This is a genomic window from Pseudomonas sp. GV085 (assembly GCF_003050925.1).
Taxonomy (GTDB): Bacteria; Pseudomonadota; Gammaproteobacteria; order Pseudomonadales; family Pseudomonadaceae; genus Aquipseudomonas.
The window spans coordinates 85,381-143,051 of the sequence record NZ_QAOV01000011.1; the positions used below are offsets into that span (position 1 = coordinate 85,381).

Below are 57,671 nucleotides of genomic sequence, written 5' to 3' on the forward strand. Positions count from 1 at the left end.
ACCGCCAACCTGGTGCTGCAGATCCACAATAACGATGATTCGGTGACGATTGGCGGTTTGAACGTTGGCGGCGGCGAACTGACCGTCTTCGAGAAAAACCTCAGCGACGGCAGCGCACCGGATGCCACGGCGCTGACTCAGAACGGCACCTTCACCGTGGCCGCTCTCGACGGTGTCACGACCCTGACCGTCGGTGGCATCGCCGTGGTCAGCGGTGGCGTGGCTGCCGGCTTCCCACAATCGATCACCACGCCGCTGGGCAGCACGCTGACCATCACCGGGTTCAACGCGGCGACCGGTGTCGTGAGCTACAGCTACACCCTCAACGATAACGAAACGCATCCGACTGCCAACGGCGCCAACACTTTGCCTGAGCAGTTCGCCGTGACCGTGGTTGACGACAACGGCACCACCGCCACCGGTTCACTGGACGTGAACATCGTCGACGACCTGCCGGAGGGCGTGGACGACAGCCATGCGTCAACAGCTTCGGAAACCTTGCTGACCCTCAGCGGCAACGTGCTGAGCAACGACGTGCAAGGCGCCGACCGGGTAGCGCTCGGAGAAAACGCCGGCCCCATCACCCCCGGGACCTTCGCCGGCACCTACGGCACCCTGGTGCTTAACGCCAACGGCACCTACACCTACACGCTGAACACCAGCGATGCCGACTTCAAGGCGTTGCACGGCGGTGACAATGGCACTGAAACCTTCACCTACACCCTCACCGATGCGGATGGCGACAGCAGCACCGCCAACCTGGTGCTGCAGATCCACAACAACGATGATCAGGTGACCCTCAACGGCCTCGACATGTATGGCGGTGAACTGACGGTCTTCGAGAAAAATCTCAGCGACGGCACTAGCCCCAACACACCCGCCCTGACCCAGAACGGCACCTTCACCGTGAACGCCCTCGATGGCCTGCAAACCCTGACCGTGGGCGGCATTACTGTCGTCAGCGGTGGTGTGGTTACAGGCTTCCCGCAAACGGCCGTGACGCCGCAGGGCAGCACCCTGACCGTCACCGGTTACAACCCGGCGACCGGAGTGATCAGCTACAGCTACACCCTCAACGATAACGAAGCCCATCCAACGGCCAGCGGCGCCAACAGCCTGACCGAGAACTTCAACGTCGTGGCCACCGATACGGACGGCGACAGTGCGACCGGGCAGCTCAACGTCAACATCATCGATGACTTGCCGAGCGCCAAACCTGACTCGTCGTCGGTGACGGAGGGTGGAACGGTCAACATCAGTGTGCTGGGCAACGACATCAGCGGCGCCGACGGTCCGGCGACGGTGGTCGGCGTACGCGCCGGCAGCAATACCTCGACGTCGGCCATCGGCGGGCTCGGCAATCAGATCAACGGCACCTATGGTTACCTGACCCTCGATGCCAACGGCAACGCGGTGTATCACAGCAACCCGGGTTCGGTCGGTGATGCCGGGGCGACCGATACGTTCACCTATACCGTGCGCGATTCCGATGGCGATGAAAGCACCACCATCATCATCATCGACGTGGCTAACAGCATCATCAAGGCAAACCCCGACAGCGACGTGACGGTCTACGAAAAAGCCCTCGACCTGAGCAAGGACGGTCAGGACCTGGCCGCCGCTACGGTCACCGGCAGCGACCCGGGCAACACCGGCGAAACCGCGTCCGGCACCCTGGTCGGTTCGGTATCGGGTGCCAGCGGCGCAGTCACCTACACCCTGGTCGGCAGCGCCACCGGCGCATACGGGCAAATCCTGCTCAACCCCGACGGCAGCTACACCTACACTCTGACCTCGGCGCCGAAAACCTCGCCGAACGCCAACGACGGGCCGAACAGCCTGAGTGAAAGCTTCACCTACAAAGCCACCGATGCGCTGGGCAACAGCAGTACCAGCACCATCGTGGTCAACATTGTCGATGACGTGCCCAGGGCGGTGGCAACGGATCGCTCGGTGGCGGCGGTGCAGATCGATTCCAACCTGCTAATCGTACTCGACGTCTCCGGCAGCATGGCCGACCCTTCCGGCGTGTCGAACCTGTCACGGCTGGATCTGGCCAAGCAGGCCATCAGTGCCTTGCTGGATAAATACGACGACCTGGGCGATGTGAAAGTGCAGCTCGTCACCTTCAGCAGCAGCGCCACCGACATGACCTCGGTGTGGGTCGATGTCGCGACCGCCAAGACATTGCTGGCCGGCCTCATCGCGAACGGCAATACCAACTACGACGCGGCCGTGCTGACCATGCAGACCGCCTTCAACACCTCGGGCAAACTCACCGGTGCGCAAAACGTCGGCTACTTCTTCTCCGACGGCAAGCCCACCACCGGCCAGGAAATCGGCACTGCCGACGAGACTGCATTGAAGGCCTTCCTCGATGCCAACGACATCAAGAACTACGCGATCGGCCTGGGCAGCGGCGTGAGCAACGCCAACCTCAATCCACTGGCCTATGACGGCAGCAGCCACACCGACACCGATGCAGTGGTGGTGACCGACCTCAACCAACTCAACTCGGTGCTGTCCGGCACCGTGATCGGCGCACCGGTCACCGGTTCGCTGCTGGGCGAGGGCGGTGCCTTCGGTGCCGATGGCGGCTTCATCAAAACAGTCACGGTGGACGGCACCACGTACACCTACGATCCGAGCGGCAACAGCAATCAGGGCTCGCTGAGCTTCAGCGGCGGGCTCAACCACGGCACGTTCAACACCGTGGACAACACGTTGAGCATTGCCACCAACAACAGCGGTACCTTGCAGATCAATCTCGACACCGGTGAATACGCCTACATTTCGCAGAAAACCACGTCGGTGTTGATCACCGAAAACATCGCCTTCACCGCCAGCGACAACGACGGCGACCTGGCCAGCGCCACCTTGACGGTCAAAGTCATACCCAATGCACCACCGGTGGCTGGCGATGATAACGTCATCACCAACGTGCTCTCGAGCACGGTCGTGGTGCCGGGCGAACTGTTGCTGGCCAACGACACCGACCCCAACGGCGATCAACTCTCGGCGACACCGACTTCGTTCAACACCGGCTGGATCGCCGGGGATGCGGACTTCACCGGCACGGGCGCGATCAGCTTCGCCGGTGAAAATAACAACCCCGCCAACAAGAGTCTGGCCAACGTGCGCAATGCGTTTGCGGCCAACACGGCGACCATGACGGCGCTGCTGGTGATCAGTGGCTATCTCGACAAAGCGAACAGCTCCAATGGCAACAATGAAGACCTCATCACGGTCAAGCTGAAACAGGGTGAGACGCTCAACCTCGATCACAACCTGGACCCTGGGCACGTCACGATGGAGTATTCGCTCAACGGTGGGGCGTTCGTCAGCATCGCCGATGGCGGCGCCATCACCGCAAGCGCGGATGGCACTTACCAGATCCACCTGACCAACATCACCAACACCAGTGGCAGCGATGCGAATTCGGCGGAAAACTATCAGCTGACCATGACCGTCAACTACGCGGGGGCACAGGCTGTCACCACGGACTACCACGGCACCTACACCGCCAACGACAACCATGGCGGCAGCGACTCGGCCAATCTGACCATCAGCTATCAGGACGGCCATACGCTCACCGGCACCAGCGGGGATGACGTACTGGTGGCAGGCACGGGCAACAACATCATCAATGCCGGCGACGGCAACGATGTGCTCACCGCCGGCTCCGGCAATAATGAGCTGCATGGCGGTGCCGGCAATGATCTGCTCTACAGCGGTTCGGGCAATGACATCCTCGACGGCGGCACGGGGATCGACACAGCCAGTTACTCCCACGCCAGCGCCGGAGTGACGGTCGACCTCAGCCTGCTCGCTGCGCAGAACACCCTGGGCGCGGGCTCGGACACCCTGACCGGCATCGAAAACCTCACCGGCTCGAACTTCAACGACACCCTGACCGGTGACAACAACAGCAACGTGATCAACGGCGGCCTGGGCCACGACATCCTCAACGGTGGAGGCGGCGATGACCTGCTGATCGGCGGACTGGGCAATAACACTCTCACTGGCGGGGCGGGGACCGACACCTTCCACTGGCTCAAAGGCAACAGCGGCCATGACGTGATCACCGACTTCACCCCCGGCACCGACAAGCTCGACCTGTCGCAACTGCTACAAGGGGAGAGCGGCACCACGGCGTCACTGGATGACTACCTGCACTTCACCGTCACCGGCAGCGGGCCGTCGACGGTGACCAGCATCGACGTCAGCGCCATGGCCGGCGCCGCGCCGAACCAGACCATCGACCTGGCCGGCGTCAACCTGGCCAGCCATTACGGTGTAACGCCAGGGGCGGGTGGGGTGATCGCGGGCGGGCATGACACGGCGACCATCATCAACGGCATGCTCAATGATCATTCGTTGAAGGTGGATACCGTGTGAGCTGAAAGCCTGAATGGAAAAACCCGCCATTCCTGTGTAAGGGATGGCGGGTTTTTTATAGCACGAGATAAAGAGGAGTCTCCGACCAACGGTCACAAAACCTGTAATTTCTGACAGTAGTCAGTCCTCAGTAACTGCCTTTAAATCGAGTCAACGATCAGTCAAGTCGAGTTTTCAATTTCCTCTGCACTGCGCTTCGAACAGACGCCGGATCACTCTGGATTGGGCGTTGGGTCGCTACGTGGGCTAAATGCCCGATACTGAAAGGAGCTTTGAAATGACCATCCTAGAAAAGCTGTCCGCCAAAGAGCAAAGACTGCTCAGTTACAGGAAAAAACCACGTAGCGTTCCTCTGGAGGATTTGAAACCACCCTCACTGGAAACGATCCTGTTGCTGCCAGAAAAGGCCGATGACCCGGGTAATCAACTTCACTCCAGAGATCAAGGTCTTGAGATGAAGTTGACGCTCTCACGGTTTCCGACATCAAACTATCCGGACAAATCAGATATCACCGTACAAGCACTGTTCAATGACGATCCGGTTGGGAACGAGCTGAGTGGGACTACGCCGCTGGATGACGCGTGGTTCGAGCAAACACTGACGGTACCAGCAGGAAAAACGGCCACTGAGGGCGAGCACAGGGTGCAATATCGGATCAAGTATCGGCTGAACGAAGACGATTCGTTGCCGCTGATCATCCGGGTAGACAAGACTCCTCCCTCTCCTGCCACCCAGGCCATCGTTCCTGACAGGATCAAAACCGAGGGCATTACTGCGGAGTACTTTGACGAGGAAGGCGTCGACTATGTGCTGGTGGGTTATCTAGCGACCTACCCAGTTGCAAAAATCGGAGATGTCGTTGAGTTCATGGTCAAGGAAGTCGGGAAACCGGACGATCAGGCAACGCTCATCGAGCGCATTGAGCGACTGGACCTTGCGGTTCCATTGAGCACGCAAAAACTGACCAAATCCTTGATCGGGATTGAGCAAGGAGAAATCGAGTTATTTGTTTACGTGACCGATCGCAAGGGAAACAAAAGCCTTGCTTCACCGAAGCTGAAAGTTGATGTGTCACTTTTCCCTGCACCGGCCGGGGAATCGGAGACCGTTCCACTGCATGATGATGACAACATCATTTTGTTCGAGGATGCACGTGATCCAGTGCGCGCCATTCTCAACTATACGAACTTCAAGGACAAAGATCAGTGGCGGTTGGTCGTTGATCAGCAAACGCCAGCACTGGAACCTGATGTTGATGCTGTTCCGTTCTCCCATGCATTTACTTACCGCTATCTTTACAATGGTAACGATGGTCCGAAGGATGTTGATTTTGAATGGCAAGTAAGGCGCGGCAATAAGCTTTACCCCGAGACACCTCATAGCCGGAAGCTGAAAATCGACCTGAGAAAGCCTGGAGAACAACCCGATCCGGATAACCCCGGTAATCCTGGCTCGCCTGATCCAAAACTGCCGCTGATAACAGTACAGGGTGTAGATAGATCACGACCAAATTACCTGATCAAAGTGGACGGAGAAATAGGCGCGATCGCTTTCGTAAAAATCTATAAAGGACACAAGAAAGACGATGTCGCACAGCTTATTTATCACGGAGTTGAAGTAGAAGACGCCGATGGTGGCATTGTCAGGCTGGATGGCAGCGAAACCGACGATACGGTTCTGCAATTCAGGATCCCCGGCGCTTATATAGCGGGCAGTGGAAACAATAAGAAAACACGTGTCGAGTACATAGTCAGTCATGATCAAAATACCACGGTGGCACGGTCGAACACGCAACATGTCGAGGTATATGTAAACGAGATTCCCATGCCGCAGCCTGACTTTGCCATTACTGGCGATGCTGGCGATGGTCCGGAATTGTATTGCGGGTCGTTAAAGCACAATGCAGATTTGGGCACGATGGCCGTTGAAGTCAAGTTCCCGGCAAAAGCAGATCTGGCAAATACAAAAATTACCTTTCATGTCCAGGGGTACGAAAACACCAACGATGGAAATGGCAATGCGCCGGGGCTGGTGATACCCGAGGCTGCGGACTCCGTGGAAAAAGAGCCGACTGCGGCCGAGGCCTCGGCAGGTTTTAGTGTGTTTTTCGCTTATCACGTCTTCGAAAAAATCAAGAACGGTTGGTGTGAGGTCAGTTGCACTGCCGTTCAGCAGGGTTATGTCACACCGTCCGGCCCTCGGTTGTTCCGGGTGGGCATGGAGCGTCCGGGTGGTGACTTCTGCGCTATTCCATGACTGTAAAAAACAAGAGGCGCTTCGGCGCCTCTTGTTTTTCATGACGTTATTCGCTGTGTTGAAAAACAGTTCAGAGGAGGTTTTTTCAACTGTGATTGGAGATTAATCCTACATTTTTTTGTAGGAAGTGACGCTATCTTGCGGCCCCTTCATAGTCCTCCAATCGGTTTTTTTCGGTGAGGACGGATTGATCAACAGGACATGAGCATGACAACTGACAACGTAACGGTACGCCCACCTTTTATTTCAAGTTCCAACGGAATGCTGGCATTAGTGCCGGCGTTTTTTTTGATGAGCTCCTCAGCGTTCGCTGCCGTGCTCGTCGACAACGGATCCACTCTGGATATCGATTCGACTGCTGTACCTGACAGCTATTCGGTGAGAAACAACAGCACGCTGAACGTGACCGATGCGACAACCCGAAGCGTGACTGTCCAGACCGGTTCGACCTTGAACATCAATGGCGCGAACGTCACCGGCAACCCGGGCCAGGCGGGGATAACCATCAACACCAGCCGCGCAACCATCGATCGAGCGACGGTCGGCAGCGACACCATTGCATTGCTGGTCAATCGCACGCCACAAGGAACATCAGGTTCGACCGTGACCGCAACCAACAGCGTATTCAGTGGTGGCCTCGCCGGTGCCGCGGTGTCAGGTTTCAGTACCCTCGCACTGATCAACTCCGAAGTCACCGGAACAGGCGCAGACAGCTTTGGCCTGATCGTGGCGGGAGGCTCCGTCAACGCATCTGCCAAAACGAGTATCAACGGTGAAGCCGCAGGTGTGCGATTTGAAACCGATCCACCCGTGGGCACTGCGTCGCTGGTGCTGGACGACTCGAGCGTCGTGGGCCGCAACGGGCCGGCGATTCAAGTGGACGACGGTGTCGACGCCAGTATCGAAGTGTTGAACGGCTCCACATTGACCGGCGGTAACGGCAATCTGCTGGAAGTGCTGGGCGCCTCCACGGCCGCCATGAGAGTGGCTGGCAGCGTCTTGCAAGGCAACGTGCAAGTCACCGACAACAGCACCGCCAACCTGACGTTCGATCGAGGTCAGATGACCGGCGATGTAGTGGTCGAAGACGGTTCGACCGCCAATGTCACCCTGCAAAACGGCTCGCAGTTCACCGGTCGCCTGGATAACGTCACGGGCGTCACGCTCAGTCAATCGAACTGGACCATGACCGGTAATGACACCATTGGCACCCTGACCATGGATCGTGGCGTGGTTGACTTCGGTGATGCCGCGGGCGCATTCCGTCAACTGAACATTGGCACCCTCGAGGGCAGTGGCACGTTTGCCATGAAGGGCGATTTTGCGACCGGAACCGGTGATTTTCTCAATGTGACCGGCGCAGCCAATGGTCAATTCGGGCTGGACGTCGCGGCTTCGGGCACGGATGTGGTGGCCACGCAACAACTGGCACTGGTGCGCACCGCCAGCGGCGATGCGCAGTTTTCGCTGATCGGCGACCGCGTGGATCTGGGCACCTGGTCCTACGATCTGGCGAGTGCCGTCGATGGCAATGGCGGAACAGAGTGGTTCCTCGACCCCACCACGAAAACGGTCAGCCCCGGTGCCCAGACGGCGTTGGCGCTGTTCCGCACCGCCACGACCATTTCCTATGGCGAGCTGAAATCACTGGAAAACCGCATGGGCGATTTGCAATCGGACGGCAATTTGCATGGCGTTTGGGTACGGCCCTACGGCAACAAATACAACGTCGGCGAGGGGGCGGGCGTGGCCTATCAACAGCGGCAACAGGGCGTTTCCCTGGGCGCCGATACACGCCTGGGCAACGGTCCCTGGAGTGTCGGGGTGCTGGCCGGTTACAGCCAGTCGGACATTAATCTCAAAGGCGGAAGCAGCGCAACGGTCGATAGTTTTTACGCCGGTCCATACGTTGGCTGGCAGGATCCGGATAGCGACATCTACGTCGATGGCGCGCTGAAGTTCAACCATTTCCGCAACGACTCGAAAGTCCGTTTGAGCGACGGAACCCGCGCCAAAGGCGATTACAGCAACTCGGCTGTCAGCGCACTGGTGGAAGTCGGCCGCAACATCCGGCTGGCGGATGACTGGCGGGTCAAACCTTCCGCCCAGTTGTCGGCGGCGGTCATCGAGGGCGCGAGTTATGACCTCGACAATGGCATGGACGCCGACGGCGACCGGACGCGTTCATTGCGTGCCAAGTTGGGTGTCGCTGCCGGTCGTGACTTCAACATCGCCGGCGGCACCGTCGTGCAGCCATACGGGCGTGTCGCGATGGTTCATGAGTTTGCCAACAACGACAACGTGCATGTCAACGGCAACGAGCTCAACAGCGATTTGTCGGGTAGCGGTTTTGAAGTGGGTGGTGGCGTGTCGGTTTCCATGGCGTCCAATGTACGGGTGAGTGCAGACCTCGACTACGGTAAGGGGGAAAATTACGAGCAGCCATGGTCGGCGACACTGGGGGTGAGTTACGGATTTTAATGGCTTGGTGTAGGGGAACGAAAAAAACCGCGTTAAGCGGTTTTTTTCGTTTGGCTGGTTCTACTGATGAAAAGCCTGTGGAGTAATCAGGTAACTACCCTGATCGTTTAGTGGTATACCCGCCTTTGAGGAATAGGCTGGCCGTTGGAGTCATTGACGCTTTCAATGACGGGTTTGAGGTCCTACTCCTCGATGGTAATCGTCCACGGATTGGACTCGGCATTGTCACCATAGTCTGCGATTGCAATAAATTTATAAGTGATTCCGTTGTCCAGGTTCTGAACAAGTTTGACCCATCTACCCTTATCGTCGGTCGGTTCCGGCTTCGAGTCGGTGACATCATTGATCTGTAGCTTGATCTGCGCTGACGGGGCCGCATCACCCCTGACAATTACAAAGTTGTATGGGGTGCTACCGTTGTCCGCGATCAGGCCGTCCGAATCGTACACGCGGGTATTGCGCGGCCTGATGATGGATTCCACGTTGAAGGTGCGCGGTTGCGTGGAGATTTCGCCATCGCCATACAGCGCCTCGACGGTCAGGCTGTAGGAATCCGGTGTCACATCCAATTCAATTTCCCATAACCCGTTGTCATCCTGGGCGGTCGCCGTTGCGCCGTCGATTCGCGCATTGTTATTGCGCAGTTGCACCTCTTCGCCAGGCCTGGCATAGCCACTGACGGTCACCTTGTCCTCGTAGGTCGTGCCACCATTGACGATTGTTCCCTTGGAGTCTTTGACGTCATCCAGGCTCAACTCGACGTCCTGCGCCACGATAAACGTGTACGCAGGGTCGGTCACTTCGCTGGGTGCCCGGGCGGTAAGGCGGTAGGTATTGGGCGTCACATCGATAACGATCTGCCAGGCGCCATCGACCCCGGCGGTTGCGGTGGCACCGTCGATCAGGGCTCCGTCATTGAGCAACTGGACTTCCTCACCCGGGCGAGCGAACCCATTGACCGTCACTTTGTCCTCAAAGGTTGTGCCACCATCAGGGATCAGACCCTTGGAATCGGCGACCTCATCAAGACTCAAAGCCCCATCAACTACGACCTTGAAGGCGAACACACCGGATTCTTTGTCATTGGCTGCCTTGATCTTGATGCTGTAATCGCCAGCCGTGAGTCCAACAAGGGTGAGATTGAACACCCCTACATCATCCACAGTGACTTTCTGGTCTGTGGGTGTGTCGCCGTTGAACGCTTCGACTTCCATATTGGGAGGTGCGTAGCCGGAGAATTCCAGTGAGTCGCCGTTGTAGGTATCGCCATTTTCAATCTGGCCATCCTTGCCAATGACTGTGTCGATGATCGGCGTCTCGGTCGCCAGAACGAAAATGTACTGTGAGGAGAAGTCTTGAGGCGGGTCTCTTTCGATAGCATTAAGGCTGTAACGCTTGAATCCCTGTTGAAAGTCGATTTTTTTCGTCCAGGATCCTGTACTACCGCTGGTCACATTATTGATAACGTTAAAGCGATCGCGAATATTGAGCGCACTATTAGCGCCGGCGGTACCCTTCAAATCCAGGACCGAGTCAAAAGTTATGCTGTTTTTACCAACGGGAATACCGCTGCTATCCAGGATTTGATCGAAGGTTACTGTCGCGGTTGTTTCACTCTGTGCGTCTGGCGAGAGTATCGGGGTATTTGGTGGCTTAGCGGTCATGATGATGACTCCGAGTGTTGAAAGGTGAGGGTGCCGGAGTGATTTAAAACCTGCTCTGATTGCTTGCCTACTGTCATAAATAACAGGTTTAAGTCGGTTTCCGATCAATGGTAGAGGTTGTATTGGCAGTGGGGATGTCTGGCTACATTGGCTTTGGCGGACCGATCAACCGCCCCTTCGCGCCGATGAACCGCCGCTTGTCGGTCTGTTCGTCGATGCTGCGAATGTACGCCCCATCGATTTTCAGGTAAGCCAAGTCCAGTTGAAGTTGGTGGCGTTACAAGGATGGAAGGTGTTTTCTTATTGCGATTTATTCTAATTTAACTGGTATTTTTGACAGTGGCGCTTATATGCATGTTTTTTTAGAGTGGTGTTTCTTCTTTGAATACATTGCTTTTTAAGAGGTGGCATCATGACGGCGACAACAGCTTTATCGGGAACTCAAAGTTCTCCTTGGGAACAGGCAAGTTTTTTCATGAATGGCGAGCAAGTGTCGTGGAGCTCGCCGGGTATCGGACTTCGTCGTGGGCAGTCAAATGAATTAATAGTCAAAGCGCCCTGGCTGAACGGAACTCAAATCAATCTGGGATTGGTGAATGACAACGGACTGGTCATCGGCGCCGAGCCTGCCTTCGGTGATTGGGTGTCGGTAAAGGACGGTGAGGCAAGTTGGAGACTGACGCCGGAGAATTTAAGCGGGCGTGTCAGGCTGGTGTTCTTGACCCGGGAGTTTGATCAGGTTCATGAGTTTCCGTGTTGGGTACTGTCGGCCAACTTGTCCGATGAAGGGTACGCTACATTGGGCGGCACCCTTATACCAATACCTGTAGGCCCGAAAGAGTTTTGGCCGGGTGTAGGCAAACACCTCAATTTTCGAGCTAACCCTGGGAGCCCCATTGCAGGCTTTCCACTGATGCTGAACTTTACATTCAAAGAAACCGGGTTACCCCACCCGCTGACCAGCAGCCCCCCCATATTGACCGAAACCACTGATCATCAATGGTATCTGACCGGCATAGCGGACACTAGAGAGATAGAGTTCAATCTCGTCATAACGGGTCAAGGGATGACGCCGATTGAGGCATCGGATTGCATCAGGCGCTCCTCAAACCTTTTGGACTACGCCACGATCAAGCTCAATGGAGTGGCTGTTCCTGCTGACGGAGCACGGTTCAAGGGCGGTGTATCAGAAACACTGAGTGTTGTTGCTAAACCGGGCAGCCCATCACTGGATTCAATGTATCTATCCTGGGAAAAAGGCGGTGGAAATCTTAATGGAAATTACTTTAAGAGCGATCCTGCCTTCAATTTTCCAACCGGCGGTATGACTTGGAATATAACCTGCCCTGCCCAACCGCGTGGTGAGTTTGCGTTGAAGATTGGAAGAGTTTTTGGTTCCACAAAGACCAGCTTTCGTTGTTTTCTGGAGCCAGAAACCATGTAGTTGACGCGTTTTGGGATGGCTCCGTTGATAGGGTCATCCCCAAATACTTCACATCGGCTGCGGCGATCCGATCAAGCGCCCCGTTACGCCAAACACCCCCAGCGCCCTGATCACCTCCAACTCCCCTTGGGTTTCTACTTGCTCCGCAATCAACGGCAAATCGATGCTGTTGGTCGTCCGGTAAACCGCCTCGATGAACAGCCGCTTGTCAGGCTGCTCGTCGATATTGCGAATGTACGCCCCATCGATTTTCAGGTACGCCAAACCCAATTGGGTGAGGTTGCCGATCTGGCTGAAGCGCCCGCCAAAGTGTTGCAGGCCGATTCGATAACCGGTACTCAGCAGGCTGTGGCTCAAACGCTGCAGTTCAACGGGGGACGGCAGTTGGCGTTCATCGATTTCCAGGGTCAGTAGCGGCGCCAGGTCCGGAAGTGAGTCGAGCAGGTCGAGGATCGTTCGCCATTGCTCCGGGTCGCGCAGGGTGCTGCCGGACAGACTCAGTGCCAAGGGTCTGCGGTTGACCACCAGTTCGTCCAGCGTGGCTTCGAGCATCGCCAGGTCGAACCGTACCGACCAGCCGAGACGCTCGATCCACGGCAGGAAGTGCCCGGCGGCAATCGCCTCGCCCTGTGGGTCGAGCAGGCGTGCGAGCACCTTGTGATGCAGCACCTGGCGGGTGTCGGCGCATTGCACGACGGGCTGGAAGTACAGCTGCATTTTGCCTTCGCTCAAGGCATCGTCGATCCAGGTGCGCCAGTCGTGCTGGGAGTGATTTGGCGCGGTGTCGCGGTGACTCAAATGCACCCAGGGGCGCTCGGGATGCTGCCGGGACTCGGTCAGAGCCTGGTCAAGGCGCAGGAGTACAGTGCTGATCGGCTCACCGGGGCGATAGGCGACAACGCCCAGATGGGCGACGGGCATGCAATCGCTGGCGCCGGTCAGGCGCAGGTTCTCCAGGCTAATGCTGACATCGGAGGCCAGGCGTGCGGCATTTTCAGCGTCCAGACCCGGTGTCAGCAAGCTGAATTCACCGCCACGATTGCGTGCCGCCAGCCAGGTGCGACGCTCCGGCAACTGAGTCAGGCGCTTGAGCAACTCGCCCACGGCACTGATCAGCGCATCAGTCCGTTGACCGCCCAGGCGCTGGTTGAGGCCGTTCAGGTCGTTGATCCGCAACATCAACAGATGGCCATCGCGGCTCTGTTCACACACGCGCAAATGGTCGGCCAGTTGTTCGTCGAGCAGGCGCCGGTTGGCCAGGCCGGTGAGGCTGTCCAGACAGGATTCGGCCCGCAGTTTTTCGCTGCGTGCGGCTTCTTCGGCGAACAGCGCCTTGAGCTTCTCGACCATCTGGTTCATCGCCAGCACCACCCGTTTCAACTCCGGTGTGCGCGGCAGTTTCGGCAGGCTGAGAAACTCGCGTTTGCTGATGGCTTCAGCCTGTCGGACCATGCTGTCGAGTGGGCGCAATTGCCGGCGCAGCATCCATCCTCCAATCACCGCACTGAACAGCCCGCACAACAGCAACCAGATCAGGCTGCCGAGGGTGCTGTCCCAGAGCCTGGCCAGGGCAAATTGCGGATTGCTCAGCACTTCGACCCGTGCCAGCTGTTCCCAACCGCGCATGATCAAGGCGTCCCCTCCTTCCGGGCGCAGGTCGACCAGGCTGACGAACCAGTCAGGCGTACTGTCGATTTTCGTCGGTGCACTGCGCTCCACCAGGGTTTGCTGATCCTTGAGCCTGATGACGCGGATGCTTCTGAAGTAGCCACTGTCGAAAATCGAGCTGACCATCAGCTCCATCATGGCCGGATCATCGACCTGTGCGGTCAGTGACAGCCCCAGCGCAGTGGCTGCGTCCTGGGCGTGGGCGCGCAGTTGACTGAGGGTTTGCTCGCGGGAGCTTTCCAGGCTGGCAAAAAAACTACCGCTGAAACCCACCAACAGGAACAGGCAGATGGCCAGGAACAGCTGTTTACGCAGTGTCATGCATCGCTCCTTGCCATGGTGGTCAGCCGTCCCCGATGTCGAAGCCTTCGGCCTGCATCTTTTTCAACACGTCCTGCCAGCGCGACAGCTTTTTCGGGTCGCTGTTACGCTGGCCGCCGTTCTTGCCCGGCAGGTACAGGCCTTCGGCATTGAAGGCGTACACCGGTAGCAGGTCTTTGCGTTGGGACGCGGGGCGGATATCGCCGATCAGGTTGTCCAGTACCAGCGGGTCGGTCGCGGGGGTGCTGTAGAACGTCAGCACCATATGCGCCTGGTTCTGGCTCAGGGCCTTGACGTAGGTGATGCGCAGTTTTTCGCTGGGAATGCCGAGTCGGCGCAGGCTGAAGTATTTCGCCAGTGCATAGTCTTCGCAGTCGGCGGCGCCCTTGATCAGGGCTTCGACGGGGGTGGCCCAATAATCGGTCTGTTGCCAGATGCGCGTGTCGTCCTGAAAGTTCAGCTGCTGATTGAAGAAGCGGTTCACCGCGCTGAGTTGCTCAGGTTCGGGCGCGCTGCGTGTGCTCTGCAGCATTTGACTCCACGCTTCGATCCGGCCTCGCGCCGGTCTCGGCGGGCCGTAGCGTTGTACAACGGTTTGCAGAATCCGTGAAAAATCCCAGTCGGCCCGGACCCCGTTGAATGCAGTCAGTAGCAAACCAGCCAGCAGCATCCAGCCGCCGAGCCGAAGTCGGAGCGCTGGCCATCCTGGACTACGCAGACTGCGGGCCATGTCTGGCTGCTCGAGTGTAGGTTTGTGGAGTTTAGGTGGAGTTTTTGCGGGGGGAGGGCAGGTCGTCGGTCGAAGGGCGCTCAATGAGCTTTTTGTGGCGAGGGTCCCGGGAGACCTCAGGGTTTGCGCAGGGTTTTCTGCTTGAGGATGTAGAAGGTCACCAGCACCGCACTGGTCAACATGAACCCCCGTGCCCAGGGCAGCGGCACCAGGTAGCAGGAGAACAGGATGCTCGCCCACATCAGGCCAATGGCGTAGACCTTGCCCCTGAGCGGAATGCCGTTGCCATCAAGGTAGTCGCGAATCCACGGGCCGAGCCGTGGATGCTCAACCAGCCACCGATAGAAGCGCGGCGAACTGCGGGCAAAGCAGGCGGCCGCCAGCAGCAGGAAAGGGGTGGTGGGCAATACCGGCAGGAAAATCCCGATCACCCCCAGCGCCACGCTCAGCCAGCCGATGGCCAGCAGCACGTAGCGCAACATCAGGGGGCGGTTGCCTATGGGGTTGTCCATAGGCGCAACCTTAGTGGTGACGGGGCTTGAGAATCGCCGGTTTTTCGTCTGGAGCGTTGCACAGCAGGTACAGTGCGGTCAGGGCTTCCGGGATCTGCACGATCATGTCGTCCATCAGGTTGGCATCTTTGGCGATGTCTTCGAACTCCGGCTGCTCGTCGAACAGACCCGAGCCGACCATGATCGGCAGCAGCATTTCGCTGACTTCGTCTTCGGCGCTTTCGAACCAGGCCGCTTCGCGCAGGAACACGCCTTCCATGAAGCCGATGCACCAGCCGCGCAGGTCGGAATCATCCGGGTCGTCGCCCAGGTCGAGGTCGCACGGCAGTTCGAACTCTTCATCGGAGGCCAGTTGGCGAGCGATGTGGGCCTTGAGACCAATCAGGGTGGCTTCGATCTCTTCGCGCTGGGCTTCGCTGCTGTAGTGCGGCTCCTCGGCGAAGAGGGCATCGATCCACTCACGATCAGGAACGACTTCGGAACAGATCGACAGCGCGGTGAGGTAGCCGTGGGCGGCCACGTAGTCCAGCGCCTCGTCATGCAGTTCATCGGCGTCGAGGAAGACTTGCAGGCGGGTTAGTTGCTCAGCGAAGGACATTAAAGGACTACCTTGGGGAATGTTCGATGCGGGAATTCTAGGCCTTCTTGAGCGCTTGGGCCAGCCGCACGGCATATTTGCCCATGGTCCCTTCCCGTAGGAGCTGCCGAAGGCTGCGATCTTTTGATTTTTCTTTTTAAAGACAAGATCAAAAGATCGCAGCCTTCGGCAGCTCCTACCGGGTCAGGTTTGACTTATCAGCGGTGCCCTCTGCCGGACGGGGCTCGGGTATACTCGCGCGTTTTGTGATGCCCTGCTGGCTTCACGGCTGAGATGTGAAGCGTCATGCAATGCGCACTTACGATTTGTCGGTGCAGCGTCGCGGGTTCTGAACCAGCCTTGCAGGGATGTTTCGGTGATTTTTGGAGTTTCTATGCTCGAACAGGCTCAACGCGTCCTCAAGGACATCTTCGGCTACGACAGTTTCCGTGGTCGCCAGGGTGCAATCATTGAGCGCGTGGCCAGCGGCGGCGATGCCCTGGTCCTGATGCCTACCGGGGGCGGCAAATCCCTGTGCTTCCAGGTTCCGGCACTGTTGCGCGAAGGCTTGGCGGTGGTGGTCTCGCCGCTGATCGCACTGATGGACGATCAGGTCGCCACCCTCGAAGAGCTGGGCGTGGCCGCCGCCGCGTTGAACTCCACCCTCAGCGCGGAGCAGCAGCGCGACCTCGCCGCCCGCATCCGCCGTGGTGAAGTGAAAATGCTCTATCTGGCACCGGAACGTCTGGTCCAGCCGCGCATGCTGTCATTTCTGCAGGGGCTGAACATCGCTTTGTTCGCCATCGACGAAGCACACTGCGTGTCGCAATGGGGCCACGATTTCCGTCCGGAATACCTGCAACTGGGCCAGTTGGCGCAAATGTTCCCCGACGTGCCGCGCATCGCCCTGACCGCCACGGCCGACAAGCGCACCCGGGAAGAAATCGTCACCCGTTTGCATTTGCAGAATGCCGAGCGCTTTCTGTCGAGTTTCGACCGGCCGAACATCTTTTATCGCATCGTGCCCAAGGAACAGCCGCGCAAACAGTTGCTGGCGTTCCTCGCCGAGCGGCGCAGCGATGCAGGCATTGTCTATTGCCTTTCACGCAAGAAAGTCGATGAAGTAGCGGTGTTCCTCAGTGAACAAGGCTTCCCGGCACTGCCGTACCACGCCGGCCTGCCCAATGACACGCGGGCCCACCACCAGAAACGCTTCCTCAATGAGGAAGGCCTGATCATGGTCGCCACCGTGGCGTTCGGCATGGGCATCGACAAGCCCAACGTGCGTTTTGTCGCGCATCTCGATTTGCCGAAATCCCTCGAAGCCTACTATCAGGAAACCGGTCGTGGCGGCCGTGACGGCCTGCCGGCGGATGCCTGGATGGCCTACGGCCTGCAAGACGTGGTGATGCTCAAGCAGATGCTGCAGAACTCCGAAGGCGACGAGCGCCACAAGCGCCTGGAGCAGCACAAGCTCGACGCCATGCTCTCGCTCTGCGAAGAAACCCGCTGCCGTCGGCAAACGCTGCTGGCCTACTTCGACGAAGACATGCCCGAGCCTTGCGGTCATTGCGACAACTGCGTCGACGGCGTGCAGACCTGGGATGCCACCGAGCCTGCGCGCCAGGCGCTGTCGGCGATCTACCGCACCGGTCAGCGCTACGGGGTCGGGCACCTGGTGGATGTACTGCTCGGCAAGGACAACGAAAAGGTCCGCAACTTCGGCCATCAGCATCTGTCGGTGTTTGGTGTCGGCAAGGCGAGGGCCGAAGGCGAGTGGCGCTCCCTGTTCCGCCAACTGGTGGCTCGCGGTCTGGCCGATGTCGACCATGAGGGCTATGGCGGTCTGCGTCTGAGCGATACGTGTCGGCCGCTACTCAAGGGTGAAGTGACCCTGGAGCTGCGCCGCGACCTCAAGGCGCAAACCGCGGCGAAAAGCAGCAAGAGCCAGGCGAGCCAACTGGTCCGCGGCGAGGAGCGCGAAAAGTGGGAAGCCTTGCGCGCCTTGCGGCGCAAGCTCGCCGAAGAACATGGCGTGCCGCCGTACGTCATCTTCCCCGATTCGACCTTGCTGGAAATGCTGCGCAGCCAGCCGGCCTCGCTGGCGGAAATGGCCACGGTCAGCGGCGTCGGCGCGCGTAAGCTGGAGCGCTATGGCGAGGCCTTCCTCGAGGTGCTTGGCGGCCAGGTCGAGGCACCGAAAGCGGTGGCCGACGTGCGTCACGAACTGATCACGCTGGCGCGGGCCGGGATGACGCCGGTACAGATCGCCGGTCAGTTGCAGTGCTCGGAAAAGAACGTCTACACCATGCTGGCCGAAGCGATCGGCAAGCAGCAGTTGTCGTTGGAACAGGCGCTGGATCTGCCCGAAGACCTGATGGGTGAAGTGCAGGACGCCTTCCTCGACGGGGAGGGCGAGTTGCCGCCGGTTTCCGAGATCGCTGCGCTGTTTGCAGGCAGGGTGCCGGAAGGGGTGTTGTACTGCGTTCGGGCTGCCTTGCAGTCGGAATTCGAGATTTGAGACATCCTGTTGCTGATTTAACGATTCACTACAGATCAAGCCTTGCCTCCAGTCGAGGCTCATGCTTAGCTGACTAATAATTAGTTTTTATTTATTTCAGTCTAATCTTGAGTGTTTTATGCCGTTAACCGATCAACACCGCTTTGGCATGCAATTGGCCCAGATGTCCCGCGGCTGGCGTGCCGAACTGGACCGCCGACTGGCGGGCATGGGCTTGTCCCAGGCGCGCTGGCTGGTGCTGCTGCACCTGGCACGTTTCGATGAAGCACCGACCCAGCGCGAGCTGGCACAAAGCGTCGGCGTCGAAGGCCCGACCCTGGCCCGTTTACTCGACAGCCTGGAAAGCCAGGGCCTGGTGCAACGCCAGTCCGTGCTGGAAGACCGTCGGGCAAAGAAAATCGTGCTCTGCGCGCCGGCGCGTCCCCTGATCGAACAAATTGAAACCATTGCCACGCAATTGCGTCACGAACTGTTCGAAGGCGTCGATGAAGCGGACTTGAAGGTGTGCATGCGGGTTCACGGGCACATCCTGGGCAACCTTGAAAAATCTTGAGGCATAACCGAACGCCAGGTTTTTGAGAGACCGCATTGGGCAGACTATAAGAACTACTCGGCAATATCGTGTTCGTAACGGATGTACGAACGCGTACGGGTAGTTTCTGTAGATCTCAAGGATGCTCATGCTCAAATGTTGGCGATTGGTTTTACGCGGTGGTTTTCAGTGGTTGCTGGCTGGGGCCGCTGTCACTTATTCGGCATGGGCGCCCGCGCTGGGCCTGGGTGAAATCACCCTGCATTCGGCGCTGAATCAACCGCTGCGTGCCGATATCGCACTGGTGGATGCGGCTGGCCTGGAGGAGCACGAACTGTCGGTGAGCCTGGCAACGGCAGACGAGTTCAGCCGTGCCGGGGTCGACCGGGCATTTTTCCTCAACAACCTGACGTTCACCCCGGTCCTGCGCGGTAATCGCAGCGTGATCCAGGTGACCTCCGGCAAACCGGTCAGTGAACCGTTCCTGAATTTCCTCGTGCAGCTCAATCAGCCTAATGGGCGATTGCTGCGTGAGTACACGGTACTGATCGATCCGCCGGGTGCGCCAGGGGTTGTTCCCGCAGCCGATGAACCGGTTTTCCGGTCCCCAGCGTCCGCATTCCCCCGTGTCCAACCGGGCATGGCGCCGTCACCCGTGACAAAGACGACACCAGAACCGGACGTCGCCGTGGTTGATCCCGCTGTCGAACAACTGGCCGCCAGCACCCTGCTAAACCACCAGTTGCAAACCACTGTCGATGAGCTCAACAAGAAGCTTCAAGGCCAGGATGAGCTGATCGCTGGCCAGAAAAAACAGTTGGCCGAACTGCAAACCCAACTGGCGGAACTCGAGAAGGTAAAGGCGCAACCCGTTGCTTCCGACGCAGTGGCGCCAGCCCCCGCTATTGCCGAAAACCCCGGGATTGGCTGGCTACCGATTGCCGGTATGTCGGCACTTATGGCATTGCTGGCGCTGGGCTGGTTTGTTCGCCGTCAGCAGCATCGAGCCACAACATCAGAGGCTCTGCCGTCGCAGCGTGAACCGCTGGCTGAGCTCTCTACCGAGCCAGTGATGTGGCCCCCCGTCATGCAACCGACTGCTGTGCATCGCGACGGGGTGCCGGCCAACGATGAGCTTGAACGGGTCGATAGCCGTCATTCCATCCCGGTCGCTGTCGCGGTGGCGGTGGTTGCGGATTTGGCGATGTCTGGCGAATCCGCCGCTGACGATGAGTACCGGCTCAACCTGGAGGAGCTGTCCATGGTGTCGAGTTGGGACGTGATCGACCCAAACGGGAACCAGCAGTCGGCTGCTCTGACCATGATCGAGCCTGGGTTCGAATTGGAGGCGCAACCCGCTTCGCCGTCTCGGCAGCCTCCGGTCGGGCTATCATAGCGGCGTCGTCAAACTCTGGAGTCACGTCCCATCATGACCGTCAGCAAACCGGAAATCGTCATCACCTATTGCACGCAATGCCAGTGGCTGTTGCGTGCGGCCTGGCTGGCCCAGGAGCTGCTCAGCACCTTTGGTGATGACCTGGGCAAAGTCTCCCTGGTGCCGGGCACTGGCGGGGTCTTTCATATTTACTGTGACGCCGTGCAGATCTGGGAGCGTAAGGCGGACGGTGGCTTTCCTGAGGCCAAAGTGCTCAAGCAGCGGGTCCGCGACCAGATCGACCCGGACCGCGACCTGGGGCACAACGACCGCACTCAGTGAGACGCAGCCTCGGCTGTGACGGCTTTCTTGCTTGTGCCAGTCGAGAACCTGCTGGACACCACAATCGCCACAATGATCAGCGCGCCCCCCAGCAACATGCGCAGGGTCGGGTTTTCGTTGAACAGCAACCAAGCGACGGTGATGCCGTAGACCGGCTCCAGGGCGAACACCACGGCGGCGGTGCGTGCCTTGATCACCGCGAGGCTGGCGACGAACAGGCTGTGGGCGACACCGGTACAGAACACACCGAGCAGGCCGATCCACAGCCAGTCGATGGCACGCACTTCGCTCAATTGAGGCGCCGCCACCGGCAGCAGGCACAGGGCAACCACCACGTTCTGGCACAGCGCTGCCTGCACGGGCGGGACGCGCCCGGAGCTGGCACGGTTGGTCAGCGACAACAGGGCGAACAACAACCCGGAAGCCACGGCCCACAGCAGACCGGTGGTGGCGCCGCTGGCCAGGTCAAAATCAGGCGTGACCAGCACCAGCCCGACACTCACCAGCAGCACCAGCACGATCTCATTGGTGCGAATGCGCTCGCGGAAGATCAGCCCTTCGAGGATCACGGTAAAGGCCGGGAAACTGGCGAAGCCGAGCGTCGCAATCGCCACGCCTGCGACTTTCACCGCAATGAAGAAACTCACCCAGTGCCCGGCCAGCAACAAGCCGCTGAGCAGCAGTCGACGCCAGTCCACGGCCTCGAGTTTCTGCCAGCGCGTCTGGCTGGCGAACCGTGCAAAAAACGCCAGCGCAAGCACGGCAAAAGCGGCGCGGCCGAAAACGATGATCACCGGTGACGCGGCGGCCAGTTTGCCGAACACGCCGGTCAGACCGAACATCAATGCGCCGATATGCAGGGCGCCAAGGGCGGTACGGGGAGTCATTGAAATCCTTAACAGTAAAATCATGTAGGAGCCTTCGGCAGCTCCTACATTGAACCGTGCGGCCCCGCTGTGTCTGTCGGCAGACTAGCGTTTTTTGTCGCCAGCCTCGCGCCGCAATTTCCCGGGCGATGCCCCGAACTCGCGCAATACCGCCGCCGCAAAGGCACTCTGGGAGCTGTAGCCGACTCGGCTGGCAATCTCGCCGATGGGCAGCGCCGAGTTGCGCAGCAAGCCCACCGCTATGTGCAGGCGTCGGCTGCGGATGTAGTCCATCGGCGTCTGCCCGCATTCGGCCACGAACCGCGCATGTAAACGGGCACTGGAAAGGCCGGCCACCCGGGCCAGGTCGGCCACTTGCAGCGGGTACGCCGCGTACTGATCGATGTGCGCGTTCAGCGCGGCATAGGGCAGGCGCCGGCCGCCGACGGCCTCGGGCCTGGCGCTGTTGAGACTGGCCAGTAGCAGCACCGCGCCTTGTTGTGCAATCAGCGGATCATCGACCGGACTGCTCGCCAGCCAACTGACCAATTGGCTTTGCCCGGCATCCAGTGACAGTCGGCCGGCGTTGTCGAGCAAGCGTCGGCTGGACTCGGCGTGATCGCCCAACGACTGGACAACCCATTGTTCGCCGGGCACGTCCAGCACCAGGCAGCGGCTGCCATTGGGGCTGCCACACGCATGATGAGCGCCCGACGGTATCACCACGAAACTCTGCTGCACCACCTGGCTGCCACGACCGTCCACCTCGAAATTCAGCGCGCCCGAAAGCCCGAACACCAATTGCGCGTGGTCGTGGCTGTGGACGATCAGGTCATGGCTGTATTGGCGAAGCGTGAGGATCGGTCTCATCGCAGGTCTCCCGGTTCAGGGCGTCAGTCTACACCGAGCGGACCTGCAAGCGCTGTCACAGGACTGACTTGACGCTGTCATGGACGATTAACCGGGCCGGGGCAGACTTGGCAAAACTTGCCAGAGGGTTGCCCATGACCAGCGCCGAGCTCGCCAAACCCACCCGTAAGCAACGCGTACGGACTTTATGGATTTCCGACGTGCATTTGGGCACCCGGGATTGCCAGGCGGAACACCTGTCGCAGTTTCTCAAGAGCTACCACGCGGACAGAATCTACCTGGTCGGCGACATCATCGACGGCTGGAAGCTGCGCGGCGGCATGTACTGGCCACAAGCGCATACCAATGTGATCCGGCGCCTGTTGACCATGAGCAAGCGTGGCACCGAGGTGATCTACGTCACCGGTAACCACGACGAATTCCTGCGCCGCTATTCGAAGCTGATTCTGGGCAATATCCAGTTGGTTGACGAAGCCGTGCATGTCACCGCCGACGGCCGGCATCTGCTGGTGATCCATGGCGACCAGTTCGATGTGATCACCCGTTACCATCGCTGGCTGGCCTTTCTCGGTGACTCGGCCTACGAATTCACCCTGACCCTCAACCGCTGGCTCAATCATTGGCGCGCGCGATATGGCTACGGCTACTGGTCACTGTCGGCCTACCTCAAGCACAAGGTGAAAACCGCGGTCAGCTTCATCAGCGACTTCGAAGAAGCCATCGCCCATGAGTGCGTCAAACGCGAGCTGCACGGCGTGGTGTGCGGGCACATTCACCATGCCGAGATTCGCAAGGTCGGCGAAGTGGACTACCTCAATTGCGGCGACTGGGTGGAGTCGTGCACGGCGCTGATCGAGCATTGGGATGGTTCGATCGAGTTGTATCGCCTGGCGGATGCCCAGGCGCGCGAGGCGCAGTTGAAGACGGCCAGGGTCACCGAGTTGGCCTGAAAGTCACTGTGCCTGTGTGGGCCTCATCGCGAGCAGGCTCGCTCCTACAGTAGATTTTTGCTGAATACAGAATCTGCTCGCGCCGCAAAACCCTGTAGGAGCGAGCTTGCTCGCGATGGACCGCGAAGCGGTCCCGCTGGATCTGTCAGACCGGCGCGTGCTCTTCCATCGCCGCCTTGTAGATCGAACTCCTGGGGTGCGCAAACAACCGCTCCATCATCGGTTCGAAAAAGCTCAATGGCAGCGTGTCGTACGCCGGGTCAAACGCCGCTGCATCGTACCTGGCACAGAACTCGACGGTCGCCTGGTACTGCGGATGCTCCTGGAATTGTTCACGCAGATGCCGATCCATGCCCAGGTGATGGAAGAAGTAGTAACCCTGGAAAATCCCGTGCTTTTCCACCATCCACAAGTTCTCGGCGCTGACGAACGGCTTGAGAATCGCCGCCGCGATATCCGGGTGATTGTAGGAGCCCAGGGTGTCGCCGATGTCATGGAGCAGGGCACAGACCACGTACTCTTCGTCGCGACCATCGCGCCAGGCGCGGGTGGCGGTTTGCAGGGAGTGGGTCAGGCGGTCCACCGGGAACCCGCCGAAATCACCCTCCAGCAGCTCCAAGTGCGTCACAATCCTTGTTGGTAATTGTCGCGCGTAGGCACTGAAGTCCGCAGCGATGATCGCCCAGTCTTCCTGCGTACCGTCCTTCATGTGGGTGAAGCGGGCATTGGCATTCATAGGCAACTCTCTTGTGACGGATGTCAGCTAGAACGGAACGCGTCCCAGAACCATGTCCCGGTACATGACAAAATCGCCGAGCAGGCTATAAAAGGGGTGTTGGAACGTTGCCGGGCGGTTCTTCTCGAAGAAGAAATGCCCGACCCAGGCAAAGCTGTAACCCGCCACAGGCATGGCCCACAACAGCATCCATGCGCCGCGACCAATGGTCAGCGTCAGAATCAAGATAACCAGGGTCGTGCCGATGAAGTGTAAACGGCGGCAGGTACTGTTGCTGTGCTCACTGAGGTAGTAAGGATAGAACTCTGCGAAGCTGTTGAATCGTTTGACGTTTTCCACGACAGCGATCTCTGTGGTTATTTTTCCTGCTACAAGTTGTTCTGCGGGTAGCTTATTTGAGTCTAGAGTGATCAATGGCATCAGCCAGTGACAATAGGCGCCACTTTAGTATCCTTCGGTCAAGAGCCGTAGCATTCGGCCACCATGTAAGAAAACGCCATGAGCGAACGAACGACTTCTGCAAGCTGGGCGATGGGGATTGTCAAAGCGCTGGAGATGGACGGCCTGGATTGCCGGGTTCTGTTCAAGCAGCTGGGGCTCGACTACGCAGCACTGGATGATCCGGACGCACGCTTCCCGCAAGACTCCATGACACGGCTGTGGCAGCGTGCGGTCGAGCTGTCCGGCAATCCGGCCATCGGCCTGAACATGGGCAAGGTGGTGCGACCGGCGCAGTTTCATGTGGCCGGTTACGCCTTGATGTCCAGCCAGACTCTCGCCGAAGGCTTTCAGCGTCTGGTGCGCTATCAGCGCATCATCGCCGAAAGTGCCGACCTGAGTTTCAAGCTGCTGGAAGAAGGCTATGCGCTGATTCTGGCGGTACATGGCGACCATCTGCCGCCGACCCGGCAAAGCGCTGAAGCTTCACTGGCCTGTGCCTTGGCGCTGTGCGGCTGGTTGACCGGGCGTACGTTGCAACCACGCAAAGTGTTGCTGCAAGGCGCCGAGCCGGTCAACCTTGAACCCTATAAACAAGCCTTCCACGCGCCGCTGCTGTTCAACGCGCCTTACGATGCGCTGATTTTCGAACGCGCGGACATGGAGGCGCCACTGCCGACGGCCAACGAGGCGATGGCCTTGCTGCATGACCGCTTTGCCGGCGAGTACCTGACGCGCTTTTCCGAAAACCGCGTGACCCACCAGGCGCGGCAGGTGTTGTGTCGCCTGTTGCCCCAGGGCGAGCCCAAGCGCGACACCGTGGCGCAGACGCTGCATCTGTCCCAGCGCACCTTGCAACGGCGTTTGCAGGAAGAGGGCACGAGTTTTCAGGTGCTGCTGGACGATACCCGGCGTGAACTGGCCGAGCAGTACCTGGCGCAACCGAGCATGACCTTGCTGGAAATCGCCTACTTGCTGGGTTTCGCCGATCCGAGCAACTTCTTCCGCGCGTTCCGCCGCTGGTTCGATGCCACACCCGGCGAGTACCGGATGCGGCTGATGCAAATATCTGAAGCGGTCAATGACGCCAAAATGCCGGAATACACAGCACAAACACCGTAATGATCTCCAGTCGGCCCAGCAGCATGCCGAACGACAGAATCCACTTGGCGGCATCCGGCAGGGTGGCGAAGTTGCCTGCCGGGCCGATGGTTTCGCCGAGCCCCGGGCCGACACCGGACACGGTACTGGCCGCGCCGGTGAGGGCAGTCATCCAGTCCACGCCGAGCAGCGACAGCAGCAGCGCAATCACGCAGATGGTGATTGCGAAGAAAAACGAAAAGGTCAGGATCGAACGCACGATTTCTTCGTCAAGGCGGTGACCGTTGTACTTCTGCTTGATTACCGCCCGCGGGTGAATCAGTTGGTTAAGGTTGGCCTTGAGCAGGATATAGGCCACCTGGAAGCGGAAAATCTTGATACCGCCCGCGGTCGAGCCGGAGCAACCGCCGACAAACCCCAGATAGAAGAACAGCATCAGCGAGAAATTGCCCCACAGGCTGTAGTCCCCCAGTGCGAAACCGGTCGTCGTCACCACCGACGTCACGTTCAGCGCCACATGCCGCAGTGCTTCCAGCCAATGCAGTTGGGTAGTCCACCAATACCAGGTGCCGAGCACCAGCCAGGTCACCAGCAGCATGCCGAGCAGGCCTTGAACCTGTTCATCCTTGATCAGCGCCCGACGGTTACCACGCAACATGGCGACATACAGGGTGAACGGCAGGGCACCGAGAATCATGATGACGATCGCGACCCAATGCACCGCAGGCTCCGGCCACTTGGCCAAGGACTGGTCGGAGGTGGAGAAGCCGCCGGTGGAAATCGCCGACATCGCGTGGTTGACCGCATCGAACGGGCTCATTCCGGCCCACCAGAACGCCAGGCTGCCGACAATGGTAATGCCGACGTACGCTGCCACGATCAGGCGCGCCACCATGTGCGAGCGAGGCATGACTTTTTCCGAGCGGTCCGACGATTCGGTCTGGAACAGCCGCATGCCACCGATACGCAAGAGCGGCAGGATCGCCACCGCCATGCCGATGAAGCCGATGCCGCCGAGCCAGTGCAGCAACGAGCGCCACATCAGGATGCCGGGGGACATGCTGTCCAGGCCGCTGAGTACGGTTGCGCCGGTGGCGGTGATGCCGGACATGCTTTCGAAGAATGAATCGGTGTAACTGATGTGCTGGGTCAGCAGGAACGGCAGCGCGGCAAAGATGCACACCACCAGCCAGCTGCTGACGGTCAGCAGGTACATGTCCCGGGGGCGCAGGTGAATGTGCTCGGGGCGCCCAGGAATCACCAGCGCCAAACCGGCGACAAAGGTGATCATGCTGGCCCAGAGGAAAGACGGCAGGTCGCTGGTGCGGTCGAAAATGACCAGCGTGGCCATGGGCACGACCATGGAGATCGCCAGCGTGATCAGGAAGATGCCGATGATGAAACCAATGATCCGTAAGGTCGGCAACGCCATGAGGTCCGCTCGGCTGATAGTGGAAAGGGCGCCATTCTACCCGCGAGGCAGGGCATGTAAACCGGCACTGCTGCCGCAGTTGCCGCTAGAATAGCCGCACAAATTTTTCAGGAGGTAGCCGATGCAGGCTCTCGACGCTTTGCTCAACCGTGTTTCCGTTCCACGACTGATTGACCCTGCACCCACTGCCGAGCAGCGCGAAGTGCTGTTTGGCGCCGCCATGCGCGCCCCGGATCACGGTCACTTGCAGCCGTGGCGCTTCCTGACGGTGGAAGGCGCGGCGCGCGAGCAAATGGGCGAGTTGCTGGCCGAAGCGGCGAAACTTTCGGACAGCGAAGTCAGCGAAGCGGCCATCGACAAGGCGCGCAATGGTCCGCTGCGGGCACCGCTGGTGGTAGTGGTGATTGCGCGGTTGCAGGATCACGTCAAGTATCCGAAGTCCGAGCAGTTGCTGGCGGCGGGCTGTGCGGCCCATGGGATTTTGCTCGCGGCCTATGCGCAGGGCATTGGTGCGGTGTGGCGTACCGGTGACCTGGCTTACTCGCCGCATGTGGCCAAGGGGCTTGGCTTGACGGAGGGGGAACAGGTGATTGCTTTCCTGTACCTTGGCACGCCGCAGAAAGAACCGCGAGTGGCCGAGAAGGTCGATCTGACCGAGTTTGTCAGCGCCTGGCCGGGTAAAGCCTGACACTGCAAAACCTGTGGGAGCGAGCTTGCTCGCGATGACGGCGGCACACTCAACAATCAAGTTGACTGACCGGCCGCTATCGCGAGCAAGCTCGCTCCCACAGTAGATCTGTGTAGTTCAAACCAGGATCAGGGCTGAACGACAGCCCCCGGCACCAAAGGCAATTCCAGACTGGCAATGAACCCGCCCTCCGGGTGATTGGCCAGCACCAGGCTGCCACCATGGCGCTCCGCCGCACGGCGGGCGATGGCCAGGCCCAGGCCGTGTCCGGCCGCGGTCTGCCCCGGTGCCCGATAGAACGGCTCACCGAGCTGGCTCAAGTATTCGGCACTGACCCCGGGCCCGTGATCGCGCACGGTCACGACGATTCGCTCACCCTGGCGCAGCGCCTGCATTTCGATCGGCAGGCCACCCGCCGGATTGAAGCGCTGGGCGTTGCGCAGCAAGTTGTCGACAGCCCGTTCGATCATGGTCGGCCAGCCCTTCAGATTCAGTTGCGACTCGGCTTCAAGGTGGACGAGCTGCTCGGGTGAACCGAGTTGCGCATCCTTTTGCAGGGTATAAAGCAAGGCGTTCAGATCCACCTCTTCCGCACCGGCGTTATCGGAGTCGACCCGCGCCAGCACCAGGATTTCGCTGATCAGTGCCTCCAGTCGGTCGCACTCACGGGTCAGGCGCGGCCAGAGCTGCTCCCGTTCTTGCGCAGTGGCCCGTTCGGCCAGCGCCAGTGCGATACGCAGGCGGGCGAGGGGCGAACGCAGTTCGTGGGACACATCCCGCAGCAGTTGCCGCTGACTGCCAATCAGGCTTTGCAGGCGTGCGCCCATGCGGTTGAAGTCGTTGGCCAGCACGCCGAACTCATCGCGACGATTGGCCAGTTTGACCAGGCTGTTCTGTTGATAAGCGGTTTGCCCCAGGTCATGCACCGCTCCTCGCAGACGGCTGAGCGGGCGGGTGATGGAAAAGGTCACCAGCAGGCTGAACAGGGTCAGCACCACCAGGGCGATCCCCAGCGCACTGAGTGGCCAGAGCAGGCTCTCGCGGTGCCAGGCGTCCAGTTCCGGGTGCGGAATGCGGTAGATGAACAGGTAGGTGTCACCGGTTTTTTCGCTGGTGAACTCATCGGTCAGACGCCGCCATGGCAAGCGCCGGTCATTATCGTTCTGTCGCGCCTCAAAGGCTGCCGCACGTCTCGGGAAGGTGCCGCGCACCACAGGGTCACCACTTTCATTGAGCACCTGAACGTCGATGTGATACTGGCGTTTGCGTTGCTGGAGAATGTCCTGGGCGGCGTCTTCGCCCTGGCTTTCGTAGGTTTGCGTCCACTCTTCGGCCAGTGTGTTGAGTCCCGGATGGCGGCTGAGAATCCAGGCGTCCTGGTTGAGCATGTGCCCGAGCAGGATGGAGAGCCCGGCAACTAGTGCGATGGCCAGCCAGAAGCTGGCCAGAATACGCCAGAACAATGAACGCACGGAAAATCCTCAAGCAAACACAAAACTCTATGTAGGAGCGAGCTTGCTCGCGATGGACGTCAACGATAACGCGCGGCATCAGGCAGCACGTGTTGTCTATTCGTTTTTCGCGAGCAAGCTCGCTCCTACAGTAAAAACATCAGACCCAACGGTGTTTAGCCATTGGGTCCGGGGTTAGCGCATTATTGCGCCTTTTGCGGTTGTTGCGCTTTCCAGGCTTTGAACTCGGCCCACTCGGCGCGGCGTTCGGCCTGTTTTTTCTGGATCTCGTCGAATTTTTTCTGTTGATCCGGCTTCAGCAAGACGCGCACGTCCGCTTCAACTTTCTTGTGGTTAGCGGCCATCTCGTCTTTCATGGCTTTCTGGTCGGCTGGCGAGAGTTTCTCCAGGTACTTCTCGACCAGTTGCTTACGCTCGTGCATCTGCTCGCCCATGATCTTGCGGATCTGCTCGCGCTGTTCGCGGCTCAGGTCCAGTTCACTGTACGGGCCTTTGCCGTGCATGCCGTGCATCTGACCGCCGTGGCGCGAACCGTCCATCGGCCCATCCATCGGGCCGGTGCCTTCAGGCATGGCCATGGCCATGGTCGGCAGGGCAGCTGCGAACATCAGAGCGATAAGAGTCTTGCGCATGGTGTATCTCCTTGTCTCGTTCCCGGTACGTTCCGGATGAGTGCAGATTACGCAGATCAAGGTCAGCGGCGGTCAGCGGAGGGTAAAGCTTTGGTAAACATGATTTTCGGCTGACCCGACAAAACTTCCGATTCCCCTACATGGACCGCATGTCGTCAGCAAGAGGCGGGCGCGTTGGGATCAGAGGCTGTAGTAGTAGCCGCGGCTGCGCAGGGCGACGATGCGCGGTCGGCCATCGGGGTGCGGGCCGATTTTCTTGCGCAGGTTGCTGACGTGCATGTCCAGGCTGCGGTCGTACAGGGTCAGCTTGCGACCGAGAGCGATTTGCGCCAGTTCCTGTTTGTCCAGGGGCTCGCCGGGTTGCTTGAGCAGGGCTTCCAGCAGGCGGCTTTCGGAGACGGTGAGGGTGAACTCTTGCTCGTCGATGCTGACCACGCCGCGCACCGGGCTGAAACACAGGTCGCCCAGTTCCATCTGGCTGGACACCGCTGCCGGGTGGCTACGACGCAGCACAGCGCGCAGGCGGGCGGTCAGTTCCCGTGGATCGCAGGGTTTGGCCAGGTAATCATCGGCGCCGAGTTCCAGGCCGAGGATACGGTCAAGGGGCTCGCCCCGGGCCGAGAGCATCAGCACCGGTAGATCCGGGTGATCGCTGCGCAACTGCTTGAGCAGTTCCAGGCCGCTGCCATCGGGCAACATCACATCCAGCACCACGGCCGCCGGGGCGGTTTCGGCCAGTGCACGACGCGCGCTCTGGCCGTCGTGACAGGCACGTACCTGAAACCCTTCCTGGCTCAGCCAACTGCTCAGGAGCTCGCACAGTTCCTGGTCATCATCAATAAGTAACAGCTCGCTCATGACTCACTCAATTTAGCCATTGTCGACGTTTTCGACTTGCTCCACTGGCGAAGATACCGCAGAGCAGAGCCAATAGCGCTACCCCGGCGCCAATGACAAACCATTGTTGCTGGTCGGTCAGCAGGCGTGGCAGCGGACTGCTGGCCTGGGCTTCCTTGAGTTGCAGCTTCAAGCGCTGGTTCTCCTGGCGCAACCGGGCCAGCAACGGGCCTTCGCGTTCGCCATCGGCAGTTTGCAATTGTTTGTTCAGATCTTCCCGTTGCCGTTCGCTTTCTTTCAAGCGTTGTTGCAACTCGGTGATCTGGCCGCCGGCGCTCAAGGAAAGCGGCGTCGAATTGCCACTCTCGACACTTTCCTCACCGTGGGCGGGCGCCCCGATCGACAACGTGACCAACATCAGACACAACGGACCTTTGCGCATCGCGACTCCTGATTCCAATACGGGCATTGGGCAGGTTATCGGCCGGCAAACGAGAATAATGAGCGATTGAGAGCGCGATGAACCGACAAGGTTCATCGCGTGGGGGTAATTGCGAGAAGAACGTTACGGCAGGACTTGCTTGAACGGCTTGACCAGAACGTTGGCGTAGACGCCTGCGGCGATGTACGGATCGGCGTCGGCCCAGGCCTGGGCGGCGCTCAGGGAATCGAATTCGGCGACGATCAGGCTGCCAGTGAAACCCGCCGCGCCCGGATCATTGCTGTCGACCGCCGGATTTGGGCCGGCCAGAACGATGCGGCCTTCGCCCTTGAGTACTTGCAGGCGCTCGAGGTGTGCAGGCCGTGCGGCCAGGCGGGCTTCCAGGGAGTTGGCGACGTCTGTGGCAATGATTGCGTAAAGCATGTCAGTCCTCGGTTTTTGGCGTAGTGGTATCGGCATCGTGCAGATGGCGGGACAGGTAGATGCCCTGGCCGACCAGGAACAGCAAAGTCATGCCCAGGCTGCCGAAGACCTTGAAGTCGACCCAGTAGCTCTGGAAGGTGAACGCGACAAACAGGTTGGCGGCACCGCAAAACAGGAAGAAGGCGATCCAGGCAATGTTCAGGCGCGTCCAGACCGGCTCCGGCAAGGTCAGCGCGTGGCCCATGATGCGCTTGATCAGCAGGCTGTCACCGACGAAGTGGCTGCCGATGAACGCCAGGGCGAACAGCCAGTTGACCACCGGGGCTTTCCACTTCAGGAACGTCTCGCTGTGGAAGGCGAGCGTGAGGCTGCCGAAGACCAGGCAGGCGATCAGGGTCAGCCACTGGCTCTTCTCCAGCTTGCGCTGCTTGATGAACAGTGTGCCGTAGACTACCAGGGAACTGACGATCAGCATCGCGGTGGCGCTGTAAATACCGCCTACAGTGAGCTCATGACCGGCGATGTCGACGACCCGTGGGTCGATTTTGAACACGATGAAAAACAGCAGGAGCGGGATGAAATCGATGAATTGTTTCACAGTGGCAGCCAGAAGCAGGATGTGGCGGCATAATAACAAACATATGGGCGCGCGATAGCGCCAGCTGATTTGAGGTTACAAAGCCCTGTGAATGTTGATTTGCACTGCCATAGCACGGCCTCCGATGGCGCCCTGGCGCCTGCGGTTCTGGTGGCGCGGGCGTTCGAGAAAGGCGTGCGAGTCCTGGCCCTGACCGATCACGACACCCTTGAAGGCCTTGACGAGGCCCGCCACGCGGCCACCGCGCTGGGGATGCAACTGGTCAATGGCGTCGAATTGTCCTGCACCTGGGGCGGCGCGACCATTCATGTATTGGGCTACGGTTTTGATGTGAACGCCGCGCCGTTGGTCGAGGCGATCGCCAGATTGCATGATGGCCGCTGGCTGCGCTCCGAGGAAATCAGCCGCAAACTGGCGCTCAAAGGTATGCCGGGGGCGCTGGAAGGCGCCCGCCAGATCCAGCAGGAGCTGGGCGACAGCGGTAACGCGCCGGCCCGCCCGCATTTCGCCGACTGGATGGTGCGTGAAGGTTTCGTCAAGGATCGCGCCGAGGCGTTCCGTAAATGGCTGGGTGCCGGCAAACTGGGCGACGTCAAGCAACACTGGCCGACCCTGGAGGAAACCGTCGAAACCCTGCGCGCAGCCAAAGCCTGGGTGAGCCTGGCACACCCCTGGCACTACGAATTCACCCGAAGCAAGCGTCGCCGCCTGATTGCCGACTATATTCAAGCAGGGGGCCACGCCATCGAAGTGGTCAATGGTTACCAGCCTGCCGAGCAAGTGGGCAGCCTGGCCATTCTGGCCCGCGAGTTCGGTCTGCTGGTCAGCGCCGGCAGTGATTTTCATGGCCCTGGAGGCTGGTCGGAGATCGGTGAATACCGGCCACTTCCGGAGGATCTGCCACCACTATGGTGTCGATTCAAACATGACCCAGTTATTGCCGCCGTCTGAACAGGTAGAGAATGTGAGTCAATTTTTCCAGATTCATCCGGAAAACCCGCAAGCGCGCCTGATCAAACAGGCAGTCGAGATCATCCGCAAGGGCGGGGTGGTGATTTATCCCACAGACTCTTCCTACGCCATTGGTTGCCAGATCGGCGACAAAGTGGCTGTGGAGCGTGTGCGACGTTTGCGCGGGCTGGACGAAAAGCACAACTTTGCGCTGATTTGCTGCGATCTGTCGCAATTGGGGCTGTTTGCCAAGATCGACACCGGCACTTTCCGCTTGCTCAAGGCCCACTTGCCGGGGCCGTACACGTTCATTCTCAACGCCACCCGCGAAGTACCGCGACTGTTATTGCACCCGAAGAAGCGCACCATCGGCCTGCGGGTGCCGAGCCATCCGATTGCCCTGGCACTGCTGGAGCAGCTCGGCGAGCCGTTGATGAGCGTGAGTCTGATCATGCCCGGTGAAACCGACCCTATGTTTGATCCCTATGAAATGCGCCAGCTGCTCGAACACCAGGTCGATCTGATCATCGACGGTGGCTTCGGCGGGATCAAGGCGTCCACCGTGATCAACCTCGCCGACGGCGAGCCGGAAGTCATCCGTGTTGGCTGCGGCGACCCTGCGCCGTTCATGGTCGAGGCCTAGATGTCCGCAGTAGAACCCGTCGACAGTCAGGCCGGTGCCCAGCAGGAACTGCCTTTCGCCATGGTCTATGGTCAGGCGGTCATGGAAATGCCGCTGGACCTGTACATCCCGCCGGATGCCCTCGAGGTCTTCCTCGAAGCCTTCGAAGGGCCCCTCGACCTGCTGCTGTACCTGATCCGCAAACAGAACATCAACATTCTCGACATCCCGGTGGCGGAAATCACCCGCCAGTACATGGGCTACGTAGAGTTGATGCAGTCGGTGCGCCTGGAGCTGGCCGCCGAGTACCTGGTGATGGCTGCGATGCTGGCCGAAATCAAGTCGCGGATGTTGTTGCCACGGGCCGAAACCGTTGAAGACGAAGAGGACGACCCTCGCGCCGAACTGATCCGCCGCTTGCAGGAATACGAGCGTTTCAAGGCTGCCGCCGAAGGCATCGATGGCCTTAGCCGCGTCGGTCGTGATGTGGTGGTGCCCAAGCTTGACGCTCCAGAGGCCCGGGCGCGCAAGCTGCTACCAGACGTGCGTCTGTCCGAGTTGCTGCTGTCGATGGCCGAGGTGTTGCGCCGTGGCGACATGTTCGAAAGCCATCAGGTCAGCCGCGAGGCGCTGTCGACCCGTGAACGCATGAGCGATGTGCTGGAACGGCTCAAGGGCGGCGGTTTCGTGCCGTTTGTCGAGCTGTTCACCGCTGAAGAAGGGCGTCTGGGGGTAGTGGTGACCTTTATGGCGATCCTTGAATTGGTCAAGGAATCCTTGGTCGAGCTGGTGCAGAATGAGCCATTTGCCGCGATCCACGTGCGAGCGCGAGCCGAATAACGAGTCGAAACATGAACCTGACTGAACCCCGTGATCTGGCACCCTTGCTCGAAGCCTTTCTGTTGGCTTCGGGAAAGCCGCAATCTCTGGAAAGCCTGTTCGAACTCTTCGAGGAAGGCGAGCGCCCGGAGCCGCCGGTGTTCAAGAAGGCCCTGGCGATTCTGGCCAAGTCCTGCGATGGCCGCGCCTTTGAACTGAAGGAAGTGGCCTCGGGTTATCGCCTGCAGATTCGCGAGAAATTTGCGCCTTGGGTCGGGCGTCTGTGGGAAGAGCGCCCGCAGCGTTACTCCCGTGCCATGCTGGAAACCATGGCCCTGATCGCCTATCGCCAGCCGATCACCCGTGGCGAAATCGAAGACGTGCGGGGCGTGGCAGTCAACAGCAACATCGTCAAGACGTTGATGGAACGCGAGTGGATCCGCATCGTCGGCTACCGTGACGTACCCGGCAAACCGGCGATGTTCGCCACCACCAAGGCGTTCCTCGATCACTTCAACCTGAAAAACCTCGACGATCTGCCGCCGCTGGCGGAACTGCGCGAGCTGGAACCGGATCCGGTGCTCGATTTCGATGACGCGCCCGTACCTGCCGGGTTGCAAGCGTTGGCCGACGCCAGCGCCGAGCCGGAAGAGCCGAAGGAAGAAACCAGTTTCCACACGCTGTTGCTGGAGCTGGACAGCATGGAGGAGGGGCTCAAGACCGACTTCGACGACCTGCTGCGTGATGGGGCGCCGCCCGAGTTCGATCCGCAACAGTCGGTTTTCGAACCAGAAGTCGAAGCGGCACAGTCTGAGCCGGACATTGAGCCGGAGCAAGAAGACGACATCCTCGGCGTTGCCGAAGCCCGGGAAAAGCTTTTGGCTGCTGTAGCTGCGCTCGAACAGACGAAACCCGAGCCGGAGCTTTCGGACGAAGAAGCCGAAGCCCAAGCCCTGGCCGAGGCCATCGAGGCCGAACGTCGTCAATTCGAGGACTGATGCGATTCCCTGTAGGAGCGAGCCTGCTCGCGATGGCGTTGGCACATCCGGCATAGATGTGGCCGATCTGACGCTTTCGCGAGCAGGCTCGCTCCTACAGGGAGTTGTGTATACAGAAAGCTGCGAACCACCGGCCGGCGGAAAAACAAATAACCCTGCATTGATCAGCTAGTCTCTGATGCGCAAACGCCCTCATGCGCGTATGATTCGCGACCCTTCGGCGATCCCTTCGCCCAAGTACCCAGTTTTCAGACCACACCGGGAGGTGCCCAGATGAGTATCAAAGACCAGCAAGACGACCAGCCAATTGGCCCAGCAGGCGAAAAACTGCAGAAAGTCCTCGCCCGTATCGGCGTTGGCTCGCGCCGTGACGTGGAAGCCTGGATCAGCCACGGCCGCATCAAGGTCAACGGCAAAGACGCCACCCTTGGTCAGCGTGTCGACATGCACGACGCCATCACCATCGATGGCAAGGTGATCAAGCGTGAAGAGGCCGCCGAGTCGGTCCGCCGCGTGATCATGTACAACAAACCCGACGGCGAAATCTGCACCCGTGTCGACCCTGAAGGTCGTCCGACGGTGTTCGACAAGCTGCCGCGTCCGAAAGAAGGGCGCTGGATCAACATCGGCCGTCTCGACATCAATACCACCGGTTTGCTGATGTTCACCACCGACGGTGAACTGGCCAACCGTTTGATGCACCCGTCCTACGAGATGGACCGCGAGTACGCCGTGCGTGTACGCGGTGAAGTCGATGACGAGATGATCGAGCGCCTGAAGGCTGGCGTTGTTCTTGAAGATGGCCCGGCCAAGTTCACCGACATCAAGCAGGCGCCAGGTGGCGAAGGTTTCAACCACTGGTACCACTGCGTGGTAATGGAAGGTCGTAACCGTGAAGTGCGTCGCCTGTGGGAATCCCAGGGCCTGGTGGTCAGCCGTCTGAAGCGCGTGCGTTTCGGCCCGGTGTTCCTCAACTCCGACCTGCCGATGGGTCGCTGGCGTGAAATGAGCCAGTACGAAGTCGACATTCTCAGCGCCGAAGTTGGCCTGACGCCGGTAGCCATGCCGCAACTCAACGCCAAGAGCAAGGACAAGCTCGACCGGATGCAGCGCAAGTCGTCGCGGCCGATGGCCAGGACCGAGCGCGTGCGCACCCTGCGTCCAGCGAGTGGCGGACCTGCTGCCCCGCGTGAAAACCGCGAGCCGCAGATTGAAGGCGAGCGTCCAGGCCGCAAGCCAGCCGCCCGTCAGGACGGCGAGCGCAGCGAGCGCGGTCCACGCACGCCGCGTCCGGCCAATGGCCGTAGCGAGCGTGGCGAAGGTCGTGGTACGCCGGTGGCCGATCGTCCGGTCGACACCAAGCGCCCGGCCAAGCCTGCGCCGAAGCGCCCGGGGATCAAGCTGGTCGACGGTGACACGCCATCGGGCAAGCGCCGTGGCGCACCAGCCGGTTCCGGCCAGCGTCCGGGCTTTGGTCGTCGCAAGCCGGAATAATCGGCTGAGCGCTTCATAAAAAACGCCAATCCTTCGGGTTGGCGTTTTTTTTTTGCCTGGCTTTATGTCTGTGTTGTTCTTGAGGCCGCATTCGCGAGCAGGCTCGCTCCCACAGGAGATCGGGCTGTTTTCGCAAAATGCGTTCCCTTGTGGGAGCGAGCCTGCTCGCGAAAGCGCCAGTCGCCGCACCGGAATGTCCGAAGTGGAAAGCCAGAATTACGCATCGTAAAGAAAACATGACGAAATCCACAGATTAGCCCCGTGAAATCGCCTCTTCTCGAATACTGTAAGAAAATTCTTACGCGTCATTACCTTACATCCTTCTCCCAGCGCTCTAGCCCGCTTGTTTCATCACTCCAGTCAGGGTGTCATGCGTGCCATGCCTGTCGTGCAGGTGCATAACAAAAAGGAGGCGCAATGAACGCCGTATTCCATCTCCATCTCTCTGCGAGGGGCGGTTTTCCTGCCTTTCCCGTCGATGATCCGCAAGGGTCTGACCCCTTTTTTGCAGCCGCCCGAGCCTCTCGGGGCGGACACAGGCAATCCCGGCCATAGACACGCTTGTCCAGCGGGTCTGGCAGCAGGGGGTTACAGGTGTACAATGCGCCGCGTTTTACCTGTGACCTCCTGCGCACCTGCGCAAACCTCAAGGCTATCCGCCTTGTTCACTCCGCCGCGTCACGAGCGTGTCGGGTTCGATTTCGTCGCAGATAAAAACAAACAGGTGACGCATGACCGTTGTAAATACGCTGAACTCCTGGTGCCTGCGCTGGGGTTTGATCGGTGCCGCTTAACGCCTTTCTTGAGCAGCAACGTCTACTGAACATCATCAAACCTTGCGTGAGACCCTTTTCATGAGTGGACAAAACCCGCAATCAGGCGAGCTGAAACGCGGCCTGAAAAATCGCCACATTCAATTGATCGCCCTCGGTGGCGCGATCGGTACCGGCTTGTTCCTCGGCTCGGCCGGGGTACTGAAATCCGCCGGTCCGTCGATGATCCTCGGCTATGCCATCTGCGGCTTCATCGCCTTCATGATCATGCGCCAACTGGGCGAAATGATCGTCGAAGATCCGGTGGCCGGTTCCTTCAGCCACTTCGCGCACAAGTACTGGGGCGGCTTTGCCGGCTTCCTGTCGGGCTGGAACTGCTGGATTCTGTACATTCTGGTGGGCATGTCCGAGCTGACGGCTGTCGGCAAGTACATCCACTACTGGGCCCCGGACATCCCGACCTGGGCTTCTGCAGCTGCCTTCTTCGTGCTGATCAACGCCATCAACCTGGCCAACGTCAAGGTGTTTGGCGAGGCCGAGTTCTGGTTCGCGATCATCAAGGTCGTGGCGATCGTCGGCATGATTGCCCTGGGCAGCTACCTGCTGGTAAGCGGCAATGGCGGCCCGCAGGCCGCGGTCAGCAACCTGTGGTCCCACGGTGGCTTCTTCCCGAACGGTGTCAGCGGACTGGTGATGGCCATGGCTTTCATCATGTTTTCCTTCGGTGGCCTGGAAATGCTCGGTTTCACCGCTGCCGAAGCCGACAAGCCGAAAACCGTGATCCCGAAAGCCATCAACCAGGTGATCTACCGGATCCTGATTTTCTACATCGGTGCGCTGGTGATCCTGCTGTCGTTGACGCCGTGGGACAGTTTGCTGACCACCCTGAACGCCTCTGGTGATTCCTATAGCGGCAGTCCGTTCGTGCAAGTGTTCTCGATGCTGGGCAGCAACACCGCCGCGCACATCCTCAACTTCGTGGTCCTGACCGCTGCGTTGTCGGTGTACAACAGCGGCACCTACTGCAACAGCCGCATGCTGCTGGGCATGGCCGAGCAGGGCGATGCGCCGAAAGCATTGGCGAAGATCGACAAGCGCGGCGTGCCGGTGCGTTCGATCCTGGCCTCGGCCGCCGTGACGCTGATCGCGGTGCTGCTGAACTACCTGATTCCGCAAAACGCGCTGGAACTGCTGATGTCGCTGGTCGTGGCCACCCTGGTGATCAACTGGGCGATGATCAGCTACTCGCACTTCAAGTTCCGCCAGCACATGAACAAGACCAAACAAACACCGCTGTTCAAGGCCCTGTGGTACCCGTACGGGAACTACATCTGCCTGGCGTTCGTGGTGTTCGTCCTTGGCGTGATGCTGTTGATTCCGGGGATCCAGACATCGGTGTATGCGATTCCAGTGTGGCTGGTGTTCATGTGGGTCTGCTACGGCATCAAGAACAAGCGCAGTGCGCAGCGTGCACTGCAGGCCGCAGTGGAGTAACTCCGCGCAGAAACACATCCCCTTGTAGGAGCGAGCCTGCTCGCGATGGTGGTGGGTCAGCAAAGGTTATGTTGACTGATACGGCCTCATCGCGAGCAGGCTCGCTCCTACAGGGGTCGCATTCCTCCAATCGTTTCGCGGTATCCTGCACGCTCTGAATGCGGACGCTTTCCCATGCTGGTCATTTCCAACAACGTGCATCTGCCGGATGCCGAGATCGAGTTGACGGCCATTCGCGCCCAGGGCGCCGGTGGGCAGAACGTCAACAAAGTCTCCAGTGCCGTGCACCTGCGCTTCGACATTCCGGCGTCGTCCTTGCCCGAGTTCTACAAGGAGCGGCTACTGGCGCTGCGTGACAGCCGCATCACCAGCGACGGTGTGTTGATCATCAAGGCCCAGCAGTACCGGACGCAGGAGCAGAATCGTGCGGATGCTTTGGAGCGTTTGATCGAACTGATCCAGAGTGCCACCAAGGTCGAGAAAAAGCGCCGTCCGACCAAGCCGACTCTCGGCTCGAAGACCCGTCGCCTCGAATCCAAGAGCAAGCGCGGTAACATCAAGGCCGGGCGCGGCAAGGTCGATTTCTAACGGGCGTCCCGCGCTTCGCGTTGCTTTGGTGCCTGCCGGTACAGGTAAAGGCTCAGTATCAAGCCGCTCACCGCGGCGAAGGCAGCGAACAGGAAGATCGAAGCGAACCCGAACCCGGCCGCAATGGCGCCGGCGAGAGGCCCGGTGATCCCCAGCGACAAGTCGATGAACAGCGAATAGGCGCCGACGGCTGCGCCACGGCTGGAGGCCGGGACCAGGTTGACCGCTTCCACCCCCAGCGCCGGAAACACCAGCGAAAAGCCGAAGCCGCTCAACGCCGCACCCGCCAGTGCCCAGTGCGCATCCGGTGCCAGCCACAGCAACAACAACCCGAGGGTTTCCACTGACAGGCAGGCAATGGCCACGCGAAAGCCGCCGAGGCGGTTGATCAGGTTGCCGAACAGCAAGCGTGCACCGATAAAGCTGGCACCGAACAGGCTCAGGCACAGTACCGCGTTATCCCAGTGTTGCGTGGCGTAATACAGGGTGATGAAGGTGGCGATGGTGCCGAAGCCAATGGAGCCCAGGGCCAGTCCACAACCGTGGGGGAAGACCCGCCCGAGCACGTGCATGAACGGCAGGCGCTCACCGGATACGATCGGCGCGGCGGTTTTCGGCCAGGCCAGCAGCAGGCCGAGCACGGCCAGCAACACAATGCTCACGCCCATGCTCCACAAGCCCAGTCGATGGACGAGCAACACACCCAAGGGCGCGCCGACGGCCAATGCGCCATAGCTGGCGATACCGTTCCACGAGATGACCTTGGCCGTATTCGCCGCGCCGACCCGGCCAATGCCCCAGCCAATCGAGCCCGAGCCCACCAGGCTTTCCGCGCTGCCGAGCACCAGGCGGCCGATCAGCAGGCTGAACAGGCTCAAGGCCGGCAGGCTCTGGGTCCAGGCCGAGATCAACATGAACGCACCACTCAGGCCGCAACCGGCCAGGCCATACATCACGGCCAGTTTGCTGCCCTTGTTGTCGATGATCTTCCCGGCATAGGGGCGGCTGAGCAGGGTGGCCAGGTATTGCACGCTGATCACCAGGCCCGCGATCACCGCGCCGAACCCCAGGTCGCTGTGGACGTAACCGGGCAATACGGCCAGGGGGATGCCGATGTTCAGGTAGCCGATGAAGGTGAAAAGGACGATGGAAACGACTTGCAGCGTGACCGCCAGGGGGCGCTGGTTTTCAGGCATGGGTAAAGGTCCACGGTAAAGCAGGATAGATAGGCTGCTTATGATAGCGGCGTGGACGCTCGCAGGTTGTGAAAAAGTAAAACTATTTGCCGGGCGCTGTCATTCAGGTTTGACGGGGGCGACCAGCTGCGTTGTGACCAGGGCGGCCAGCGCATTTTCCTGGGTGCCGAAGCGGGCGAGCAAGGCGGCTTGTTTCTCGGGAGAGAGGCGATTCCAGATCTCGATCATTTTCTCGGCGGTGCCGATCAGGACGCTGGCCTGCGCTTCGCTGAATTCATCGGTCATGGATAGAGTTCTCGTTTCAGGCAGTGTGGAAAGCGCATGTTAGCGCTTTCCACACGGTCTGTACGGCGGGTGTTTCAGTCTTCTCTGTCAGCCTGGCGGCGGTCAGTGGCTTCTTTCGGCTGGGGCTGTTGGGCTCCGGCTTGCTGCGTGGTCGTCTGCTCAGGTTCGTGCAGGCTTGGGAAGGGGAGATTAGGAATCTCGTGCATGGTCGCGCTCCTCGCTAAGTCTGTTGATAGATCTGGTAGATCCGCGCTTTAAAAAAAGCCTGGGCAGGATACCGCACTGAAAATGACAAACGGACTTTTATATCCATTTGTTTCGACGGATGGGGTTGTATAGACAAATCTATGTAGGAGCGAGCTTGCTCGCGATGGTGTGTCAGGCAATGTTGATGTCGACTGAAATACCATCGCGAGCAAGCTCGCTCCTACAGGGGGGCTGGGTTACTTGCAGACGCTGGCAATCGCCTCGGCCAGCAGATCCAGGCGTGTGGCATCAATCCCCGCCACGTTGGCCCGGCCCGAGCTGACCATGTACACGCTGTGGTTGTCCCGCAGGTTCTTCACTTGTTCCGGCGACAGGCCGGTGTAGGAGAACATCCCGCGTTGCACGCCAATGTGCGCAAAGCGCTCGCGCAAACCGTGAGGCTCCAGCGCCTCCACCAGACCGCTGCGCAGTTGGGCGATACGCAGGCGCATGCCTTCCACTTCGTCAGCCCAGAGGTTTTTCAGCTCCGGGTCGCCGAGGATGGTCGCGACCACGGCCGCACCGTGATCCGGCGGTGTCGACCACAGGTTGCGGGCGATGTTGGCCAGCTGGCTGCGGATGTCGGTGAGCTTGTCGGCGGTTTTCGCGCAGACAATCAGCGCGCCGGTGCGGTCGCGGTACAGGCCGAAGTTCTTCGAGCAGGAACTGGTGATCAGCAGCTCCGGCAACTCGGCGGCGAACAGCCGGGTCGACCAGGCATCCTGTTCCAGGCCATCGCCGAATCCTTGATACGCGAAGTCGATCAGTGGCAGCAGTTCGCGCTTGCGTACTACTTCCAGCACCCGCTGCCAGTCATCCTGGGACAGGTCGAAACCGGTCGGGTTATGGCAGCAGGCGTGCAGCAACACCACGTCACCCTTGGGCGCTTCATTGAGCGCCGCCAGCATGCCGTCGACGTCGAGACGGTTGTCACTGCCCACGTACGGGTAGTGGCTGACCTTGACCTTGGCTGTCGCAAAAATCGTTTCGTGGATCGGCCAGGTCGGGTTGCTCAACCACACGCCACGGCCCGGCAGGCATTGGGCGATGAAGTCAGCGCTCAGGCGCAGCGCACCCGTGCCACCCGGTGTCTGGGTGGCGCCGGCGCGTTGTGCGTTGATCAGCTTCGAGTCGGCACCCAGCACCAGCTCATTGATGGCCTTGCCGAACGCGGGCTCGCCGTGGCCACCGATGTAGGTCTTGGTGGACTGGCGATCCACCAGGCGCTGCTCGGCAAGCTTCACCGACTCGAGAATCGGCGTCAGGCCCTGGGCGTCTTTGTAGACACCCACGCCCAAATCGAACTTGCGCGGGTTCGGGTCCTGCGCGTAGGCCTCCATCAGGCCGAGGATCGGGTCGCCAGGCACTCGACCGATGGCGTCGAAGTGCATTACTTGCGCCCCTCAGCGTCCTTCGCCACTTCGTCAGTGCGCGCGGCCATGATGAAGTCGTTGCGGTGCAGGCCCTTGATCGAGTGGCTCCACCAGGTCACGGTGACTTTGCCCCACTCGGTCAGCAGGCCTGGGTGGTGGCCTTCGGCCTCGGAGATTTCACCAACGGCGTTGGTAAAGGCCAGTGCATGTTTGAAGTTCTTGAACAGGAAGACTTTTTCCAGTTGCATGATGCCGTCGCGTACTTCGATGTTCCAGTCCGGGATCTGCTTGATCAGGATCGGCAGTTCTTCATCGCTGACTTGTGGGGCGTCGGCGCGGCAGGCTTCGCAATGGGCTTGAGTTAATGCGGTCATGATGTGTTCCTGAAATCGAATGTTGGGAAATCGGCCCTCAGTGCTACCACGCTAATCCAAAGCGATGGTTTCTGACAGGCTCACTTGATTCTAAAAGCGGCGGATCACGCGGCTTTTGGTTTTGGCGGAAACTTCGGTGCGTGCAGACCCATCTGCATCGCTTGCTTGACCATGCCCATGATGTCTTCATGAGCGAGGTCGAACAGACGCTTGAGATTTGGCAGCGCGAAGTACAGTGGTTGCAAGATGTCGATGCGGTAAGGCGTGCGCATGCATTCCAGCGGATCGAACGCCTGATGCTCAGGCTCGTCCGACAGGCAATACACGGTCTCTTTCGGTGAAGACAGAATGCCGCCGCCGTAGATGCGTTGGCCTTGCGGGGTGTCGACCAGGCCGAATTCGATGGTCATCCAGTACAGGCGCGCCAGGTACACGCGCTCTTCCTTGGAAGCCTTGAGGCCGAGTTTGCCATAGGTGTGGGTGAATTCGGCGAACCACGGGTTGGTCAGCAGCGGGCAGTGACCGAAGATCTCGTGGAAAATGTCCGGCTCTTGCAGGTAATCCAGTTCTTCGCGGGTACGAATAAAGGTCGCCACCGGGAACTGCTTGCTGGCCAGCAATTCGAAAAAGGTCTGGAAGGGAATCAGTGCCGGAACCCGGGCAACCTGCCAGCCGGTGGTTTCACCGAGGACCTTGTTGATTTCACCGAGTTGAGGAATGCGGTCGTGGGGCAGACCGAGTTTTTCGATACCGTCCAGGTACTCCTGGCACGCACGCCCTTCGATCACCTTCAGTTGACGAGTGATCAGCGTGTTCCACACCGCGTGTTCTTCGGCGGGGTAGTCGATAAAACCTTGCGCATCGGGCTCGCGAGCCACGTATTGCGTCTGCTTCATGCTGCTCTCCTGCTAAGGGATTTCGTTCTTGTTATGTACTGCTATGGACTTAGAAATACTCCATGAATTGCACCGTTGCAGCAGGTGCCCGGCGTCGTGCGTAGGAAAAATCCTCAATAATCGTAAAGTTTTCGTTACGTATTGGCCGTCTGTGCATAAATGTTGAGATTGGCGGGTGGGAAAAGCCCTCCACCTGTCACATAATCTTGACGACTATCTGCGCGCCTCAGCAGAAATTATCACTGCGCACCTTACTCACCGTTTTTTCAGGCCTTTCATATGCGTATCAAAGTCCATTGCCAGAACCGCATCGGCATCCTGCGCGACATTCTCAATCTGCTGGTGGAGTACGGGATCAACGTGGCCCGCGGTGAGGTGGGTGGTGAGCATGGCAACGCCATCTACCTGCATTGCCCGAACCTGATCAACATTCAGTTCCAGGCCTTGCGTCCGAAATTCGAAGCGATTGCCGGGGTTTTCGGCGTCAAGCGTGTAGGGCTGATGCCCAGCGAGCGTCGGCACATGGAACTCAATGCACTGCTCGGTGCGCTGGAGTTTCCGGTGCTGTCGATCGACATGGGCGGCTCCATCGTCGCGGCCAACCGTGCGGCGGCGCAGTTGCTCGGGGTGCGGGTCGACGAGGTGCCGGGGATTCCCCTGTCGCGGTACGCCGAGGATTTCGATTTGCCGGAACTGGTGCGCGCCAACAAGTCGCGGATCAATGGGCTGCGGGTCAAGGTCAAGGGTGATGTGTTCCTGGCCGACATTGCGCCGCTGCAATCGGAGCATGACGACAGTGAAGCCATGGCCGGCGCGGTGCTGACGCTGCATCGCGCCGACCGGGTGGGCGAGCGCATCTACAATGTGCGCAAGCAGGAATTGCGTGGCTTCGACAGCATCTTCCAAAGCTCGAAAGTCATGGCCGCCGTGGTGCGCGAAGCCCGGCGCATGGCGCCACTCGATGCACCGCTGTTGATCGAAGGCGAAACCGGCACCGGCAAAGAATTGTTGGCGCGAGCCTGCCATCTGGCCAGTCCTCGTGGGCAGTCGCCATTGATGGCGCTCAATTGCGCCGGTTTGCCGGAGTCCATGGCCGAGACGGAATTGTTCGGTTACGGCCCGGGTGCCTTTGAAGGGGCGCGAGCCGAGGGCAAGCTCGGGCTGCTGGAACTGACGGCGGGCGGTACGCTGTTTCTCGATGGCGTCGGGGAAATGAGCCCGCGCTTGCAGGTGAAACTGCTGCGTTTCCTGCAGGACGGTTGCTTCCGTCGGGTAGGCAGCGATGAAGAGGTCTACCTCGACGTACGAGTGATCTGCGCGACCCAGGTCGACCTTTCCGAGCTGTGCGCTCGCGGTGAGTTCCGCCAGGATCTCTATCACCGCTTGAATGTGTTGTCGCTGCACATCCCGCCGCTGCGCGAATGCCTCGACGGCTTGACGCCGCTGGTGGAGCACTTCCTCGATCAGGCCAGTCGGCAGATCGGCTGCCCGCTGCCCAAACTGGTCCCGGCGGCCATGGAGCGGCTCAGTCACTACCATTGGCCGGGTAACGTGCGGCAGCTGGAGAACGTACTGTTCCAGGCGGTTTCCTTGTGCGATGGCGGCACGGTCAAGGCCGAGCACATTCGCCTGCCGGATTATGGTGTGCGTCAGCCCCTTGGTGATTTTTCGCTGGAGGGCGGGCTGGACGAGATCGTCGGGCGTTTCGAGAAGGCGGTGCTGGAGCGGCTGTATTCGGAGCATCCAAGCAGTCGGCAACTGGGCAAGCGGCTCGGGGTTTCGCACACCACCATTGCCAACAAGTTGCGTGAGTATGAGGTGGGCAAGGACAACAGCATTTAAGATCAAAAGATCGCAGCCTGCGGCAGCTCCTACACCGACCGAGTACACCCGCGACATTGCGGCGTACGCATAAACCGTAGGAGCTGCCGCAGGCTGCGATCTTTTGATCCGTTGCCGCGAAGCGGCATGACACCGCCGGTTTTTCGTCTCTGACACAATCCCCCATTCCCCCGTACATCCCCTCAAGTCCTTTGTTTGCCGGGCCTGGCGCCGCCAAAAACAAGTTGGTCTGCAAATTGCTTATGGCTCAGCAGTACAGCAGTGGACGGCAAACGTCCGGCAGGCAGAGGAAAGAGTGTGGACAAGTACCTTTATGTGGCAATGACCGGCGCCAGCCAGAATGCACTGGCGCAAAAGGCTCATGCCAACAACCTCGCGAACATCTCCACCAACGGCTTCCAGAAAGACCTGGAACAGGCCCGTTCGATGCCGGTGTTCGGTGACAGCTTTCCGGCGCGTGCGTTTGCCATGACTGAACGCCCGGCCACCGATTTCTCCCCTGGCTCGCTGGTGGAAACCGGCCGCGACCTCGACGTTGCCGTGCAAGGCAGCGGCTGGATTGCCGTACAGACTCCCGATGGCGCTGAAAGCTACGTGCGCACCGGCAGCCTGAACGTTGACGCCCTTGGCGTGCTGCGCGCCGGCAACGGCATGCCGGTCATGGGCAATGGCGGGCCGATTGCCGTGCCGCCGGAGCAGCAGATCGAAGTCGGCGAGGACGGCACCATCAGCATCCGTGCGATGGGCGAAGGTCCCCGGGTGATGGCTGAAGTCGACCGCATCAAGCTGGTCAATCCGGACCTCAAGAACATGACCAAAGGCCTGGATGGTTCGATCCACACCAAGGACGGCAAGCCGGCGCAGGCCGATGCCGGCGTCAAGCTGGTGTCCGGGTTCCTCGAGTCGAGCAACGTCAATGCCGTGGAAGAGATGACCTCGGTACTGGCCTTGTCCAAGCAGTTCGAGCTGCACATCAAGATGATGAACACCGCCAAAGACGATGACCAGGCCATGGCTCGGGTCTTGCAGATCAGCTAATTACCAGAACGTCGCGCCGTAAAACAGGCGCACGAGGAGAATCGAATGCTTCCGGCTCTATGGGTTGCCAAGACAGGCCTGTCCGCCCAGGACACCAACCTGACCACCATTTCCAACAACCTGGCCAACGTGTCGACCACGGGTTTCAAACGTGACCGCGCCGAGTTCCAGGACCTGCTCTACCAGATCAAGCGTCAGCCAGGCGCCCAGTCGACCCAGGACAGCGAACTGCCGACGGGTCTGCAACTGGGTACCGGTGTGCGCATCGTCGGCACCCAGAAAAACTTCACCGCCGGCAGCCTGCAAACCACCGAACAGCCACTGGACATGGCCATCGACGGTCGCGGTTTCTTCCAGATCCTGCAACCGGACGGCACCACGTCCTACACCCGTGACGGTACGTTCCACCTGGACTCCAATGGCCAGATCGTCAACGCCAGCGGTTTTGCCCTGGAACCGGCGATTGTCATTCCAAACGACGCGCAAACCTTCACGGTCGGTCGCGACGGCACTGTGTCCATCACCGTTGCCGGCAACCCGGCTGCCCAGGTGATCGGCAACCTGCAAACCGCCGACTTCATCAACCCGGCCGGCCTGCAGGCAGTGGGCAACAACCTGTTCCTGGAAACCGCCGCCAGTGGCGCGCCGCAAGTCGGTACACCGGGCCTGAACGGTTTCGGCACCACGCTGCAGAACACCCTGGAAACGTCCAACGTCAGCACCGTTGAGGAGATGGTCAACATGATCACCACCCAACGCGCCTACGAGATGAACTCCAAGGTGATCTCCACCGCCGACCAGATGCTCTCGTTCGTAACGCAGAATCTGTAATCAAGTCTATGGGGTGGCCATGAGGCTGCCTGCAACACCGTGAGGTAGGGTCATGCATCGCTATGTATCTGTTCTGGCACTGAGTGGGATCACCGCGCTCGCAGGTTGCGTGCCTGCGACGCCCAAGCCCAATGACCCGTACTACGCTCCGGTGTTGCCGCGCACGCCCTTGCCGGCGGCGGCGAACAACGGATCGATCTATCAGGCCGGTTTCGAACAGAACCTCTACAGCGACCGCAAGGCGTTCCGGATCGGTGACATCATCACCATCACCCTGAACGAAAGGACCCAGGCCAGCAAAAACGCCAACTCGCAAATTGGCAAGAACAGCAAGGCCAGCATCGGCCTGACCTCGCTGTTCGGCTCCACCCCCAACACCAACAATCCGTTCGGCAGTGGTGACCTGAGCCTGGACGCCAGCTATGAAGGCGACCGCGCGACCAAGGGCGACAGCAAGGCGGCGCAGGGCAACACCCTGACCGGCTCGATCACGGTGACCGTCGCCGATGTGTTGCCCAACGGCATCATCGCGGTACGCGGCGAGAAGTGGATGACCCTTAACACCGGCGATGAGCTGGTACGGATTGCCGGTCTGGTGCGTGCCGATGACATCTCCACCGACAACACTGTGTCGTCGACCCGTGTCGCCGATGCGCGCATCACCTACTCGGGCACCGGTTCGTTTGCCGATGCGAGTCAGCCAGGCTGGTTCGACCGTTTTTTCCTCAGCCCGCTGTTCCCTTTCTAGGTGGTCAGTTTGAATCTTAAACACCTGATGGTGGCCGCCCTGATGCTGTCCGCTGCCTTCAATGCTCATGCCGAGCGCCTGAAGGACATCGCCAGCATTTCCGGCGTGCGTTCCAACCAATTGATCGGTTACGGCCTGGTGGTCGGGCTTAACGGCACCGGCGACCAGACGACGCAAACCCCGTTCACCCTGCAGACCTTCAACAACATGCTCTCGCAGTTCGGCATCAAGGTGCCGCCGGGTTCGGGCAACGTGCAGTTGAAGAACGTCGCGGCGGTGTCGATCAGTGCCGATTTGCCGGCGTTCGCCAAGCCGGGTCAGCAGGTCGACATCACCGTTTCGTCCATCGGTAACTCCAAGAGCCTGCGCGGTGGCACCTTGCTGCTGACACCGCTCAAGGGTATTGACGGCAACGTCTATGCGGTGGCCCAGGGCAACCTGGTGGTGGGTGGTTTCGATGCGGAAGGGCGAGACGGCTCGAAGATCACCGTCAACGTTCCGTCGGCCGGTCGGATCCCCGGTGGCGCCTCGGTGGAGCGCGCGGTGCCGAGCGGTTTCAACCAGGGCAACAGCCTGACGTTGAACCTCAACCGTTCCGACTTCACCACCGCCAAGCGCGTCGTCGACAAGATCAACGACATGCTCGGCCCTGGCGTGGCCCAGGCCATCGACGGCGGTTCGATTCGCGTCACCGCGCCGCTCGATCCGAGCCAGCGCGTCGACTACCTGTCGATCCTGGAAAATCTCGAAATCGATCCGGGCCAGGCGGTGGCGAAAGTCATCATCAACTCCCGTACCGGCACCATCGTGATCGGCCAGAACGTCAAGGTATCCCCGGCCGCCGTCACCCACGGCAGCCTGACCGTGACCATCACCGAAGACCCGATCGTCAGCCAGCCCGGTCCGCTGTCCAATGGCACGACGGCGGTGGTGCCGCGTTCGAAAGTCAACGCCCAGCAGGAAGCCAAGCCGATGTTCAAGTTCGGCCCGGGCACCACCCTCGACGAGATCGTGCGGGCGGTGAATCAGGTCGGCGCGGCACCGGGTGACCTGATGGCGATCCTCGAAGCACTGAAGCAGGCCGGCGCCTTGCAAGCCGACCTGATCGTGATCTGAGGACGGCCATCGTGGATATGCGCAAGAGCGGTCTGGTCAGCAGCAGCGATTCGGGCTCCTATTCGGACCTCAATCGCCTGAATCAGCTCAAGGTCGGCGACAAGAACAGCGACGGCAATATGCGCAAGGTGGCGCAGGAGTTCGAATCGCTGTTCCTCGGGGAAATGCTCAAGTCGATGCGCTCGGCCACCGAAGCGCTGGGGCAGGACAATCCGATGAACACGCCGGCGGCCAAGCAGTACCAGGAAATGTACGACCAGCAACTGGCGGTTTCCATGTCCCGCGAGGGTGGTGGTATTGGTCTGGCTGACGTGCTGATGCGCCAGATGTCGAAGAACAAGCCATTGGCGCCGGGGGAGGCGGCGGCTGCGTCGCGGGCCAAGCAAGAGGCTGCCAAGGCGGCTGTGCAAACACCGGTGGCGGCAGGCACGGTCGCGCTCAATGGTCCGCTGTCGCGGGTCAATGGCCAGCGTCCGTTGTGGGCTTCACGTTCAGTCCATACGCCGCAAGAGGTGGGTGATGGAGCTCATCGCAATGACATGGCGCTGATCAATCAGCGACGCCTGGCATTGCCGCCAAAGCTGGCTGATCGGTTGTTGGCCGGGCTGGTGCCTTCGGTGACGACCACGGCTATGACGACCAACAAAACTCAATTGCCAGAGCGCACAACGACTACCGGTTCGGGACCGTTGTACAACGGCGACTGGCTGGCGAACGCACAGCAATCCTCCGCGGGCGGCATGCAGATTTACGGTCGCGCCATGGCGCAGATTCCTCTGGCACCACCGAAGAAAGCCTTCAGTTCCGCCGACCAGTTCGTCAACACCATGTTGCCGATGGCCAAGGAAGCGGCGGCCCGGATCGGTGTCGATCCACGTTACCTGGTGGCCCAGGCGGCCCTGGAAACCGGTTGGGGCAAGTCGGTCATGCGCCAGCAGGATGGCAGCAGCAGCCACAACCTGTTCGGCATCAAGACCGGCAACAGCTGGCAGGGCAATTCGGCGCGGGCGATCACCAGCGAATTCAGAAACGGGCAGATGGTCAAGGAGACGGCCGAGTTCCGCTCCTACGACTCCTACAAGGACAGTTTCCATGACCTTGTGACTTTGCTGCAGACCAATAATCGCTATCAAGAAGTCGTGAAGTCGGCCGATAACCCAGAACAGTTTGTACGCGAGTTGCAGAAGGCCGGTTACGCAACCGACCCGGACTACGCAAGCAAGATTTCGCAGATAGCCAGGCAGATGACGAGTTACCAGAACTACGCTGCGGCGGGCGTTTCCACCACGCCTTTATAGGCACAAGGTATAAGGTCTGAATCATGAGTTTGCTCAATATCGGGATGTCGGGGCTGAGTGCTGGCCATAACTCGTTGGTGACGACCGGCAACAACATTGCCAACGTCGACACCGCCGGGTACTCGCGCCAGCAGTCTGTGCAGAGCACCAAAGGCTCGATTCAGTACGGCAACGTGTTCATCGGCACCGGCACGACGCTGGCCGATGTGCGTCGCGTGTATAACTCCTATCTCGATTCGCAGTTGCGTACCGCCACCTCGCTCGACAGCGAAGCTACGTCGTACAACGCCCAGGCCACTCCGCTGGACGCCACGCTTTCCGATTCCAACACCGGGCTGACCGGTGTGCTGCAAAAATTCTTCACGTCGATGCAAGGCGTTTCGACCTCGGCCACCGACGACACGTCCCGCCAGTCGGTGCTGACCGGCGCCCAGGCCCTGTCCGCTCGCTTCAATTCGATTGCCAAGCAATTGAACGATCAGAACACCAACCTGAACGGCAGCCTGGGCGACATGGCGGATCAGGTGAACAAGTTGTCCACCACGATTGCCACGCTCAACCAGAAGATTTCCGAGCTCTCCACCGGCACCAACCAGCCAAACGACCTGCTGGACTCGCGCAACGAAGCCGTGCGCCAACTGTCCGAACTGGTCGGTACCCAAGTGGTCGAGCGTGGCAACAGCTACGACGTCTACATCGGCAGCGGTCAGCCACTGGTGGTCGGCAACACCACCAATACGCTGCAAACCGTGCCGAGCCAGGGCGATCCATCGCGCATGGCGCTGCAGCTCAACCGTGGCTCCAGCACCATCGACGTGACCTCGGTGGTCAGCGGCGGTGAGATCGGTGGTCTGCTGACTTACCGCAAGGAAGTGCTCGACCCTTCGCTCAATGAGCTGGGGCGCGTGGCGTTGGTGGTGGCCGACCAGATCAACAGCCAGCAGGCGCAAGGCATCGACAAGAACGGTGATTTCGGCGCGGCGATCTTCAACAACATCAACAGTGCCGCCCTGGTCAGCCAGCGCAGCATTGCCGCGGCGGGCAACAGTGCCGGCTCCGGCAACCTGGATGTCACCATCAAGGACACCGGCAAGCTGACCACCAGCGACTATCAGGTGACGTTCACCAGCGCGACCAACTACACCGTCAAGCGCTCGGACGGCACCGACATGGGCGCGTTCAGCACCACGACGACCCCGGCCCCGGTGATCGACGGCTTCAGCGTGAACCTCAACGGCGGTGCGCTGAGCGCCGGCGACTCGTTCAAAGTGACACCGACCCGTGGCGCGGCGGCGAGTATCCAGACCGTGCTCACCGACCCGAAAAAAATCGCCGCGGCAGCACCCTTGACCGGCGTGACCAATGCCAACAACACCGGCACTTACACCCAGCCGACGCTGACCAGCACCATCGACATCTACAACCCGGCGGCCCAGGCAGAAATGCAGACCTCGCTCAAGTACTCGACGCCGGTCAAGCTGGTGTTCGGTGCGGCCAGCGGCGGTAGCCAGACCTACAACATGGTCGATGCCAAGGGCAACTCGATCGGCACCGGCACCATCGTTCCCGGCCAGAGCAACACCCTGAACCTGAAAGTGGGCATGGTCGATGCCAGCGGTGCGCCGGTCATGGACACCAGCGTCACCCCGGCCGTGCAAAAGACCTTCACCGTGCAGACCACGGTCGGCGCCACGCCCGCCAGCGGCGAAAGCTTCACCATCAACCTGACCGGCGCGGCGTCTTCGGACAACCGCAACGCCCAGGCGCTGGTCGGCCTGCAAACCAGACAGACTGTAGACACCGGCACGGCGAGCAAGGGCATCAGCCTGACCGATGCCTACAACAAGCTGGTGACCAACGTCGGCGCCAAGGCTGCCCAGGGCAAGTCCGACAGCGAGGCCACCACGGCGATCCTGGATAACGCCAAAGGGGCGCGGGATTCGAACTCCGGGGTCGACCTGGATGAAGAAACCGGCAACCTGGTCAAGTACCAGCAGTACTACACCGCGTCTTCGCAGATCATCAAGGCTGCGCAGGAAATTTTCACCACGCTGATCAACAGCCTTTAAGGAGTCGTAATTCATGCGCATTTCCACCGCCCAGTATTACGAAATCACCGCTGCCAACTACCAGCGCAACTTCAACAAGGCCATCGCCACCAGCAACGAAATCAGCAGCCAGATCCGCGTAAACACTGCCGCCGATGATCCGATCGGTGCCGGTCGTTTGCTGCAACTGGGTCAGCAGAGCGCGATGCTTGGTCAGTACGGCACCAACATCAACACCACCAAGAGTGCGTTGAGCCTGCAGGAAACGACGCTCGACTCCATCGGTACCGCTTTGCAGCGCGCCAAGGAACTGGCCCTCGCCGCCAGCAATGGCATTGCCACCGACGCGGACCGCAAGGCCTATGCGTCGGAGCTGGGCCAGATCCAGCAACAAGTGCTGGGCCTGATGAACGCCAGGGATGCCAACGGCAACTACGTGTTCTCCGGTTCGAAAACCGACACCGCGCCTTACTCGCAGAACTCGGACGGCACCTACAGCTATAACGGTGACCAGACCACTATCGACCTTGGCATTGGCGATGGCATGACGGTCGGGACCAACACCACTGGCTGGGATGCGTTCCAGCAGACCATCAATACCAGTCGCACTCAGACCACCATGACCGCTCCGGCGGTGGATGACGGTCGCGTGGTGCTGTCCAACGGCACGGTCGGCACCAGTTCCACCTACAACGCGAAATTCACTGGCGGCCAGCCGTACACCGTCAGTTTCCTCAGCAGCACCCAGTTGAAGATCACCGACTCGCTGGGCAACGACGTGACCGCCGAAGCCAGTCAGAACGGCCTGATCAGTAACTCCAATGGCGCCAACCAGACGGTCAGTTTCCGTGGCGTCGACCTGAAGTTGAACATCAACCTCAAAACCGGTGATACCAACCCGGATGCGGTGATCGCCGGTCACAGCTTCAACCTGTCTTCCACGTCGGACACCTTCAACACCTCGCGCAGCGCCGGTAACGCGTCGACCGCGGTCGTCACCGGCTCCAGCGTGAGCAACCCGACGGATTACACCAACGCCTTCCCGTCGGGCGGGGCGATCCTCAAGTTCACCAGCGCCACCGATTTCGACCTGTATGCCGCGCCGATCACTGCCGACAGCAAGCCGGTGTCGTCGGGCACCGTGGCGGGCGGCAACGCCACTGCGGCGGGCGTAACGTTCGCCCTGGGCGGCGGCACCCCGGCGTCCGGCGACCAGTTCGTGATTCAGTCCAACAACCATCAGACCCAGAACGTGCTCGACACCCTGGGCCAGATGATTACCGCGCTGAACACGCCGATCGACGGCGACCCGGTGGCCAAGCAGAAGTTACTGGGGGCCATGGAGTCGGGAATGGGCAACATCGACAGTGCGGCCAACCAGATCGGCTCAGCCATCACCACGATCGGTGCCCGCGGTCAGGCACTGGATAACCAGGCCGCGACCAACGAGAGCCTGACCCTGGCGAACAGCGCCAGCCAGAAGTCGATTCGCGATTCGGACCCGGCCGAAGTCATGACTCGCCTGACTTTGCAGCAGACCATGTTGCAGGCGGCGCAGCTGGCGTTCAGCAAGATTTCCCAGCTGGGCCTGTTCAACAAGATCTGACGGTGGTCGGGCGCGCAGGTGCCCGATAGCCTTGCCCCTTCAGTATTTATCGTCTTTTTTGCGGTAACAAAGGGCTCGCTTTTCAGGGCGGGCTCGCGCCGCCTGTGAGCCCGCCGTGAATTCACTTCCGCTTGTCAGCCTGGTCATTCCCGCCTTCAATCCACGCTTTTTCGGTCGAGCCTTGCACACGGCTGTGAACCAGAGCTACGGCAATCTGGAGATCATCGTTTGCGATGACAGTCGCGGTCACGAGATCGAAGACTTCGTGGCTTCGCTGGTCGAGCAGGGCGCGACCGTGCGCTATGTGCGTAACCCGCGCACCCTGGGGCTGGTGGGTAACCTGCAGGCCTGCCTGGAGCAGGCGCAGGGCGAGTACATCAAGTTTCTGTGTGATGACGACCAGCTGTTCTCGGCCTGCATCGAGCGTCAGGCCCAGGTGCTGATCGACTGCGCTGACGTCAATCTGGTCGTGGCCCAGCGCCTGCTCTGGGACGCCGACGATATGCCACTGCCGTCGCGCCTGGAAAACACTCCGTTGTCCCCGGTGGGCGGAGTGTTCAAGGGCGAGGACCTGCTGGCGATCTTCGAAAACTTCCCGGTCAACATCCTCGGCGGCTTCAGCAATGCGATGTTCCGGCGGGCTGACGTGCTCGAACTGTTCCCGGCACTGACGCAGCCCGGCCATTGCTTCGTCGCGACCCTCGATTTTGCCTTGTACGTCTGCCTGATGCGGCGCGGCAATCTGGCGGTGTCCAATCATGTGCTCGGCGTCGAGCGCCTGTACCCCGAGCGGCTGAGCGGCCAGCAGTCGATGAAGGACGCGGCCGAAACCGAGCGGCAGTGGCTGTCGCAGATGCTCAAGGCCCGTGGCGGCGAATCTGCGCCGGCCCAGGGTTGGGTGCGCTATGTGCCTCTGAGCAAAGTGGACGAGTCACCGCGGGTTTGGGAAGAGTTGCCGCTGAGCAGGACCCTGGGCACCAAGCAGACCACCCAGGACTGGCATGTCGGCATCGCCAGTGTCAGTTTCGCGCAACTGTATGCCCAGTGGCTGGCGTGCCGCACGCTCACCGACGGTCAGCGCGAGTTGCTGGCGGATACATTGGAGGCATGGCCAACCCGGCCCAAAATCGTTCCGGTCATCATCGACGAGCAAGGCAGCCGTTCGGCGCTGGAGCTCACCCTGCAATCGCTGGCGGATCAGGATTACGCCCCTGAATTGACGCTGGTGCTGTCGGCATCGTGCACAGAGGCTGTGCTGGATGAACGTGTGTTCCGCTTGCCATTGCAGGACGACTGGCAGCAGCAGATCAACGCCCTGTTGCCGCAACTGGAAGGCATTGGCTGGTTCTATCTGTTGCGCGCCGGTGATCGTCTGGTGGCGCCGGCCTTGCTGGTCATGGCTGAACGCATTGCGTTGTCGCGCACGCTGACTTGCCTGTACAGCGACGAAGGTGGCTTGCATCAGGGTGAGTCGGCCGAACCTGCATTCAAGCCAGACTTCAACCTGGACCTGATGCGCAGTTATCCCTACGTGGGGCGAGCGCTGGCGTTCGAGCGCGAGCAATTCCTGGCGTTGGGCGGGTTCGATTCGGTGTACGGCGAACTGGCGCCTCACGATGTGTTGTGGCGAATGGTCGAGAGCGGCGGTACGCACGTGGTCGGGCACATTTCAGAGGTGCTGCTGGAGTCGGCGTTCGACCTGGCCAAATGGCTGTCGCTGCCGCAAGTGATGGACACCAATCCGCGGTTGCTCGAGGCGCACTTGCAGCGCCTGGGTGTCGCCCACGACATTCGCCAGGGCAGCTCGGCGCTGCTCAATCGAGTCGACTATCAGCATGCTGATCGGCCACTGGTGTCGATCGTAATCGTCAGCAAGGACCAGACCCTGGCATTGCAACGTTGTGTCGAGAGTCTGCTGGAGAAAACGGCCTACGGCGAATACGAGTTACTGTTGGTGGACAACGGCAGCGAGGGCGCCGAGGCGCTCGACTGGTTCGCCGGCATGGCGCAATTGGGCAGCGAGCGGATCCGGGTGCTGCGCTGCAAGTTGCAGGGAAATGCGGCGGCGGTGCGCAATTTCGCCGCGCAGCAGGCCGCTGGCGACTACGTCCTGATGCTCAATCCCTATACGGTGATCACCCAGGGCGAATGGCTGGGCGAGCTGCTCAATCATGCGCAACGTCCGGAAGTCGGCGTGGTCGGGGCCAAACTGTTCAACCCGGATGGCCGCGTGCTGCATGCCGGCCTGATACTCGGATTGCAAGGGCCGGCCGGCGTGCCGTTCCATGGTGAGTCGCTGCAGGCGGCGGGGTACATGTACCGCTTGCAGGTCGCACACAATTTCAGTGCCGTCGGCGGCGATTGCCTGATGGTGCGCAAGTCTGTCTTTGATGCAGTCGGTGGCCTGGATGAGCAGGGCCTGGCGCAGTCCCTCAATGAGGTGGATCTGTGTTTGCGCGTCGGCCAGGAAGGTTATCTGGTGGTCTGGACGCCTCACGCGCAACTGGCGTTGGGTGCGCAGCCGGCGATGCTCGCGCAAGAAGGTGACCAGGCTCGAAGCGAGCAGGAGCAGGAAGTTTTCTATAAGCGCTGGCTGCCGATCGTGGCCCGTGATCCGGCCTACAACGCTAACCTGGCGCTGCAGGGTTTGGGCGGGGCGAGCTTCAGTCTCGAGCCCGGCCTGCGATCCGGTTGGAGCCCGTTTTCCAGGGCGCAGCTGCCGAAGATT

49 protein-coding genes (1 of these 49 running past the window's edge) are annotated in these 57,671 nt (G+C 60.1%); 27 read left to right on the forward strand and 22 right to left on the reverse strand.

Translation table 11 applies throughout. From position 1 onward, the window contains the following. The 3 genes from C8K63_RS21855 to C8K63_RS21865 all read left to right on the forward strand — a co-directional run. The coding region (locus C8K63_RS21855; protein WP_256594981.1) for an S-layer family protein at window positions 1-4,398 on the forward strand (4,398 nt) is incomplete at its 5' end. A 277-nt stretch (window positions 4,399-4,675) separates the two neighbouring features. After that, window positions 4,676-6,655: a hypothetical protein gene (locus C8K63_RS21860; RefSeq protein ID WP_108218576.1), complete on the forward strand. Its 1,980-nt coding sequence runs from the start codon at window positions 4,676-4,678 to the stop codon at window positions 6,653-6,655. A gap of 291 nt (window positions 6,656-6,946) precedes the next feature. Continuing rightward, window positions 6,947-9,136 carry an autotransporter outer membrane beta-barrel domain-containing protein gene (locus C8K63_RS21865; protein WP_256594982.1) on the forward strand — a complete coding sequence of 730 codons (2,190 nt, stop codon included), beginning with the start codon at window positions 6,947-6,949 and terminating at the stop codon, window positions 9,134-9,136. A 182-nt stretch (window positions 9,137-9,318) separates the two neighbouring features. Here the strand turns inward: C8K63_RS21865 and C8K63_RS21870 are convergent, their stop codons facing one another. Continuing rightward, window positions 9,319-10,800: a carboxypeptidase regulatory-like domain-containing protein gene (locus tag C8K63_RS21870; RefSeq protein ID WP_146176403.1), complete on the reverse strand. Its 1,482-nt coding sequence runs from the start codon at window positions 10,798-10,800 to the stop codon at window positions 9,319-9,321. A gap of 412 nt (window positions 10,801-11,212) precedes the next feature. Between C8K63_RS21870 and C8K63_RS21875 the strand changes: the two genes are divergently transcribed. Further along, window positions 11,213-12,244, forward strand: a complete 1,032-nt coding sequence (locus C8K63_RS21875; protein ID WP_146176404.1) for a hypothetical protein — start codon at window positions 11,213-11,215, stop codon at window positions 12,242-12,244. Between the two features lie 48 nt (window positions 12,245-12,292). On the opposite strand, the gene lapD is transcribed toward C8K63_RS21875, so the two are convergent. The 4 genes from lapD to C8K63_RS21895 all read right to left on the reverse strand — a co-directional run bounded on the left by lapD (window position 12,293) and on the right by C8K63_RS21895 (window position 16,073). Next, on the reverse strand, window positions 12,293-14,233 hold the full coding sequence (lapD, locus tag C8K63_RS21880) for a cyclic di-GMP receptor LapD (RefSeq protein WP_108218579.1): 1,941 nt from the start codon (window positions 14,231-14,233) through the stop codon (window positions 12,293-12,295). A gap of 22 nt (window positions 14,234-14,255) precedes the next feature. Further along, a complete protein-coding gene (lapG, locus tag C8K63_RS21885; protein WP_108218580.1) occupies window positions 14,256-14,963 on the reverse strand; it encodes a cysteine protease LapG in 708 nt (235 codons plus the stop codon). 116 nt (window positions 14,964-15,079) lie between these two features. Further along, the gene (locus C8K63_RS21890) at window positions 15,080-15,475 is read right to left on the reverse strand and encodes a YbaN family protein (RefSeq protein WP_108218581.1); all 396 of its coding nucleotides are present in this window, start codon (window positions 15,473-15,475) and stop codon (window positions 15,080-15,082) included. Window positions 15,476-15,485: 10 nt separating this feature from the next. Then, the gene (locus C8K63_RS21895) at window positions 15,486-16,073 is read right to left on the reverse strand and encodes a YecA family protein (protein ID WP_108218582.1); all 588 of its coding nucleotides are present in this window, start codon (window positions 16,071-16,073) and stop codon (window positions 15,486-15,488) included. Window positions 16,074-16,446: 373 nt separating this feature from the next. Here C8K63_RS21895 and recQ point away from each other — a divergent pair, with 373 nt between their 5' ends. The 4 genes from recQ (at window position 16,447) to C8K63_RS21915 (ending at window position 20,822) form a co-directional block, all read left to right on the forward strand. Then, window positions 16,447-18,573, forward strand: coding sequence for a DNA helicase RecQ (recQ, locus tag C8K63_RS21900; protein ID WP_108218583.1), 2,127 nt, complete (start codon window positions 16,447-16,449; stop codon window positions 18,571-18,573). Window positions 18,574-18,691: 118 nt separating this feature from the next. Continuing rightward, window positions 18,692-19,126 carry a MarR family transcriptional regulator gene (locus C8K63_RS21905; protein ID WP_108218584.1) on the forward strand — a complete coding sequence of 145 codons (435 nt, stop codon included), beginning with the start codon at window positions 18,692-18,694 and terminating at the stop codon, window positions 19,124-19,126. A 127-nt stretch (window positions 19,127-19,253) separates the two neighbouring features. Beyond that, window positions 19,254-20,501, forward strand: a complete 1,248-nt coding sequence (locus C8K63_RS21910; RefSeq protein WP_108218585.1) for a FimV family protein — start codon at window positions 19,254-19,256, stop codon at window positions 20,499-20,501. Window positions 20,502-20,534: 33 nt separating this feature from the next. Further along, a complete protein-coding gene (locus C8K63_RS21915; protein ID WP_108218586.1) occupies window positions 20,535-20,822 on the forward strand; it encodes a SelT/SelW/SelH family protein in 288 nt (95 codons plus the stop codon). On the opposite strand, the gene C8K63_RS21920 is transcribed toward C8K63_RS21915, so the two are convergent. Together C8K63_RS21920 and C8K63_RS21925 are read right to left on the reverse strand one after the other, a co-directional pair. Further along, complete coding sequence (locus C8K63_RS21920) at window positions 20,816-21,709, reverse strand: DMT family transporter (RefSeq protein WP_108218587.1); 894 nt, start codon at window positions 21,707-21,709, stop codon at window positions 20,816-20,818. The genes C8K63_RS21915 and C8K63_RS21920 overlap by 7 nt on opposite strands. An 84-nt stretch (window positions 21,710-21,793) precedes the next feature. Next, entirely contained in the window at window positions 21,794-22,558 is a 765-nt protein-coding gene (locus tag C8K63_RS21925; protein WP_108218588.1) for an AraC family transcriptional regulator, read from the reverse strand. A gap of 134 nt (window positions 22,559-22,692) precedes the next feature. On the opposite strand from C8K63_RS21925, the gene C8K63_RS21930 reads away from it, so the two are divergent. After that, window positions 22,693-23,508 (forward strand): UDP-2,3-diacylglucosamine diphosphatase, encoded by an 816-nt coding sequence (locus C8K63_RS21930; protein ID WP_108218589.1) that lies wholly within the window; start codon window positions 22,693-22,695, stop codon window positions 23,506-23,508. A gap of 145 nt (window positions 23,509-23,653) precedes the next feature. On the opposite strand, the gene C8K63_RS21935 is transcribed toward C8K63_RS21930, so the two are convergent. Beyond that, window positions 23,654-24,244 carry an HD domain-containing protein gene (locus tag C8K63_RS21935; RefSeq protein WP_108218590.1) on the reverse strand — a complete coding sequence of 197 codons (591 nt, stop codon included), beginning with the start codon at window positions 24,242-24,244 and terminating at the stop codon, window positions 23,654-23,656. Between the two features lie 27 nt (window positions 24,245-24,271). Then, on the reverse strand, window positions 24,272-24,583 hold the full coding sequence (locus C8K63_RS21940; RefSeq protein ID WP_108218591.1) for a DUF962 domain-containing protein: 312 nt from the start codon (window positions 24,581-24,583) through the stop codon (window positions 24,272-24,274). A gap of 159 nt (window positions 24,584-24,742) precedes the next feature. Here C8K63_RS21940 and C8K63_RS21945 point away from each other — a divergent pair, with 159 nt between their 5' ends. Further along, on the forward strand, window positions 24,743-25,804 hold the full coding sequence (locus tag C8K63_RS21945) for an AraC family transcriptional regulator (RefSeq protein ID WP_108218592.1): 1,062 nt from the start codon (window positions 24,743-24,745) through the stop codon (window positions 25,802-25,804). On the opposite strand, the gene C8K63_RS21950 is transcribed toward C8K63_RS21945, so the two are convergent. Further along, window positions 25,761-27,215, reverse strand: a complete 1,455-nt coding sequence (locus C8K63_RS21950; RefSeq protein ID WP_108218593.1) for a TrkH family potassium uptake protein — start codon at window positions 27,213-27,215, stop codon at window positions 25,761-25,763. The two genes, C8K63_RS21945 and C8K63_RS21950, sit on opposite strands and share 44 nt — an antisense overlap. A 121-nt stretch (window positions 27,216-27,336) precedes the next feature. Here C8K63_RS21950 and C8K63_RS21955 point away from each other — a divergent pair, with 121 nt between their 5' ends. Continuing rightward, window positions 27,337-27,903 (forward strand): NAD(P)H nitroreductase, encoded by a 567-nt coding sequence (locus C8K63_RS21955; RefSeq protein ID WP_108218594.1) that lies wholly within the window; start codon window positions 27,337-27,339, stop codon window positions 27,901-27,903. Between the two features lie 128 nt (window positions 27,904-28,031). On the opposite strand, the gene C8K63_RS21960 is transcribed toward C8K63_RS21955, so the two are convergent. The 6 genes from C8K63_RS21960 to C8K63_RS21985 form a co-directional block, all read right to left on the reverse strand. Beyond that, window positions 28,032-29,375 carry a HAMP domain-containing sensor histidine kinase gene (locus C8K63_RS21960; RefSeq protein WP_108218595.1) on the reverse strand — a complete coding sequence of 448 codons (1,344 nt, stop codon included), beginning with the start codon at window positions 29,373-29,375 and terminating at the stop codon, window positions 28,032-28,034. A 182-nt stretch (window positions 29,376-29,557) separates the two neighbouring features. Then, window positions 29,558-30,007 carry an LTXXQ domain protein gene (locus C8K63_RS21965; protein ID WP_108218596.1) on the reverse strand — a complete coding sequence of 150 codons (450 nt, stop codon included), beginning with the start codon at window positions 30,005-30,007 and terminating at the stop codon, window positions 29,558-29,560. A gap of 180 nt (window positions 30,008-30,187) precedes the next feature. Continuing rightward, window positions 30,188-30,865: a response regulator transcription factor gene (locus C8K63_RS21970; protein WP_007984138.1), complete on the reverse strand. Its 678-nt coding sequence runs from the start codon at window positions 30,863-30,865 to the stop codon at window positions 30,188-30,190. 7 nt (window positions 30,866-30,872) lie between these two features. After that, window positions 30,873-31,286: a translation initiation factor 2 gene (locus C8K63_RS21975; protein WP_108218597.1), complete on the reverse strand. Its 414-nt coding sequence runs from the start codon at window positions 31,284-31,286 to the stop codon at window positions 30,873-30,875. A gap of 123 nt (window positions 31,287-31,409) precedes the next feature. Beyond that, window positions 31,410-31,709, reverse strand: coding sequence for a YciI family protein (locus C8K63_RS21980; RefSeq protein ID WP_108218598.1), 300 nt, complete (start codon window positions 31,707-31,709; stop codon window positions 31,410-31,412). Between the two features lies 1 nt (window position 31,710). Next, window positions 31,711-32,307 carry a septation protein A gene (locus tag C8K63_RS21985; protein ID WP_102699472.1) on the reverse strand — a complete coding sequence of 199 codons (597 nt, stop codon included), beginning with the start codon at window positions 32,305-32,307 and terminating at the stop codon, window positions 31,711-31,713. Between the two features lie 87 nt (window positions 32,308-32,394). Here C8K63_RS21985 and C8K63_RS21990 point away from each other — a divergent pair, with 87 nt between their 5' ends. The 7 genes from C8K63_RS21990 (at window position 32,395) to arfB (ending at window position 40,046) form a co-directional block, all read left to right on the forward strand. Then, the gene (locus tag C8K63_RS21990; protein ID WP_108218599.1) at window positions 32,395-33,258 is read left to right on the forward strand and encodes a PHP domain-containing protein; all 864 of its coding nucleotides are present in this window, start codon (window positions 32,395-32,397) and stop codon (window positions 33,256-33,258) included. Window positions 33,259-33,271: 13 nt separating this feature from the next. Beyond that, window positions 33,272-33,901 (forward strand): L-threonylcarbamoyladenylate synthase, encoded by a 630-nt coding sequence (locus tag C8K63_RS21995; RefSeq protein WP_108218704.1) that lies wholly within the window; start codon window positions 33,272-33,274, stop codon window positions 33,899-33,901. A 60-nt stretch (window positions 33,902-33,961) separates the two neighbouring features. Further along, a complete protein-coding gene (locus tag C8K63_RS22000; RefSeq protein ID WP_173862173.1) occupies window positions 33,962-34,720 on the forward strand; it encodes a ScpA family protein in 759 nt (252 codons plus the stop codon). An 11-nt stretch (window positions 34,721-34,731) separates the two neighbouring features. Further along, the gene (gene scpB / locus C8K63_RS22005; protein ID WP_108218600.1) at window positions 34,732-35,697 is read left to right on the forward strand and encodes an SMC-Scp complex subunit ScpB; all 966 of its coding nucleotides are present in this window, start codon (window positions 34,732-34,734) and stop codon (window positions 35,695-35,697) included. 273 nt (window positions 35,698-35,970) lie between these two features. Beyond that, window positions 35,971-37,191, forward strand: coding sequence for a 23S rRNA pseudouridine(2605) synthase RluB (rluB, locus tag C8K63_RS22010; protein ID WP_108218601.1), 1,221 nt, complete (start codon window positions 35,971-35,973; stop codon window positions 37,189-37,191). Between the two features lie 854 nt (window positions 37,192-38,045). Further along, window positions 38,046-39,458 carry an amino acid permease gene (locus tag C8K63_RS22015; RefSeq protein WP_108218602.1) on the forward strand — a complete coding sequence of 471 codons (1,413 nt, stop codon included), beginning with the start codon at window positions 38,046-38,048 and terminating at the stop codon, window positions 39,456-39,458. A gap of 174 nt (window positions 39,459-39,632) precedes the next feature. Next, window positions 39,633-40,046, forward strand: a complete 414-nt coding sequence (gene arfB, locus C8K63_RS22020; RefSeq protein WP_108218603.1) for an alternative ribosome rescue aminoacyl-tRNA hydrolase ArfB — start codon at window positions 39,633-39,635, stop codon at window positions 40,044-40,046. Here the strand turns inward: arfB and C8K63_RS22025 are convergent. The 6 genes from C8K63_RS22025 to phhA all read right to left on the reverse strand — a co-directional run bounded on the left by C8K63_RS22025 (window position 40,043) and on the right by phhA (window position 44,416). Further along, complete coding sequence (locus C8K63_RS22025) at window positions 40,043-41,242, reverse strand: MFS transporter (RefSeq protein ID WP_108218604.1); 1,200 nt, start codon at window positions 41,240-41,242, stop codon at window positions 40,043-40,045. The genes arfB and C8K63_RS22025 overlap by 4 nt on opposite strands. Before the next feature lie 99 nt (window positions 41,243-41,341). Continuing rightward, a complete protein-coding gene (locus C8K63_RS22030) occupies window positions 41,342-41,527 on the reverse strand; it encodes a hypothetical protein (protein ID WP_108218605.1) in 186 nt (61 codons plus the stop codon). 74 nt (window positions 41,528-41,601) lie between these two features. Continuing rightward, complete coding sequence (locus tag C8K63_RS30970; RefSeq protein ID WP_256594983.1) at window positions 41,602-41,733, reverse strand: hypothetical protein; 132 nt, start codon at window positions 41,731-41,733, stop codon at window positions 41,602-41,604. Between the two features lie 237 nt (window positions 41,734-41,970). Next, the gene (locus C8K63_RS22035; protein WP_108218606.1) at window positions 41,971-43,164 is read right to left on the reverse strand and encodes an amino acid aminotransferase; all 1,194 of its coding nucleotides are present in this window, start codon (window positions 43,162-43,164) and stop codon (window positions 41,971-41,973) included. After that, complete coding sequence (locus C8K63_RS22040) at window positions 43,164-43,520, reverse strand: 4a-hydroxytetrahydrobiopterin dehydratase (protein WP_008055502.1); 357 nt, start codon at window positions 43,518-43,520, stop codon at window positions 43,164-43,166. Before C8K63_RS22040 ends, C8K63_RS22035 begins: the two co-directional genes overlap by 1 nt. 104 nt (window positions 43,521-43,624) lie before the next feature. Further along, window positions 43,625-44,416: a phenylalanine 4-monooxygenase gene (gene phhA / locus C8K63_RS22045; RefSeq protein ID WP_108218607.1), complete on the reverse strand. Its 792-nt coding sequence runs from the start codon at window positions 44,414-44,416 to the stop codon at window positions 43,625-43,627. A 279-nt stretch (window positions 44,417-44,695) separates the two neighbouring features. Between phhA and C8K63_RS22050 the strand changes: the two genes are divergently transcribed. The 9 genes from C8K63_RS22050 to C8K63_RS22090 form a co-directional block, all read left to right on the forward strand. Beyond that, window positions 44,696-46,258, forward strand: coding sequence for a sigma-54-dependent transcriptional regulator (locus C8K63_RS22050; RefSeq protein WP_108218608.1), 1,563 nt, complete (start codon window positions 44,696-44,698; stop codon window positions 46,256-46,258). A 297-nt stretch (window positions 46,259-46,555) separates the two neighbouring features. Beyond that, the gene (locus C8K63_RS22055) at window positions 46,556-47,296 is read left to right on the forward strand and encodes a flagellar basal body rod protein FlgF (protein WP_059181392.1); all 741 of its coding nucleotides are present in this window, start codon (window positions 46,556-46,558) and stop codon (window positions 47,294-47,296) included. 45 nt (window positions 47,297-47,341) lie between these two features. Next, window positions 47,342-48,127, forward strand: coding sequence for a flagellar basal-body rod protein FlgG (gene flgG, locus C8K63_RS22060; RefSeq protein WP_108218609.1), 786 nt, complete (start codon window positions 47,342-47,344; stop codon window positions 48,125-48,127). 52 nt (window positions 48,128-48,179) lie between these two features. Further along, window positions 48,180-48,875, forward strand: coding sequence for a flagellar basal body L-ring protein FlgH (flgH, locus tag C8K63_RS22065; protein ID WP_108218610.1), 696 nt, complete (start codon window positions 48,180-48,182; stop codon window positions 48,873-48,875). A 27-nt stretch (window positions 48,876-48,902) separates the two neighbouring features. Next, window positions 48,903-49,991 carry a flagellar basal body P-ring protein FlgI gene (locus C8K63_RS22070; protein WP_108218611.1) on the forward strand — a complete coding sequence of 363 codons (1,089 nt, stop codon included), beginning with the start codon at window positions 48,903-48,905 and terminating at the stop codon, window positions 49,989-49,991. Between the two features lie 11 nt (window positions 49,992-50,002). Beyond that, the gene (gene flgJ / locus C8K63_RS22075) at window positions 50,003-51,289 is read left to right on the forward strand and encodes a flagellar assembly peptidoglycan hydrolase FlgJ (RefSeq protein WP_108218612.1); all 1,287 of its coding nucleotides are present in this window, start codon (window positions 50,003-50,005) and stop codon (window positions 51,287-51,289) included. 23 nt (window positions 51,290-51,312) lie between these two features. Then, the gene (gene flgK, locus C8K63_RS22080; protein ID WP_108218613.1) at window positions 51,313-53,358 is read left to right on the forward strand and encodes a flagellar hook-associated protein FlgK; all 2,046 of its coding nucleotides are present in this window, start codon (window positions 51,313-51,315) and stop codon (window positions 53,356-53,358) included. Window positions 53,359-53,371: 13 nt separating this feature from the next. Continuing rightward, window positions 53,372-54,943 (forward strand): flagellar hook-associated protein 3, encoded by a 1,572-nt coding sequence (locus C8K63_RS22085; RefSeq protein ID WP_108218614.1) that lies wholly within the window; start codon window positions 53,372-53,374, stop codon window positions 54,941-54,943. Between the two features lie 115 nt (window positions 54,944-55,058). After that, a protein-coding gene (locus C8K63_RS22090; RefSeq protein ID WP_108218615.1) for a glycosyltransferase crosses the window boundary here: on the forward strand, window positions 55,059-57,671 show its 5' portion. It continues 981 nt past the right edge of the window; only the first 2,613 of its 3,594 coding nucleotides appear in the window; it begins with the start codon at window positions 55,059-55,061; its stop codon lies off the right edge, out of view.

Excerpts from the sequence above, each read along its gene's own strand:
- C8K63_RS21875 (WP_146176404.1), top strand. The coding sequence starts at position 11,213 with ATGACGGCGACAACAGCTTTATCGGGAACTCAAAGTTCTCCTTGGGAA.
- C8K63_RS21920 (WP_108218587.1), bottom strand. The coding sequence starts at position 21,709 with ATGACTCCCCGTACCGCCCTTGGCGCCCTGCATATCGGCGCATTGATG.
- rluB (WP_108218601.1), top strand. The coding sequence starts at position 35,971 with ATGAGTATCAAAGACCAGCAAGACGACCAGCCAATTGGCCCAGCAGGC.
- flgG (WP_108218609.1), top strand. The coding sequence starts at position 47,342 with ATGCTTCCGGCTCTATGGGTTGCCAAGACAGGCCTGTCCGCCCAGGAC.
- C8K63_RS21895 (WP_108218582.1), bottom strand. The coding sequence starts at position 16,073 with ATGTCCTTCGCTGAGCAACTAACCCGCCTGCAAGTCTTCCTCGACGCC.
- C8K63_RS22035 (WP_108218606.1), bottom strand. The coding sequence starts at position 43,164 with ATGCACTTCGACGCCATCGGTCGAGTGCCTGGCGACCCGATCCTCGGC.
- C8K63_RS21950 (WP_108218593.1), bottom strand. The coding sequence starts at position 27,215 with ATGGCGTTGCCGACCTTACGGATCATTGGTTTCATCATCGGCATCTTC.
- C8K63_RS22050 (WP_108218608.1), top strand. The coding sequence starts at position 44,696 with ATGCGTATCAAAGTCCATTGCCAGAACCGCATCGGCATCCTGCGCGAC.
- C8K63_RS21930 (WP_108218589.1), top strand. The coding sequence starts at position 22,693 with ATGACCAGCGCCGAGCTCGCCAAACCCACCCGTAAGCAACGCGTACGG.
- C8K63_RS21955 (WP_108218594.1), top strand. The coding sequence starts at position 27,337 with ATGCAGGCTCTCGACGCTTTGCTCAACCGTGTTTCCGTTCCACGACTG.
- C8K63_RS22015 (WP_108218602.1), top strand. The coding sequence starts at position 38,046 with ATGAGTGGACAAAACCCGCAATCAGGCGAGCTGAAACGCGGCCTGAAA.
- C8K63_RS22030 (WP_108218605.1), bottom strand. The coding sequence starts at position 41,527 with ATGACCGATGAATTCAGCGAAGCGCAGGCCAGCGTCCTGATCGGCACC.
- C8K63_RS21910 (WP_108218585.1), top strand. The coding sequence starts at position 19,254 with ATGCTCAAATGTTGGCGATTGGTTTTACGCGGTGGTTTTCAGTGGTTG.
- C8K63_RS22025 (WP_108218604.1), bottom strand. The coding sequence starts at position 41,242 with ATGCCTGAAAACCAGCGCCCCCTGGCGGTCACGCTGCAAGTCGTTTCC.
- C8K63_RS21860 (WP_108218576.1), top strand. The coding sequence starts at position 4,676 with ATGACCATCCTAGAAAAGCTGTCCGCCAAAGAGCAAAGACTGCTCAGT.
- C8K63_RS21975 (WP_108218597.1), bottom strand. The coding sequence starts at position 31,286 with ATGCGCAAAGGTCCGTTGTGTCTGATGTTGGTCACGTTGTCGATCGGG.
- C8K63_RS22085 (WP_108218614.1), top strand. The coding sequence starts at position 53,372 with ATGCGCATTTCCACCGCCCAGTATTACGAAATCACCGCTGCCAACTAC.
- C8K63_RS21945 (WP_108218592.1), top strand. The coding sequence starts at position 24,743 with ATGAGCGAACGAACGACTTCTGCAAGCTGGGCGATGGGGATTGTCAAA.
- arfB (WP_108218603.1), top strand. The coding sequence starts at position 39,633 with ATGCTGGTCATTTCCAACAACGTGCATCTGCCGGATGCCGAGATCGAG.
- C8K63_RS21865 (WP_256594982.1), top strand. The coding sequence starts at position 6,947 with ATGAGCTCCTCAGCGTTCGCTGCCGTGCTCGTCGACAACGGATCCACT.
- C8K63_RS21965 (WP_108218596.1), bottom strand. The coding sequence starts at position 30,007 with ATGCGCAAGACTCTTATCGCTCTGATGTTCGCAGCTGCCCTGCCGACC.
- flgK (WP_108218613.1), top strand. The coding sequence starts at position 51,313 with ATGAGTTTGCTCAATATCGGGATGTCGGGGCTGAGTGCTGGCCATAAC.
- C8K63_RS22070 (WP_108218611.1), top strand. The coding sequence starts at position 48,903 with ATGGTGGCCGCCCTGATGCTGTCCGCTGCCTTCAATGCTCATGCCGAG.
- C8K63_RS21925 (WP_108218588.1), bottom strand. The coding sequence starts at position 22,558 with ATGAGACCGATCCTCACGCTTCGCCAATACAGCCATGACCTGATCGTC.
- scpB (WP_108218600.1), top strand. The coding sequence starts at position 34,732 with ATGAACCTGACTGAACCCCGTGATCTGGCACCCTTGCTCGAAGCCTTT.
- C8K63_RS21980 (WP_108218598.1), bottom strand. The coding sequence starts at position 31,709 with ATGCTTTACGCAATCATTGCCACAGACGTCGCCAACTCCCTGGAAGCC.
- C8K63_RS21970 (WP_007984138.1), bottom strand. The coding sequence starts at position 30,865 with ATGAGCGAGCTGTTACTTATTGATGATGACCAGGAACTGTGCGAGCTC.
- lapG (WP_108218580.1), bottom strand. The coding sequence starts at position 14,963 with ATGGCCCGCAGTCTGCGTAGTCCAGGATGGCCAGCGCTCCGACTTCGG.
- lapD (WP_108218579.1), bottom strand. The coding sequence starts at position 14,233 with ATGACACTGCGTAAACAGCTGTTCCTGGCCATCTGCCTGTTCCTGTTG.
- C8K63_RS30970 (WP_256594983.1), bottom strand. The coding sequence starts at position 41,733 with ATGCACGAGATTCCTAATCTCCCCTTCCCAAGCCTGCACGAACCTGAG.
- C8K63_RS21890 (WP_108218581.1), bottom strand. The coding sequence starts at position 15,475 with ATGGACAACCCCATAGGCAACCGCCCCCTGATGTTGCGCTACGTGCTG.
- C8K63_RS22040 (WP_008055502.1), bottom strand. The coding sequence starts at position 43,520 with ATGACCGCATTAACTCAAGCCCATTGCGAAGCCTGCCGCGCCGACGCC.
- C8K63_RS22000 (WP_173862173.1), top strand. The coding sequence starts at position 33,962 with ATGGTCTATGGTCAGGCGGTCATGGAAATGCCGCTGGACCTGTACATC.
- C8K63_RS21915 (WP_108218586.1), top strand. The coding sequence starts at position 20,535 with ATGACCGTCAGCAAACCGGAAATCGTCATCACCTATTGCACGCAATGC.
- flgH (WP_108218610.1), top strand. The coding sequence starts at position 48,180 with ATGCATCGCTATGTATCTGTTCTGGCACTGAGTGGGATCACCGCGCTC.
- C8K63_RS21935 (WP_108218590.1), bottom strand. The coding sequence starts at position 24,244 with ATGAATGCCAATGCCCGCTTCACCCACATGAAGGACGGTACGCAGGAA.
- phhA (WP_108218607.1), bottom strand. The coding sequence starts at position 44,416 with ATGAAGCAGACGCAATACGTGGCTCGCGAGCCCGATGCGCAAGGTTTT.
- C8K63_RS21905 (WP_108218584.1), top strand. The coding sequence starts at position 18,692 with ATGCCGTTAACCGATCAACACCGCTTTGGCATGCAATTGGCCCAGATG.
- recQ (WP_108218583.1), top strand. The coding sequence starts at position 16,447 with ATGCTCGAACAGGCTCAACGCGTCCTCAAGGACATCTTCGGCTACGAC.
- C8K63_RS21870 (WP_146176403.1), bottom strand. The coding sequence starts at position 10,800 with ATGACCGCTAAGCCACCAAATACCCCGATACTCTCGCCAGACGCACAG.